General features: G+C 61.2%; 56 protein-coding genes and 1 pseudogene. 19 read left to right on the top strand and 38 right to left on the bottom strand.

The window, feature by feature from the left end; translation table 11 throughout:
* Positions 1–929, top strand: a 929-nt coding sequence (locus ACNPP0_RS01285) for a phospholipase D-like domain-containing protein (RefSeq protein WP_448704803.1), incomplete at its 5' end; no start/stop codon positions are given.
* A 9-nt stretch (positions 930–938) separates the two neighbouring features.
* Here the strand turns inward: ACNPP0_RS01285 and ACNPP0_RS01290 are convergent.
* From ACNPP0_RS01290 to pgi, 4 genes are all read right to left on the bottom strand, one after another.
* The gene (locus ACNPP0_RS01290) at positions 939–1808 is read right to left on the bottom strand and encodes a DMT family transporter (protein WP_332609514.1); all 870 of its coding nucleotides are present in this window, start codon (positions 1806–1808) and stop codon (positions 939–941) included.
* Positions 1809–1826: 18 nt separating this feature from the next.
* On the bottom strand, positions 1827–3245 hold the full coding sequence (locus ACNPP0_RS01295) for an MFS transporter (RefSeq protein WP_448704804.1): 1419 nt from the start codon (positions 3243–3245) through the stop codon (positions 1827–1829).
* Positions 3246–3278: 33 nt separating this feature from the next.
* Entirely contained in the window at positions 3279–3848 is a 570-nt protein-coding gene (locus tag ACNPP0_RS01300) for an SRPBCC family protein (protein ID WP_332609516.1), read from the bottom strand.
* Between the two features lie 94 nt (positions 3849–3942).
* Positions 3943–5514 carry a glucose-6-phosphate isomerase gene (gene pgi, locus ACNPP0_RS01305; RefSeq protein WP_448704805.1) on the bottom strand — a complete coding sequence of 524 codons (1572 nt, stop codon included), beginning with the start codon at positions 5512–5514 and terminating at the stop codon, positions 3943–3945.
* Positions 5515–5758: 244 nt separating this feature from the next.
* Between pgi and ACNPP0_RS01310 the strand changes: the two genes are divergently transcribed.
* The 3 genes from ACNPP0_RS01310 (at position 5759) to ACNPP0_RS01320 (ending at position 9418) form a co-directional block, all read left to right on the top strand.
* Positions 5759–6862 (top strand): glycosyltransferase family 4 protein, encoded by a 1104-nt coding sequence (locus tag ACNPP0_RS01310; RefSeq protein WP_448704806.1) that lies wholly within the window; start codon positions 5759–5761, stop codon positions 6860–6862.
* 158 nt (positions 6863–7020) lie between these two features.
* On the top strand, positions 7021–8058 hold the full coding sequence (gene waaC / locus ACNPP0_RS01315) for a lipopolysaccharide heptosyltransferase I (protein ID WP_332609520.1): 1038 nt from the start codon (positions 7021–7023) through the stop codon (positions 8056–8058).
* A gap of 1 nt (position 8059) precedes the next feature.
* Positions 8060–9418 (top strand): 3-deoxy-D-manno-octulosonic acid transferase, encoded by a 1359-nt coding sequence (locus ACNPP0_RS01320; protein ID WP_332609521.1) that lies wholly within the window; start codon positions 8060–8062, stop codon positions 9416–9418.
* 27 nt (positions 9419–9445) lie between these two features.
* Here ACNPP0_RS01320 and ACNPP0_RS01325 read toward each other — a convergent pair whose 3' ends face one another.
* From ACNPP0_RS01325 to ACNPP0_RS01355, 7 genes are all read right to left on the bottom strand, one after another.
* The gene (locus ACNPP0_RS01325) at positions 9446–10198 is read right to left on the bottom strand and encodes an acyltransferase (protein WP_104142531.1); all 753 of its coding nucleotides are present in this window, start codon (positions 10196–10198) and stop codon (positions 9446–9448) included.
* A gap of 56 nt (positions 10199–10254) precedes the next feature.
* Positions 10255–10623: a GtrA family protein gene (locus ACNPP0_RS01330; RefSeq protein WP_189371405.1), complete on the bottom strand. Its 369-nt coding sequence runs from the start codon at positions 10621–10623 to the stop codon at positions 10255–10257.
* A 25-nt stretch (positions 10624–10648) separates the two neighbouring features.
* On the bottom strand, positions 10649–11683 hold the full coding sequence (locus tag ACNPP0_RS01335) for a glycosyltransferase family 2 protein (RefSeq protein ID WP_448704807.1): 1035 nt from the start codon (positions 11681–11683) through the stop codon (positions 10649–10651).
* A 12-nt stretch (positions 11684–11695) separates the two neighbouring features.
* Positions 11696–13009 (bottom strand): hypothetical protein, encoded by a 1314-nt coding sequence (locus tag ACNPP0_RS01340; RefSeq protein WP_448704808.1) that lies wholly within the window; start codon positions 13007–13009, stop codon positions 11696–11698.
* A 156-nt stretch (positions 13010–13165) separates the two neighbouring features.
* Positions 13166–13330, bottom strand: coding sequence for a hypothetical protein (locus tag ACNPP0_RS01345; protein WP_332609525.1), 165 nt, complete (start codon positions 13328–13330; stop codon positions 13166–13168).
* Between the two features lie 12 nt (positions 13331–13342).
* On the bottom strand, positions 13343–14149 hold the full coding sequence (locus ACNPP0_RS01350) for a type III pantothenate kinase (protein WP_448704809.1): 807 nt from the start codon (positions 14147–14149) through the stop codon (positions 13343–13345).
* The gene (locus tag ACNPP0_RS01355) at positions 14146–14997 is read right to left on the bottom strand and encodes a biotin--[acetyl-CoA-carboxylase] ligase (RefSeq protein ID WP_332609527.1); all 852 of its coding nucleotides are present in this window, start codon (positions 14995–14997) and stop codon (positions 14146–14148) included. Before ACNPP0_RS01355 ends, ACNPP0_RS01350 begins: the two co-directional genes overlap by 4 nt.
* 96 nt (positions 14998–15093) lie before the next feature.
* Here ACNPP0_RS01355 and ACNPP0_RS01360 point away from each other — a divergent pair, with 96 nt between their 5' ends.
* The 10 genes and pseudogenes from ACNPP0_RS01360 to ACNPP0_RS01405 all read left to right on the top strand — a co-directional run bounded on the left by ACNPP0_RS01360 (position 15094) and on the right by ACNPP0_RS01405 (position 23638).
* A complete protein-coding gene (locus ACNPP0_RS01360; RefSeq protein WP_120157284.1) occupies positions 15094–16224 on the top strand; it encodes an MlaE family ABC transporter permease in 1131 nt (376 codons plus the stop codon).
* Positions 16224–17063 (top strand): ABC transporter ATP-binding protein, encoded by an 840-nt coding sequence (locus ACNPP0_RS01365; protein ID WP_448704810.1) that lies wholly within the window; start codon positions 16224–16226, stop codon positions 17061–17063. Before ACNPP0_RS01360 ends, ACNPP0_RS01365 begins: the two co-directional genes overlap by 1 nt.
* The gene (locus ACNPP0_RS01370) at positions 17050–18006 is read left to right on the top strand and encodes an MlaD family protein (protein ID WP_332609529.1); all 957 of its coding nucleotides are present in this window, start codon (positions 17050–17052) and stop codon (positions 18004–18006) included. The genes ACNPP0_RS01365 and ACNPP0_RS01370 overlap by 14 nt, the downstream gene beginning before the upstream one ends.
* Positions 18003–18602: pseudogene (locus ACNPP0_RS01375) on the top strand (ABC-type transport auxiliary lipoprotein family protein); the annotation flags it as partial. The gene ACNPP0_RS01370 and the pseudogene ACNPP0_RS01375, both read left to right, overlap by 4 nt.
* Positions 18603–18788: 186 nt before the next feature.
* Complete coding sequence (locus ACNPP0_RS01380) at positions 18789–19442, top strand: alpha/beta hydrolase (RefSeq protein WP_448704811.1); 654 nt, start codon at positions 18789–18791, stop codon at positions 19440–19442.
* A 151-nt stretch (positions 19443–19593) separates the two neighbouring features.
* On the top strand, positions 19594–20856 hold the full coding sequence (locus ACNPP0_RS01385) for a D-alanyl-D-alanine carboxypeptidase family protein (protein ID WP_332609533.1): 1263 nt from the start codon (positions 19594–19596) through the stop codon (positions 20854–20856).
* A 139-nt stretch (positions 20857–20995) separates the two neighbouring features.
* Positions 20996–21862 (top strand): D-amino acid aminotransferase, encoded by an 867-nt coding sequence (locus ACNPP0_RS01390; RefSeq protein WP_448704812.1) that lies wholly within the window; start codon positions 20996–20998, stop codon positions 21860–21862.
* Positions 21863–21979: 117 nt separating this feature from the next.
* Entirely contained in the window at positions 21980–22252 is a 273-nt protein-coding gene (locus ACNPP0_RS01395; protein ID WP_006216435.1) for a YbeD family protein, read from the top strand.
* A gap of 19 nt (positions 22253–22271) precedes the next feature.
* The gene (gene lipB / locus ACNPP0_RS01400) at positions 22272–22922 is read left to right on the top strand and encodes a lipoyl(octanoyl) transferase LipB (protein ID WP_448704813.1); all 651 of its coding nucleotides are present in this window, start codon (positions 22272–22274) and stop codon (positions 22920–22922) included.
* Positions 22919–23638, top strand: coding sequence for a tetratricopeptide repeat protein (locus tag ACNPP0_RS01405; RefSeq protein WP_448704814.1), 720 nt, complete (start codon positions 22919–22921; stop codon positions 23636–23638). The genes lipB and ACNPP0_RS01405 overlap by 4 nt, the downstream gene beginning before the upstream one ends.
* A gap of 118 nt (positions 23639–23756) precedes the next feature.
* Here the strand turns inward: ACNPP0_RS01405 and ACNPP0_RS01410 are convergent, their stop codons facing one another.
* Positions 23757–24569, bottom strand: a complete 813-nt coding sequence (locus ACNPP0_RS01410) for a LacI family DNA-binding transcriptional regulator (protein ID WP_448704815.1) — start codon at positions 24567–24569, stop codon at positions 23757–23759.
* A gap of 215 nt (positions 24570–24784) precedes the next feature.
* Between ACNPP0_RS01410 and lipA the strand changes: the two genes are divergently transcribed.
* From lipA to ACNPP0_RS01430, 4 genes are all read left to right on the top strand, one after another.
* The gene (lipA, locus tag ACNPP0_RS01415; RefSeq protein WP_046802961.1) at positions 24785–25795 is read left to right on the top strand and encodes a lipoyl synthase; all 1011 of its coding nucleotides are present in this window, start codon (positions 24785–24787) and stop codon (positions 25793–25795) included.
* Positions 25796–26038: 243 nt separating this feature from the next.
* Positions 26039–27037 carry a glycosyltransferase family 2 protein gene (locus ACNPP0_RS01420; protein ID WP_332609540.1) on the top strand — a complete coding sequence of 333 codons (999 nt, stop codon included), beginning with the start codon at positions 26039–26041 and terminating at the stop codon, positions 27035–27037.
* Complete coding sequence (locus ACNPP0_RS01425) at positions 27034–27372, top strand: EamA family transporter (RefSeq protein ID WP_332609541.1); 339 nt, start codon at positions 27034–27036, stop codon at positions 27370–27372. Before ACNPP0_RS01420 ends, ACNPP0_RS01425 begins: the two co-directional genes overlap by 4 nt.
* 25 nt (positions 27373–27397) lie before the next feature.
* Positions 27398–29194, top strand: coding sequence for a DUF2142 domain-containing protein (locus tag ACNPP0_RS01430; RefSeq protein WP_448704816.1), 1797 nt, complete (start codon positions 27398–27400; stop codon positions 29192–29194).
* A gap of 76 nt (positions 29195–29270) precedes the next feature.
* Here ACNPP0_RS01430 and ACNPP0_RS01435 read toward each other — a convergent pair whose 3' ends face one another.
* From ACNPP0_RS01435 to ACNPP0_RS01545, 23 genes are all read right to left on the bottom strand, one after another.
* Positions 29271–29990 (bottom strand): phosphocholine cytidylyltransferase family protein, encoded by a 720-nt coding sequence (locus tag ACNPP0_RS01435; RefSeq protein ID WP_332609543.1) that lies wholly within the window; start codon positions 29988–29990, stop codon positions 29271–29273.
* Positions 29987–30586 (bottom strand): gamma-glutamyl-gamma-aminobutyrate hydrolase family protein, encoded by a 600-nt coding sequence (locus tag ACNPP0_RS01440; RefSeq protein WP_104142551.1) that lies wholly within the window; start codon positions 30584–30586, stop codon positions 29987–29989. Before ACNPP0_RS01440 ends, ACNPP0_RS01435 begins: the two co-directional genes overlap by 4 nt.
* On the bottom strand, positions 30576–32990 hold the full coding sequence (locus ACNPP0_RS01445) for a PEP/pyruvate-binding domain-containing protein (protein WP_448704817.1): 2415 nt from the start codon (positions 32988–32990) through the stop codon (positions 30576–30578). The genes ACNPP0_RS01440 and ACNPP0_RS01445 overlap by 11 nt, the downstream gene beginning before the upstream one ends.
* Positions 32983–33714: a formyltransferase family protein gene (locus ACNPP0_RS01450; protein WP_448704818.1), complete on the bottom strand. Its 732-nt coding sequence runs from the start codon at positions 33712–33714 to the stop codon at positions 32983–32985. Before ACNPP0_RS01450 ends, ACNPP0_RS01445 begins: the two co-directional genes overlap by 8 nt.
* Positions 33711–34286 (bottom strand): hypothetical protein, encoded by a 576-nt coding sequence (locus ACNPP0_RS01455; protein ID WP_448704819.1) that lies wholly within the window; start codon positions 34284–34286, stop codon positions 33711–33713. The genes ACNPP0_RS01450 and ACNPP0_RS01455 overlap by 4 nt, the downstream gene beginning before the upstream one ends.
* The gene (locus ACNPP0_RS01460; RefSeq protein WP_332609547.1) at positions 34283–34801 is read right to left on the bottom strand and encodes an adenylyl-sulfate kinase; all 519 of its coding nucleotides are present in this window, start codon (positions 34799–34801) and stop codon (positions 34283–34285) included. Before ACNPP0_RS01460 ends, ACNPP0_RS01455 begins: the two co-directional genes overlap by 4 nt.
* Entirely contained in the window at positions 34795–36249 is a 1455-nt protein-coding gene (locus tag ACNPP0_RS01465) for a CDP-glycerol glycerophosphotransferase family protein (RefSeq protein ID WP_332609548.1), read from the bottom strand. The genes ACNPP0_RS01460 and ACNPP0_RS01465 overlap by 7 nt, the downstream gene beginning before the upstream one ends.
* A 267-nt stretch (positions 36250–36516) precedes the next feature.
* Positions 36517–37470, bottom strand: a complete 954-nt coding sequence (locus ACNPP0_RS01470) for a glycosyltransferase (protein ID WP_332609549.1) — start codon at positions 37468–37470, stop codon at positions 36517–36519.
* Positions 37471–37481: 11 nt separating this feature from the next.
* Positions 37482–38582, bottom strand: coding sequence for a DegT/DnrJ/EryC1/StrS family aminotransferase (locus ACNPP0_RS01475; protein ID WP_448704820.1), 1101 nt, complete (start codon positions 38580–38582; stop codon positions 37482–37484).
* A complete protein-coding gene (locus ACNPP0_RS01480; protein ID WP_104142560.1) occupies positions 38579–39019 on the bottom strand; it encodes a sugar 3,4-ketoisomerase in 441 nt (146 codons plus the stop codon). Before ACNPP0_RS01480 ends, ACNPP0_RS01475 begins: the two co-directional genes overlap by 4 nt.
* Before the next feature lie 50 nt (positions 39020–39069).
* Positions 39070–40902, bottom strand: coding sequence for a glycosyltransferase family 61 protein (locus ACNPP0_RS01485; RefSeq protein WP_448704821.1), 1833 nt, complete (start codon positions 40900–40902; stop codon positions 39070–39072).
* A gap of 47 nt (positions 40903–40949) precedes the next feature.
* Positions 40950–41693, bottom strand: a complete 744-nt coding sequence (locus tag ACNPP0_RS01490) for an ABC transporter ATP-binding protein (RefSeq protein WP_448704822.1) — start codon at positions 41691–41693, stop codon at positions 40950–40952.
* Positions 41694–41719: 26 nt separating this feature from the next.
* Entirely contained in the window at positions 41720–42511 is a 792-nt protein-coding gene (locus tag ACNPP0_RS01495) for an ABC transporter permease (protein ID WP_104142563.1), read from the bottom strand.
* 85 nt (positions 42512–42596) lie between these two features.
* Positions 42597–43667, bottom strand: a complete 1071-nt coding sequence (locus ACNPP0_RS01500; protein WP_189371414.1) for a rhamnan synthesis F family protein — start codon at positions 43665–43667, stop codon at positions 42597–42599.
* Between the two features lie 2 nt (positions 43668–43669).
* Positions 43670–44632 (bottom strand): NAD-dependent epimerase/dehydratase family protein, encoded by a 963-nt coding sequence (locus tag ACNPP0_RS01505; RefSeq protein WP_332609555.1) that lies wholly within the window; start codon positions 44630–44632, stop codon positions 43670–43672.
* The gene (locus ACNPP0_RS01510) at positions 44629–45873 is read right to left on the bottom strand and encodes a glycosyltransferase family 4 protein (protein ID WP_223264740.1); all 1245 of its coding nucleotides are present in this window, start codon (positions 45871–45873) and stop codon (positions 44629–44631) included. The genes ACNPP0_RS01505 and ACNPP0_RS01510 overlap by 4 nt, the downstream gene beginning before the upstream one ends.
* Positions 45870–46946: a glycosyltransferase family 2 protein gene (locus tag ACNPP0_RS01515; protein WP_223264741.1), complete on the bottom strand. Its 1077-nt coding sequence runs from the start codon at positions 46944–46946 to the stop codon at positions 45870–45872. The genes ACNPP0_RS01510 and ACNPP0_RS01515 overlap by 4 nt, the downstream gene beginning before the upstream one ends.
* Positions 46903–47448 carry a dTDP-4-dehydrorhamnose 3,5-epimerase gene (gene rfbC, locus ACNPP0_RS01520; protein WP_104142565.1) on the bottom strand — a complete coding sequence of 182 codons (546 nt, stop codon included), beginning with the start codon at positions 47446–47448 and terminating at the stop codon, positions 46903–46905. Before rfbC ends, ACNPP0_RS01515 begins: the two co-directional genes overlap by 44 nt.
* The gene (gene rfbA, locus ACNPP0_RS01525; protein WP_332609558.1) at positions 47448–48329 is read right to left on the bottom strand and encodes a glucose-1-phosphate thymidylyltransferase RfbA; all 882 of its coding nucleotides are present in this window, start codon (positions 48327–48329) and stop codon (positions 47448–47450) included. Before rfbA ends, rfbC begins: the two co-directional genes overlap by 1 nt.
* A complete protein-coding gene (gene rfbD / locus ACNPP0_RS01530; RefSeq protein WP_448704823.1) occupies positions 48326–49222 on the bottom strand; it encodes a dTDP-4-dehydrorhamnose reductase in 897 nt (298 codons plus the stop codon). The genes rfbA and rfbD overlap by 4 nt, the downstream gene beginning before the upstream one ends.
* A 6-nt stretch (positions 49223–49228) precedes the next feature.
* On the bottom strand, positions 49229–50152 hold the full coding sequence (locus ACNPP0_RS01535) for a glycosyltransferase family 2 protein (RefSeq protein ID WP_332609560.1): 924 nt from the start codon (positions 50150–50152) through the stop codon (positions 49229–49231).
* Between the two features lie 191 nt (positions 50153–50343).
* Entirely contained in the window at positions 50344–51405 is a 1062-nt protein-coding gene (gene rfbB / locus ACNPP0_RS01540) for a dTDP-glucose 4,6-dehydratase (RefSeq protein WP_332609562.1), read from the bottom strand.
* A gap of 178 nt (positions 51406–51583) precedes the next feature.
* Entirely contained in the window at positions 51584–52144 is a 561-nt protein-coding gene (locus ACNPP0_RS01545; protein ID WP_332609563.1) for a cob(I)yrinic acid a,c-diamide adenosyltransferase, read from the bottom strand.
* Positions 52145–52354: 210 nt separating this feature from the next.
* Here ACNPP0_RS01545 and ACNPP0_RS01550 point away from each other — a divergent pair, with 210 nt between their 5' ends.
* Positions 52355–52660 (top strand): copper-binding protein, encoded by a 306-nt coding sequence (locus tag ACNPP0_RS01550; RefSeq protein ID WP_006216414.1) that lies wholly within the window; start codon positions 52355–52357, stop codon positions 52658–52660.
* A 223-nt stretch (positions 52661–52883) separates the two neighbouring features.
* Here the strand turns inward: ACNPP0_RS01550 and hslU are convergent, their stop codons facing one another.
* The 3 genes from hslU to dksA all read right to left on the bottom strand — a co-directional run bounded on the left by hslU (position 52884) and on the right by dksA (position 55434).
* Positions 52884–54218 (bottom strand): ATP-dependent protease ATPase subunit HslU, encoded by a 1335-nt coding sequence (gene hslU / locus ACNPP0_RS01555; RefSeq protein WP_332609565.1) that lies wholly within the window; start codon positions 54216–54218, stop codon positions 52884–52886.
* A gap of 79 nt (positions 54219–54297) precedes the next feature.
* Positions 54298–54837 (bottom strand): ATP-dependent protease subunit HslV, encoded by a 540-nt coding sequence (gene hslV, locus ACNPP0_RS01560; protein ID WP_006216412.1) that lies wholly within the window; start codon positions 54835–54837, stop codon positions 54298–54300.
* Positions 54838–54969: 132 nt separating this feature from the next.
* The gene (gene dksA / locus ACNPP0_RS01565; protein ID WP_006216410.1) at positions 54970–55434 is read right to left on the bottom strand and encodes an RNA polymerase-binding protein DksA; all 465 of its coding nucleotides are present in this window, start codon (positions 55432–55434) and stop codon (positions 54970–54972) included.
* Positions 55435–55448 lie beyond the last annotated feature (14 nt).

Raw genomic sequence — 55448 nt, forward strand, 5'->3', positions numbered from 1 at the left:
CCCAATGCCGCATCTTCCGGCCCGAACCACGCTGGTTTGCGCGCTACATCCCATCACGCAGCCGGCTGCGTCGCCTGCACCGCAAGGTGACCGTGGTGGACGGCAGCATCGCATTCATCGGCGGCATCAATGTCGTGGACGATTACGACGACCTGGACCCCACCGACGGCATCCCCGGCCCGCGCTTTGACTTCGCGGTGCAAGTAGAAGGGCCGCTGGTCACCGAGGCGGCCTATGCGCAAGACCTGCTGTGGGTACGCCTGAACTGGGCGCGGCTACGCCGCCATCCGCGCGACTGGAACCGCATGCGGCTGACCAAGCCGCACCACGCGCACGTCAAGCCTTGCGGCACGCTGCGCGCCGCGCTGGTGCTGCGCGACAACCTGCGCTTTCGCCAGACGTTCGAACGCGCTTACCTGTATGGCATCACCCAGGCTCGGCGCGACATTCTCATCGCCAACGCGTATTTCTTTCCGGGGCGGCAGTTTCGCCGCGCCCTGGCCAAGGCCGCCGCGCGGGGCGTGCGCGTGCGCCTGCTGTTGCAAGGCAAGGTCGAATACCGCATGCAGTATCACGCCACGCGCTCGCTGTACGATCAGCTGCTGCGCGACGGCATTGAAATCTACGAGTACATGCCCAGCTACCTGCACGCCAAGGTTGCCGTGATCGACAACGTGGCGACGGTGGGCTCGTCGAACCTGGATCCCTTCAGCCTGCTGCTGGCGCGCGAGGCCAACGTCGTCGTCGACGATCAGCCCTTTGCCTGGGACCTGCAAGAGCGCCTGGAAACGGCCATCCGCGAAGGCGGCAATTTCATTCGACCGCTGGACTATCAGCGCCGGGGCTGGCTGCGACGCTGGGTGGATGCGGCGTCCTACACGCTGCTGCGCATCGGCGTGGCGCTGACGGGCTCGTCGGATAAATACTGACGCGGCGGATCACGCCCGCCGCTTGACGAGTCCCAGTGCCAATGCGGTGCCGACCAGGATGATTGCGGCGCCCACCACGATGGACGGCGTGATGCTCTCGTCCAGCAACCACGCGCCCCACACCACGCCGAAGATCGGCACCAGGAACGTGACGCTGACCGCGCCGGTCGGGCCCACGTTGGCGATCAGGCGGAAAAAGATGATGTAGGCCGCGCCGGTGCACACCACGGCAAGCAGCACCGTGGATATCCACGCCGTCATCGACGCGGGCGTCTCCGGCCAGGCGGACACGGCCAACGGCAGCAGCACCAGCGAGGCCGCGATCATGCTGCCCGTGGCGCTGGCCAGCGCGTCCACGCCCGTCAGGAAACGCTTCGTCCAGTTCGCGGCAAGGCCGTAGAAAACGGGTGCGGAAACGGCGGCAAGCACGGCGGGGCCGGTGCCCCCGGCCTGGAAGTTCAGCTTGTCCCACACCAGCACGATGATGCCCACGAAGCCGATCAGCAGCCCCAGCGACCGCATCCACGGCAGCCTGTCCTTGAGCCACAGCCATCCCACCACGGCGCCCCACACGGGCGTTACCGCGTTGGCCACGGACAAGAACCCGGCGCCCAATGATTGCGCCGCATAGGCATACAACAGGAACGGCACGGCGGCGTTCAGGGTGCCAACCACCAGCAGGGCCTTCCAGTGCCGCGCAATGATGGGCAGCTTGCCGCGCCACATCGCGGCGGGCAGCAGGAACAGCGCGGCCAGGCCGACGCGAAGTTCGATCAGGGCGACGGGCCCGAAATCGTTGACGGCAAGCCGCATGAACAGAAAGGAACCGCCCCAGACCCCTGCCAGCAGCAGCAGGTCCAGCAAATTGCGTTGACGCATGGTGTGTCTCGGTGAGCCTTATTTGCGGCTGGTGACCAGGTTCTTCATCTTGACCCGGTACGCCAGCAGCGCACAGGACAGGGACAGGACAATACACAACACCAGCCCGGCCCGCACTCCGTTTAGTATCGTGCCATGCGAAATCATGATCCCGACCAGCGCGGTGCCCAGCGCGCTGCCGATGGCCCGTGTGGTCTGCACCAGCGCGGAGGCCACGCCCACGTCCCGGCGTTCGCTCAGCATCTGCATGAAGAGCGTCAGGTTGGGCAGCAGAAAGCCCAGCGCGCATCCGTTGACGAAGAAGGCGGCCAGGATCCACCACGCCGACGTACCGGGTGAAATCAACAACACCATCAGCGTCCCGGCGGCCAGCAGCAGCCCGCCAAACACCATCAGGCGCTGCGGCTCTGTCTGCTTGGGGAACATGCGCCCGTTGATGATGCTGCCCACCGAGATCGCGGCAACCAGCGGCGTCAGCAGCAGGCCGGCTTCGCTGGGGGTGTAGCCCAGCACCTGCTGCAACAGCAGCGGGCTGTAGAAGATCAGCACGAACATCACCGCGCCCACCATCATCGCGGCCAGGTTCAGCAGTTTGGATTCTTGTCCGGCCAGCACGCGCAGCGGAAAGATGGGCGACTTCACGCGGCGCTCGGTAGGAATCAGGATGGCAATGGCCGCGATGCCCACCAGCGCCAGCATGCCGCCCAGCAGCGGGTGCGCATGTTCGCCGCGCGCAAACGCCAGTTCAAGCGCGGCCAGCGGCGCGCCCACGGCCAGAACCAGCAAAATGGCGCCCACCCAGTCGATCTTGCGGCTGCCGTCATGGATGGGGCGAATACGGGGAAAGTAGCGGGCCAACAGGAAAAACGCGCCTGCGGCCGCAACGGGAGATATGAAGAATGCCGCCCGCCAGCCCAACGCCTGGGTGGCCGCGCCGCCCAGTACCGGGCCGATACCGCTGGCCATGGCAAAGGCGGCGGACACCAGCGCCATCCATCGCACGCGCTGCTTGGCATCGGGAAACAGGTCGGCCGGCGCCGCGAAAGCGGTGGCAATCATCATGCCGCCGCCCACCCCTTGCAGGGTGCGGAATACGATCAATTGGGTCATGGACTGCGCCAGCCCGCACGCAATTGAGCCCAGCGCGATGATCAGCACGGAAACCAGCATCAGCGGCTTGCGGCCGAACATGTCGCCCAGCCGGCCAAAGATCAGGATGGACGCCGCGGTGGCCAGCAGGTAGCCGGTGCCGACCCAGGCATAGAGGGCCATGCCGTTCAGCGCCTCGGCCACGCGCGGCAGCGTGGTGCTGATGATGGTGGAATCCAGCGCGGCCAGCACCACGGTTGCGGAAACCCCCGCCATGGCCATCAGCAAATCCCTCTTGGAGCGGGCGGGATCGGCGGCGGGCTGGGTCGGTGTCGGCGGCGGAGTCATGCCGCCTAGGATATCACCGGCCCACTAGGGTTTTCACTTGTAAAACGAGTGGTAGCCCCAGAAAACCGCAATGATCACCACGACCAGCAGCCATGACCAGCGGGAATTGGACACGCCGCGAGGTTCAGGTTCGGGGGGAGGGGGCGGCGGCGCAATCCGCGGCTGGACGGCCATGTGGTCGATGAACGCGGCAAAGAACTTCTGGATGATCTTCTCGCCGGCTTTCAGCAGCAGCCCTTCGCCACATTCAGCCAACTTGCCGCCCGCCATGCCGGCCACGGTATAGGCCACGCGGGTGCCCTGGTCCTTGGTGCTGAGATTGACCTGGGCGGTGCCGATGGCCAGGCAGGCCGCACGGCCCTTGCCTTCAAACACCAGGGTGCAGCTGTCGGGGGCGTTGACGTCCGAGAGCAGGATCTCGCCCTCGTAGTCGGTGTCGATCCCCGCGATATTGGCACGCAGGGTGACGGCGTACTCGGTAGGGCTGCGCATCGCAACTTCCACGCAACCCGGTATGCACTTCTGCAAGACTCTCGGGTCCGTCAACGCATCCCATGTCTGGTGCTGCGTCGAAGGAATCCATTGGGCATCGGCAATGCGCATGGCAGTCTCCTTTTAGAAGCTTTATGTGCACATTCTGTTCCCAAACAGCAGGTTTGGCTACTTGGGGCCCTGCGCCGATGCCGGTACGGAGGTATTAGCGCCCCTGCGTCAGAACCGAAATCCAATGCTGGGTCGAAAGATCGTGATCGGCGTTTTGGCCTTGCCCATGCAATTCGCGCAGGATGCCGCTGGCCATTTTCTTGCCCGCCTCGACACCCCATTGATCGAAGGGGTTGATCCCCCAGATCAACGCTTGTACGAAGATCTTGTGCTCGTACAGTGCCAGCAACGCGCCCAGCGCGTACGGCGTCAGGCGCGGCAACACGATCAGCGTAGAAGGCCTGCCGCCTTCGTGTCGGCGATGGCGCGCGAGCCATTCGGCCTTGTCCGCGGGCATGCCCTGGGCCAGCATGGCGTCGCGATCCGCATCCAGCGACGTACCCCGCAGGAGCGTCTGGCGTTGGGCCAGGCAATTGGCCAGCAGCATCGCGTGTTCTTCGGTCCATTGGTGGGCGGCTTCGCGGCACATGATGAAATCCACCGCCGCGCCGTCCGTGCCTTGGTGCAGCCACTGGAAGAAGGTGTGCTGGCCGTCGGTGCCGGGCATGCCCCACACCGACGGGCCGGTGGGCACGCCCACGGGGTCGCCGGCCATATCCACGGATTTGCCCAGCGATTCCATGTCCAGCTGTTGTAGATAGGGCGCCAGGAATTGCAGGCGCGCGTCATACGCGGCGATGCTGAGTGACCCATATCCGAGCACGCTGCGGTTCGCGACGCCGGCCAGCGCAAGCTGCGCGGGCGCGTTTTCCGCAATGGGCGCCTGGGCGAAGTGCTCGTCCATGGTGGCGGCGCCGGCACGGATGCCTTCGATGACGTCAATCCCGACCGCCATGGCCACTGGCAAGCCCACGGCGGACCACAAGGAATATCGGCCGCCCACCCAATCCCAGAATTCGAAGACCTGCGAAGACGGAATTCCCAGCGCGCGGGCGGCGTCGGGGCGGGCGGTGATCGCCACAACCTGCTCATACGGCCGTTCCACGCCCGCCTGTGCCAGCCAGTCCACGGCGCGCCGCAGGTTGGCCAGCGTTTCTGCCGTCGTGAAGGATTTGGATGTGACGACCAAAAGAGTGTCTTGGGCATTCAGGCCCAGGATGGCGTCTTCAAGGGCATGCCCGTCAATATTGGCCACGAATTTCAGGGCTCGGCGAGCGCCGCTACCGCTGCACGCGTCCGTGGCCAAGCGCACGCCCCAGTCGCTGCCGCCGATACCAATATGGATCACCGCTTTCCATTTGCCCTGAGCGTCCGCCTGTTCCACGAATTCCCGAACACGTTGGTGTTCGCAGGCGACGGCTTCAATGGGTTCCGGCGCGCGCAGCATGGTGTGCCAGGCGGCGCGGTCTTCTGTCTTATTGACGTGGTCGCCGGCCAGCAGGGCCGCGCGTGCCTGGTCGAAACCACGGGCTTGGAGCAGGGCGGTGGCGGCAGCGCGGGCATCCGGCGACGAGACCTGCGCACTAAGGTCGATGGTTAGTCCGGCAGCGTGCAACAGGCGTAGTTCGTCAGTGCAGATCGAGCCGTGCTGGACGGCCTGACAGAACGCTTGCCATTCGGGAAGGCGCGGTAGCTTCGCAAGTTCAACGGGTTTTAAAGGCAGCATATTTTTTTGTAAATACGTCTTGATACTGATGTCCAAGTCCAGACGCGTCTCGTCAGTCGGAGGCGGGCGCGGTGCGCGCAATTCTGCAGATGCGCGAGTTTAGCCGGTTGATCAGGCGCTAAACAGGCCCTTTTTATTTTGCAAGCCGCGTTTCCATTCTTTTGCAAAGCTGTCCATATTGTTTTCATGCCTTGTCTGCGTCTGACGCTACAATTCCGCGATTCTCCCTCCGGCGCGGTTTTTTATGCTGTACGTTCTTGTAGCGTTTCTGGTTTCGTTGTTTTCGACCTTGCTGATCGTTCGCTACCGTTCCTGGCACGACGGCCTGACGGCTGACCACGATCTGGAGGGCGTGCAGAAGTACCATTCGAAGCCTGTGCCCCGCATCGGCGGACTGTCCTTGCTGATCGCCAGCGGCGTCACGTGCGCCTTGGTGGCAGTGCGCGAGCCGGACGTCCTTCCGAACATGGTGCTGCTGTTGGCGGCCTCGATGCCGGCATTTCTAGGGGGCTTCGCCGAGGATCTGACCAAACAAGTGCGGGTTTTGGTGCGGCTTGGACTTGCAATGTTGTCGGGCGGCATTGCGTATTATCTGCTTGGCGCGGCTGTGACGCGTGTCGACATTATCGGAATCGACTGGCTGTTGCAGTTCGGCCTTATTTCGTTGATTTTTACCTCCATTGCCATCGGGGGTGCCGCCAATGCCATAAACATTATCGACGGGTATAACGGTCTGGCGGCCGTGGTGTCCGCAATGATCTTGGCCGGGTTTGCCTACGTCTCGTTTTATCTCGGCGATCGGTTTTTGTTGATCGTGGCATTGAGCACGCTGGGCGGCATTATCGGATTCCTGGTTTGGAATTATCCGCACGGGCACATATTCCTTGGGGACGGCGGTGCTTACTTCCTGGGGTTCATGATCGGTGAGTTGTCAGTGCTGATGTTGGCGCGTCACCCGGAAGTGTCGGCATGGTTTCCGTTGCTGCTGTGTATTTATCCGGTATTCGAAACCCTGTTTTCCATCTATCGGAAAAAGTGGCTGCGGGGCCGCTCGCCCGGCGCTCCGGACGGGGTGCACCTGCATATGCTGATCTACAAGCGCCTTGTGCGCTGGGCCATCGGCTCGCGCGAAATGCGGCATCAAACGCAGCGCAATTCCATGACGTCGCCGTACCTGTGGTTGCTTTCGTCGTTGGCAGTGATTCCGGCCGTATTGTTCTGGCAGCAGCCCTATCTGTTAATGTTCTTCACGGCAGTTTTCTCCACCACCTATGTGGTGCTTTATCGCCGCCTGGTGCTGTTTCGCATGCCCAAGTGGATGATCGTAAAGAAGAAAAAGCGCCATTGACCGGCACCGGTTTCCTTAACCACCACTGCCCGGAATTTGGGGCAATGGGTTGGCTGGAGCGGGCGTCGCTGTAACCAGCAATGTTGTTGTACAGTGCGGGCTGCGTTGAACGGCGCCTGCCAACATCGGGTCGAGGGCGGCGCCAAGCTCGAATCATTATGCCCACACGAATCCTCATCGTTCGCACCTCCTCCTTGGGCGACCTCGTCCACATGCTTCCGGCAATCACCGATATTGCCCGGCATGTGCCTGACGCACAGATCGATTGGATCGTCGAGGAAGCGTTTGCCGAGATCCCGTCGTGGCATCCGGCCGTCAATGAAGTCATCAAGGTCGCCCATCGGCGCTGGCGCAAGTCTTGGTGGTCGTCGCAGGTGCGCTTCGAGCGCCGCGCGCTTAAAGAACGCCTGCGATCCACTCAATACGACATCGTGCTGGATATGCAGGCGCTGCTGAAATCTGCTTGGCTGGTGCGTCAGGCGCGCGGCGTGCGGCACGGGCTGGATTGGCGGTCGGCGCGTGAGCCTTTGGCGTCGCTGTTCTACAACGTGCGTCACCGCGTGGAATTCTGGCAGCCTGCCGTGATCCGACAGCGCAAGTTGGCGGCGCTGACCTTTGGCTACCAGCATGCCGGGCTGCCGGACTTTGGATTGCAGAATTTTGTGCGGCAGGCCAGTCAGCCCGTCGAACCCGTGGTTGAAGTCGGCAGCGACGGCTTGAATGCCGCCGAACTGCCGCGCCTGCATCATTTGGACAATGACCGGGGTTACGCGGTGATCATGCCGTCGGCCAGCCGCGACGACAAACTCTGGCCCGAAGAGGATTGGCGCGCGGTATTCCGCCGCCTGCGCGAAGCCGGCTGCACCCTGAAACTGCTGGCGGGCAATGACGCCGAGGCCGAGCGCGCAAGCCTGCTCGTGGCCGGCATGGAAGGCGCCGAAGTGATGCCGCGCATGGATCTGACCGACGTGGCGCGGCTGCTGGCCGGATCGCGCTTGATGGTCGGTCTGGACAGCGGCCTGACCCACCTGTCCGCCGCGCTGGGCCGGCCGACCATCGGCATCTACCGCGCCTCCACGCCGGTTCGCACCCCGCTGGTCGGGTCGAACTACACCGCCAGTCTGGGCGACCGGGGTGCTTCGCCATCGCGCGAAGCGGTGATGGCGTCGGTTGAACAGGCGCTGGCCGCGCAGTGACATGAACCGCTGCGTCTACACGCTGGCACTGCGGGCGTTGGCCCCGCTGCTCTGGTTATGGATGGCGCGTCGCGCCAAGCGTGCCGGCGGCGAGTGGGGCGTGTTCTCGCGTGAACGTTTCGGCCACGCGGTTGAATCACCACCTTCAGCTTCAGGTTTAGTTCCGGCGTCGGCTTCTGCTTCAACTTCGGTCGGTTTCGCGTCCGCTTCTGATCCCATTTCTGCCCGTTTCTCCTGGTCAACGCCCGTCTGGGTGCACGCCGTCAGCCTGGGCGAGACGCGTGCCGCACAGCCGCTGCTGCACGCCTTGCTTGACCGTGGTCTGCCCGTACTCTTGACCCATATGACCGCCACCGGCCGTGCTGAGGGGCAGCGTTTGTTCGCCGATGCCATCGCGCGGGGGCAGTTGCGTCAGGTTTGGCTGCCTTACGATTTTCCAGGCGCGACCCGCCGATTCATGCAGGGCTATCAGCCGCGCTGCGGCTTGCTCATCGAACGCGAGATATGGCCGAACCTGCTGGCCGCCGCACGACGTGCGCTGGTACCCATGGCGCTGGTCAGCGCCCGCTATTCCGCGTCGTCATTGCGGCAGGCTGGGCGCATGGGCAGCGTGATGCGCGAAGCGCTGGCCGGGCTGGATTTGGTGTTGGCGCAAACCGCCGAAGACGCGGGGCGTCTGAAGCACGCGGGCGCGCCCGAGCCGATCGTCACCGGAAACCTGAAATTCGACTTGGTGTTGCCCGCGGCACAGGTCCAGGCGGGTAAGGCATGGCGCACCCATCTGGGCCGCCAGGTGATCGCAATTGCCAGCACGCGCGAGGGCGAGGACGCGCTCTTCATCGAGGCCATTAAACGCCGTAGCGGCCAGCCGGGCGCGCCGCTGTTCGTCCTGATTCCGCGTCACCCGCAACGTTTTGACGAGGCGGCTCAACAGTTGAGCGACGCGCAATTGCCGTTCGTCCGGCGTAGCAGCGGCAGCGAACCCGAGGCGCAAACGTCTGTGCTGCTTGGCGACACGCTGGGGGAGATGGCCTTCTACTACGCGGCGTCAGACGTGGCCATCGTGGCAGGCAGCTTTGCGCCGCTGGGCGGCCAGAATCTGATCGAAGCGTGTGCGGCGGGAGTGCCGGTCATCGTAGGGCCGCACACGTTTAATTTCCTGCAAGCGGCCGAAGACGCGATTGCGGCGGGCGCCGCTCTGCGAACAGAGAACGCTTCAACTGCTGTCGATACGGCTTTGGCGCTGCTCGTCAATAGTGGGTCGCGTCAGGCAGCCGGCCAAGCAGCTCGACGGTGGTCTGCGCGGCATGCTGGAGCGACCGCCCGCACGATGCAGGCGCTCACTCCCTGGTTGTGCTGACCGTTACGCGCCTGGCGACGATGACGCTCAGCTCGCGTCGCGGGGAAACTCATTCAACCATGCGGCGACGACCGCCTCCGGGTAGCCGCGATGGAAGTGCCTGCGCCAAGGATAAGCACTGGCCTGCGAGCCATCCTTCAGCTTGATCTTGCTGGTCTCGCAGATCAGCTTGGCCGGGCTGCCAGCTACAACGGTATCCGGTTCCACATCCCGGTTGACCGAGCTATGGGCACCCACCAGCGCGCCTTGCTTGACGGTGACCCCGGGCAGAATGATCGACATGGTTGCGATGGCGACATAGTCTTCAAGCGTGGCACCTTGCATGATGTCGCTCGGGGGATGGGGGTCGTTGGTCAGCACGACGTACGGAAAGATCCATACGTAGTTACCGATCTTCGACTGCTGGCCGATGTGCACATTGCTATGGAAGCGGACGTAGTCACCGATCTGGCATGTGCCCTGGATATCGCTCAGGGTGCCAATCTGCAGGTTTTTGCCAGCCTGAGTGCCTTCACGCACCGTAACGCGATGGCCAGTAACCAGCTTTTCGCCGAAGGTAGATCCTTCGTAGAACACGCTATGCGAACGAATCAAGCTGTTCGCTCCGATCACTAGGGGTTGGCCCTTTGCAAGCGGTGTCGGGTGCCCGATCTCGCAATTCGAGCCGATGCTCGTGCCATCGCCCAGTTGGACGTTGTCGTGAATGATGGTGAAGGGGCCGATCGTGACATTGCTGCCGATCTTTGCCTTTGAGGACACAATGGCGGATGGGTGAATCATTATTATCTCCTGGGGAAATGCTACGTTGGCAATGCCAGAAAAGGTCAGCGGCCGGGCTAGATGTCGTCCTGTCGTTTCGGGCGGAATACCAGCCAGGCAGACAGCACATACATGAAGCCGCTGTACGTGCAAGCGGCGGCCAGCTGCGCCAGCAAAGGTCTAACGTCGTAAGCCAGCAAAATCTTCAGGACCGCCAGGTTCAACAAAAAGCAGATCACGAACATATAAAGATAGCGCAGCCCTTCGCTAGCCATCTTTCCATCACTTCGAAAAACGAACTTTTTGGAAAAGAAAAAGCTCTGAATGAAGCCTACTGTGTAGCCGATGATGTTGGCGAGCACAGCAGAGACGCCCAACCCCATCAATGCGAAGATGATGCCAAACCCGACCACTGTGTTTAGGCCACCGCTGATGGCGTAGCGCATCAATCGACCCACCTCGTTTTTCCATCTAGACATGATGATCGGTTTGAGCGGCAGGCAGGACGGCGGCCGGTGTGCTTTTCTTGAAGGTCGTGCGAGCCACTACGAACTGCGGCTTGCGGTTGATTTTCAGGTAGGCGCGGCCCAGATACTCACCGATCATGCCCAAGCACAACGTCTGGATGCCGCCAACTAGCAGGATGGTGGCGATCAGTGAGGTCCAGCCGCGGGGGTAATCCGGGTGCATGAACTTTTGCACGGTGATCACCAGGATCATGATTAAACTGAATGCGGACATGCAAAAACCGACGCAGGTGGCAAAGCGCAGAGGCAGAATCGAAAAGCTGGTTAGCATCTTCATCCACAGCGACAACGACCGTCGCAGGTTGTAGTTGCCTTCGCCTTCCAGCCGCGCCTGGTGCTCGATATCCACTGACGTGATGGAATTTGTGACGTCCAGGATCAGACCGTCTACGTACGCGTAGGGGCCGTCGTAGCGGACCACTTCCTGCACCACTTCCTGGCGCAGCGCCTTGAAGGACGACAGGTACAGGCCTTTGGGCTTGCGCAGTGCATAGGTGGCGACAAGATCATTGAACTTGCTGCCCACCTTTTTCCACAAGGCATGCTGCCGGCCGACATAGTTGGTGTAGCAGACGTCGTAGCCCGAACGCAGCGCGTCGAGCAGCTTGCCGATTGCGCTGGGCGGGTGTTGCAGGTCGTCGTCCATCAGGATTACGTATCGGCCGTTCGTGTGATGCAGGCCGGCCATAACCGCGTTGTGCTGGCCAAAATTTTTGCGTAGCGAAATACCCTTGATAAACGGATGTAGCGCTGCTTGCTCGGTAATGACCTTCCAGCTGTTGTCGGGGCTGCAGTCATTGACCAGTACAAGTTCGAACCGATCCGTCATCTGTAGCGCGCCCATTACCTCGGCCACTTTTGCGACCAGCTTGGGCAGGATTGATTCGCTGCGATAAACCGGGATGACGATGGAGACTTCCAGGCTGCCTCCGCCAGTTTCGGGCGGGTCTGCGGGGTGATGTCCAGTTGCGCTTGTCATGGCGATATCGGCTTAGTTGGTCTTGTGTTTTTGCTGCGTGAAAAGTAGGGTCAGCCCGATCAAAGCGATCAGCGTGGCGTACAGTTTGCCGAAGTAGAAGTAGCGGACCTCATACTGGTGCACCATAAAGATTAAATAGTACGCAGACACGATGGTGGCGTTGGCCCAATTGAGCACCGGGGCATACATCGACCGCCGGCGCGCCAGCGCCACGCCCGCCAGGAGTGCGACGATGATGGCGATCAGGAAGAAGATGTTCGTGACCGTGTCCCATCCCGTGGCTTGCGTTGTGGCCCGCCCCATGTCTTGCTGGCTGGCGTAGAAATAGTTGCCGATGATGCCGAATTTGATCGCATGCCATTCCAGCGGGTGGCTCAGCAAGGTGCGCACGAAAAGTTGGGGCGCTTCCTCTAGTCGCCCGCACGTCGTGGGGTCGATTCGGCAGGTCAGGCCGCCACCGCCCTCGATGATGAATTCGCCGCCCTGGCTGAGCAGGTGCTCGCGGCTCATGACCGACGTCGAAAACGACAGTGTTTCGGTGTAGACCCATTTGGGGCTGCCCATGGTGACTTGATGATAAATCCGCCAGGGCGCCATGACGACGTGGGCAGAAATGACCACCGTCAGGGCGATACCCATCCATCGGCTCTTCGCCGGTCGGTGCTTGGCGCGTACGAGGCTCCATAGCCATGCCACTAGCAGCCAAAAGGTCAGGCCGAGCACAAACAATTCGAATTGTGATCGGAAGTAAGCCGCCAGCCCGATACTAACGCCCGCAGCAATGGCGAGCTTGCGCGGTCGGGCCACGGCGCATGCCTGCAGTGCGCACAGCACGCCCAGGAAGAAAAATGCGATGGAAAACGTTTCGCCATATATGACACGGCCGGGCTCTAGCAGGAAGGACCGGGCAACGGACGGCGCGAAGAGCAGCAGCGGAAGCAGCCATGCGAGCGGTGCCCCGACGAACGTGCGCAGCACCTTGTTGAATTTGCCCAGCACCCCCGCCCATGCGGCGCACGCCAGCAATTGGATGGTGTACACGAAATAGGGGGTGTCCAGGCCAATCAGCTTGATCAGCCCCGCTTCAACCAGCAGGAAGCCGGGCGGCCAGAAACTGGTGATCCAGTTGTTCTCCGGCGAGATCCACCCCTTGTCGGCGATGTTCATTGCGCCGGTCATGAAACTGCCGGGGTCTGACGGGATGAACTTGAGCAGGTCCCGGGCCGTAGTGGCGAATGCGTCGACCTGTCCGGTAGGGTGACTCATATAGCTCACGTAGGCCGCGAGGATCAGGAAATAGCCCAGGAACACGACGATGAAGGGCATCGCGGGCTTCTGGCTAATCGGCACTGCAGATGTCATTTCATTCCTTCAAATCTGGTCGGCGATGCGGGCCGTCGATGGGAGGCCAGGTCGCGCAATAGGGCGTGCTGCCAGCGGGCTTGCCCGGGGCGGCGCAATTCTACGCGCCGACCTGCAATATTACGAATTCGCCCGCCCCACCAGCTTCACCGCATCCGCATTCAATTCCTGACCAAACCGCCTTGTATCGCGGCCTTCGTCTTCCGGCCGCACGCCGATCCAGCCTTGGCCCAGCGCCAGCACCCACAGGTTCGCCAAGAGGATCAGGATGAAGAGCACTCGCATGGCGGACCTCGCTCAGGCGTGGGTGTCCAGGGTGGCGCGGGCCACCGCGGCCAGGCCATCCAGGACGGGGTGGTCCAGGTACACCGGCACCGGCGCGGCGCCGAATGCGCCGCCGGCATCGGCCAGCAGGCGTTCTATTTCCTGATGCACTTCGGGCCAGCCGCCGCCCGCCGCGTAGATCTGCGGGGTCTGTCCATAGCGCTGGCGGCCCGCCAGCCATTGGCGCACCACCGCGCCCGCCTGGGCCGCGGCAATGCCCGAGGCAATGGCTTCGTGCGTATCGACGGGGTAGGCCACGACCTGGCCGTTGGCGATCGGCAGGTTGGCGGTGCCGTGGGCCAGCGCGTTGCGCATCATCGCGGGGCCCGGCAGGATCAGGCCGCCCGCGAACACGTTGTCGGGGCCGACGGTGTCGATGGTGGTCGCGGTGCCGAAACTGGCCAGCACGAAGGGGGGGTGCGCGCCGGGCAGGCGCGACAGCACGCCCAGCAGCGAGGCCCAGCGGTCGGCGCCCAATTGCGTCGGCACGCGGTAGCTGTTGACCAGCCCCAGCGTCGTCGCCTGCGAGGGCGACCACGTCACGGCGCAACCGTGTTTTTGCAGGATGGTGGCGATTGCCGTGCCGCGGGCTTCGCCGGCCACGTTTACGCCCAGCGCGCGCAGCGGACGGCGTGGCAGTGCGGCCAGCCAGCCATCCAGCGCATCCAGGTCCAGGCCGTCAAAGGCGACCGCCGCCGGCTCGCGCGGCATATCGCGGTTGCTGGCGTCCAGCCAACCCACCTTCAAACGGCTGTTGCCGGAATCAATAAGAATAATCATGCTTGGCGTCGAATCGAAATTTCACCGATCGAGATCGGTGTGGCGCCCTGGGGCGTTTGCACCAGCAGGCGGCCATGTGCGTCCACGCCACAGGCGGTGCCGCTAAGTAGGATATCGCCTTTTTCCAGCACGTTCACCGGCCGGCCCGCCAGCGCGTCGACCCGGTCAAAACGATGCTGAAACGCGGCAAAACCCTCGCGTTCCAAGGTTTGAACCGCGTCATGCCAGGCGGTGGCGCTGGCGCAGATCAGGTCCGCGGCGTCGGGCAGGCGGTCAGAATCGGCCTGCACCTGGGTCCAGTCGGCCACATCGCGATCCAGCGCGCGGGACAGCTCTGCCGCGTCGCGCAAATTGACACCCATGCCGATGACAACGGTGTAACCGGCCTCGCGGCCACCTGGATTGCGGGTCGTTTCCACCAGAACCCCGGCCAGCTTGGCGTCGTGCCACTGCACATCGTTCGGCCACTTCATGCACAGGCCGTTCGCACGCGGCCCGGCAACGGCGCGCAGCGCCTCGCAGGCGACGACGCCGGCCACGGGAGATAGCGCAGGCAATTGCGCGGCGGGCAAGTGCACGTCGTACGCGCACGAAAACATTAGCGTCGAACCCGCGCGGTTTTGCCAAGGGCGGCCGGCGCGGCCGCGGCCGGCATTTTGCAGATGGGTGCCCAACAGCCAGGGTTTGGCCGCGCCAAGCCCCGAGCGGGCTCGCGCCAGCAGATCGGCATTGGTCGACCCGGTGTTGCCGGTCCAGCTGATGTCTTGGAATACAGGCAGGCGCTGGCCTAGCTCGCGGGCCAGGGCTTCCGGCGCGGGCAGGTCGATAGGGCGGACGTGTTCGGACATGGCGGCGATTGTAGGGCACGCGGCCGGCACGCGCGGTCTTTCGGGGCGCAAGCGTTTATCATTGGCGATACATTTTGCATCCGGTGCCCCGCCTACATGCCGCATTCCGCTTCGTCCGCGTCCGCCGCCGCGCCTTTCCGTCTGGACGGAAAAGTCTGCCATGTGGCGGGCGACTGGAGCGTCCTGGCCCTGGCACAGGCCGGCGAAGTCGAACGCCGGCGCACCGCCATGGCCCGCGCGGCCCAGGAAGGCGTGCGCTGGGATCTGCACGGCATCAGCCGGCTGGACACCATCGGCGCCTTGCTGATCTGGCAGGCCTGGGGCGAAAAGCTGCCCGAACGGGTGCGCTGGTCGGCCGGCCAGCAGGATGTTTTCAACGCGCTGGCCATGAACAAGGGCGAGGCCCAGACGGCCCCGCCCAAGCCCGAAACCTTTGCCTGGATCCGCGGCCTGGGCGGCGCCATCTTGCAAGCCGCCGAAAACGGCCGGGCGCTGCTGATCATGCTGGGCCAATTGATGCTGGACCTGGGCGCCATGCTGCGCAGGCCACGCCTGGGGCCGTGGCGCGAGATTTCGGCGCAGGTGTATCGCACCGGCGCGCAGGCGCTGGGCATCACGGCGCTGGTGGGGTTTCTGATTGGCGTGGTCCTGTCGTATCTGTCAGCGCAGCAGCTACAGATGATCGGCGCCGACCGCTTCATCGTGCGGCTGCTGGGCGTGTCCATCGTGCGCGAGCTTGGACCGGTGCTGGCGGCCATTCTGGTGGCGGGCCGGTCCGGTTCTGCAATCACCGCGCAGATTGGCGTGATGCGCGTCACGCAGGAATTGGACGCCATGCGCGTCATGGGTATCTCGCACGGGCAGCGCCTGATCCTGCCGCGTGTGTTGGCGCTGGCGGTGACCATGCCGCTGCTGGTCTTGTGGACGGATGCCATGGCCTTGCTGGGCGGCATGTTGGCCGCGCAGATGCAGCTGGGTATCTCGCCGCAGTGGTTCCTGACGTCGCTGCCCGACGCCATCTCGCTGACCAATTACTGGATCGGCATCCTCAAGGGCGTGACCTTCGGCATCTTGATCGCGCTGATCGCGTGTCACTTTGGCTTGCGCATCCAGCCCAATACCGAAAGCCTGGGTCGGGGCACAACCACCTCCGTGGTGACATCAATTACCGGCGTGATCCTGCTGGACGCCTTCTACGCCATCATCTTCAGTTCGGTGGGCATCTGATGAACAGCGCCACGCAGAACCGCCTGTTCACCGACGACAGCGTCACCGTCGAGCCCGTTATCACGGTGCGCGGGCTGCGCACGGCATTTGGCGACCATGTGGTGCACGACAACCTGGACCTGACCGTCTTCCCCGGCGAAATCCTGGTGCTGGTGGGCGGATCGGGTACGGGCAAGACGGTGCTGCTGCGGCAAATCATCGGTCTGGATCAGCCTGCCGCCGGTTCCGTCAAAGTGCTGGGGCATTCGCTGTTCGACCTGTCGCCCGGCGAGCGCCGGCGCCTGTCTTACCGCTGGGGCATTTTGTTTCAGGCGGGGGCGTTGTTCTCGGCGCTGTCCGTGTTCGACAACGTGGCGCTGCCGCTGCGCGAGCTGCGAACGGTGCCCGAAGACCTGGTGTGCGATGTGGTCATGTGCCGGCTGGCCATGGTCGGCCTATCCGCCAAGGATGCCGACAAGCGGCCGTCGGACCTGTCCGGCGGCATGGTCAAGCGCGTGGCGCTGGCGCGCGCGTTGTCGCTGGACCCCGAATTGCTGTTCCTGGACGAACCTACCGCCGGGCTGGACCCGCTGCGTTCGGACGAATTCGTGGACCTGGTGCGCAGCCTGCACCGGCAGTTGGGTTTTACCGTCGTCATGGTGACGCACGATCTGGACACGCTGCTGGCGCTGGCCACGCGTGTCGCCGTGCTGGCCGACAAACGGGTGATTGTGTGCGACACGGTGCAGGAAGTCCTGAAGGTCGATCACCCGTTCATTCATACATTCTTTCTGGGCGAACGCGGCTTGCGCGCGCTTGGAGACCTGGCGCCGAAGGGGTTGCATCATGGAAAACCGTAGTCATGCGCTCATGGCCGGCATCTTCACGCTGGTCCTGTTGGCCGCCGCCGCGCTGATCGCCGTGTGGATCGGGCGGGACCGCACCAAGCTGCAAACGTACGAGATCGTGTCGGCCACCGCCGTCAGCGGCTTGAATCCGCAATCGGCGGTGCGTTATCAAGGCGTGCCCGTGGGCAAGGTGCAGTCCTTGGCGCTGAACCCGAACAAGCCGGGGCAGGTGCGCATCCGCATCGGCGTGGCGCCCAATACGCCCATCACCGAATCAACGTGGGCAGAGCTGGGCGTACAAGGCGTGACGGGGATGTCCAACGTGGAACTGCGCGACGACGGCTCGTCGCTGAAGCGCCTGGCCTCGTCCGCCGAGCATCCCGCCGCTATTCCGCTGCGCCCCGGTTTTCTTGACCGCATCGAGCAGCGGGGCGGCAAGCTGATATCAAACGTGGAAGAGGCCACCGAGCAGCTGCGCCGCGTGCTCAGCGAACAGAACGTGCAAGCGTTGACCGCCACCTTGCAGAACGCCACCGACATCACGCAGTCGCTGCGGCAAGCCAGCCGCGACCTCGCGCCCACCATGGCGAAGCTGGGACCGCTGATCGACTCGCTGGGCACGACGTCGCGCCAGGCGGACCGCGCCGCGCGCGAAATCGCCGACCTGGCGCAACAGGCGCGGCAGGCGCTGGCGCGCTTGAATGCGCCCGACGGCCCCTTGTCGGTCGCCACGCGCAGCCTTAACGACATTGCGCTGGCCGCCGCGCGCCTGGACGGCGAAACCCTGCCCGCCGTTACCAATATGGCCACCAACGTCAGCGCCGCCGCGCGTGGCGCGACCGTCACCCTGCGCCGTGTCGACAGCACGCCGCAATCGTTCTTGTTCGGCCCGGCGCCCGTTGCGCCCGGGCCCGGCGAAGCCGGCTTTGCCGGATTCGGGAGACAGCCCAAATGAAAATGCGCAGCGCCGTACTGTTATTGACCGTGACCCTGACTCTGACCTTGGCGGGCTGCGGCATCGGCCGCGTGCCGGCGCCGCCTTCGGTGTTTGATCTGGGGTTGGACGCCAAGCCCGTGCCGGCGCTACCGGCGCGTGGGCCGATCGCCATGAGCGTGCAAGCGCCGCCCGCCTTGTCGGACACCAGCATGATCTGGCGCGTGGGCGACAGCGCCGCGCCCCGGGCGTATGCCACGTTCCGCTGGGCCTCGTCGCCGTCCGAACTCGTGCGCCAGCGCATCACCGACCGCTTGTCTCGTCAGGGCGCCGTGCTGGCCGACCGCGTCAATCTTCAGATGCCGCAGCTGCAACTGACGCTGATGCAGTTCGAACAGGTGTATGCCGATGACGGGCAGTCCAGCGAAGGGCGCATCCTGTTGCAGGCAGTGCTGCTCAATGGCCGCAACGTCGTCGATCAAAAGCGCATCCAGGTGCGCGTGCCGACGCCGACGCAAGACGCCGCCGGCGGCGTCGCGGCGCTGCGGCAAGCCACGGACGAGGCCTCGGATCAGCTGGCGCAATGGTTGGCGGCGACGGTGCGAAGCGCCTCCGCCGCCACGTCCGAACCCGCCTCCGCGGTGGCATCCGGTGCTACGTCAGAAACCGCGCCCCGGCGCGGATTCGGCCCCCGGCCCGGACCGAACTTCGAGCCCGCATTCAATCCCTCTGCCGGGTCACGGCCCGGCAATTGAATCCAAGGCTTTACTCCCTCATTTTCTTTTTGCACGTTGAGTTGAACCATGTCCGCACGCACTGATACCCACGCCTTCACCGGCGCCGCCGGCCGCATTGATTGCGCCGTCGATTGGCCTGCCGGCACGCCGCGAGGCTGGGCCCTGGTCCTGCATCCGCATCCGCTGCAAGGCGGCGCGCGCGAAAACAAGGTGGTCACCACCGTGTCGCGCGCCTGCGTGCAGCATGGCCTGGTGGCGGTGCGCCCCAACTTTCGCGGCGTCGGGCAGTCCGAAGGCGTGTTCGACAAGTCGGTCGGCGAAACCCAGGACATGCTTGCCGTGGTGACGCAAATGCGCGAGCTGCATCCCGAACTGGCCGACGCACCCTGGGTACTGGCCGGCTTTTCGTTCGGCACCGCGGTTGCGGCGCAAACCTATGCCGCGCTGGCGGATGCGGGCGATGCCAAGCTGCCGTCCGCGCTGATGTTGATGGGGCCGGCGGTGAACCGGTTTCAGTCGCATGAAGTGCAGGTGCCCGCCGATACGCTGATGGTCCACGGCGAAGAAGACGAGGTGGTGCCACTGTCCGAAGCCATGGACTGGGCGCGTCCGCGTTCGATACCGGTGGTGGTGGTGCCGGGCGCATCGCATTTCTTTCACGGCAAGCTGCTGGTGCTGCGCCAGCTGATCCAGGCGCGGCTGAAGGTCGCGTTGGACTGAATCGGCCATACGAAGACGGCAGGTTGCATCAGGTTGCATGTTTTAAATGCACCGGGAACCCCGCGCGAACCGGCCGGGTCCAATCGCCTGCCTATAATTGTCAGCCATTAGCCCCGCGCCGGCGGGCGTCTTTCCTGGACCCACGTTGCCGATGAAGAATTTGCCTTACTCCGCTCAATCCCCCGCTGTCTTTACCCGCCGTCTGCTGACGGGCGCGGTATTGTCGGCGCTGCTTGCGGCCTCGATGCCGGCCTGGACGCAACAAGCGCCCGCCGCTGCCCCTGCCGCCGCGGGCACCACCGCGCCGGCGCCGTCAGCCTCGGGCGCGGTGCCGGTGGGTGACGTGTCGGCGGTGCCGGCACCCACCATCGCCGCCAAGGCATGGATCGTGATCGACGTGAACAGCGGCCAGACCTTGGCCGCTTCCAACCCCGACACGAAGGTCGAGCCGGCATCGCTGACCAAGATCATGACGGCCTACGTCGTGTTCAACGCGCTGGAAGAAAAGCGCCTGACGCTGGAACAGACCGTGCCGGTGTCCGAGCACGCCTGGCGCACGGGTGGTTCGCGCATGTTCATCGAACCGCGCAAGCCCGTCACGGTCGACGAACTGAACCAAGGCATGATCGTGCAGTCCGGCAACGACGCTTCGGTGGCGTTGGCCGAAGCCGTGGGCGGCAGCGAATCGGCGTTTGCCGCGCTGATGAATCAGGAAGCCGAACGCCTTGGCATGAAGAACACGCACTTCATGAACGCCACCGGCCTGCCCGACCCGCAGCACATGACGTCCACGCGCGACCTGGCCACGCTGTCCGCGCACCTGATCACCGATCACCCGGACTTCTTCCACTATTACAAGCAAAAGAGCTACACGTACAACAAGATCACGCAGCCCAACCGCAACCGCCTGCTGTGGGCCGACCCGTCGGTGGACGGCATGAAAACCGGCCATACCGATTCGGCCGGCTACTGCCTGGTGTCGACCGCCGTGCGCGGCGACCGCCGCATCCTGGTCGTGGTAGTGGGCACGGACAGCGAAGCCACGCGTGCCGAAGAAAGCCTGAAACTCTTGAACTGGAGCTTCCAGAACTTCGACACCGTCAAGCTGTTCGACAAGAGCCAGCCCGGCATCGATGCGCGCGTCTGGGAAGGCACGGCTGAAAACGTGAAGCTGGGTCCGCCCAAGCCCGTGTCGATTGCCGTGCCGCGCGGCAAGGCCGGCGACCTGAAGCCGGTTGCCCAGCGCACCGATCCGCTGATCGCGCCGCTGGCCAAGGGCCAACAGGTGGGCACGCTGCAATTCACGCTGGACGGCAAGGTGCTGCGCACCGAACCGCTGGTCGTGCAGGACGCGGTCGAACGCGCCGGCTTCTTTGGCCGCATGGTCGACACCGTCAAGCGCTGGTTCCAATAAGCGCACCGCACCGAGCCGTGCCACGCGCGCGGCCACGGGTGTAAGCTAGCAGCGGGCGTTTCGTGCGAAACGCCCGTTTTCCATTTTCAGGCAATCCCATCGGGCTTGTCCGCGACGTTTGATCCTTCAGGAGTACCCCATGATTCCGGGCGTGCCGGGCGAAAGCCAGGTGTATCTCAACGGCGAGTTCCTGCGTGTCGACGAGGCGAAAGTCTCTGTCCTGGACCGCGGTTTTATTTTTGGCGACGGCATCTACGAAGTCGTTCCCGTGTACCAGGGCAAGGCGTTCCGCATGGCGGAGCACCTGAATCGCCTGGACCGCAGCCTGGCCGCCTTGCGCATCACGCCGCCGATGGACCGCGCGGGCTGGGTCGATCTGGTCGAACAGTTGCTGGCGCGCACCAATCTGGACACCTGCATCGTGTACGTGCAGGTGACGCGCGGCGTTGCCAAGCGCGACCACCAGTTTCCCGCTACCGCCATCGCGCCGACCGTGTTTGGGATGATTTCGGCGTGGTCCCCGCCGCCCGCCGCGCAGCGCGCGCAAGGCCTGACCGCCATCAGCATTCCCGACGAACGCTGGCTGCACTGCGAGATCAAGTCGGTGTCGCTGCTGGGCAATGTGCTGGCCAAGCAGCAGGCGGTGGATGCGAACGCCGACGAAGTCGTGCAGTTTCGCGATGGCTACCTGACCGAGGGGTCGTCCACCAACATCTGGGTGGTGTCGGGTGGCAAGCTGCTGGCGCCGCCCAAGAACAACCTGATCCTGGAAGGCATTCGCTATGGCCTGATGGGCGAGCTGGCCGAAGCGGCGGGCATCCCGTTCGAGTCGCGCCGCATCACCCAGCAAGAGGTGGAATCGGCCGACGAACTGATGCTGTCTTCCGCCACCAAGGAAGTGCTGGCCATCGTTTCGCTGGACGGCAAGCCGGTGGGTTCGGGCAAGCCCGGCCCTGTTTTTGAGCAGTTGCGAGCGGGTTATGATGCCCGCATCGCCGCGCTGTAAACCGTTGTCCCGGGCGGCTGCCGCAGCCGCCCGTCGCTCTTTCGGCCGGCCTTGCCTGTGCGCAGCTTGCCCCCATATAAGAACATTCAGGGGCAACCACCTCTCTAGGTAACTCTCATGCATATTCCGCCCGAAGAATCGCTTATCGAATATCCCAGCGACTTTCCCATCAAGGTCATGGGCAAGCAGCATCCCGAATTTGCCCAGACGCTGACTGACGTCGTGCTGCAATTCGACCCCGGCTTTGACGCCGCCACGGTCGAAATGCGTCCCAGCAAGGGCGGCAACTACATGGGCCTGACGTTCATCGTGCGCGCCACCTCGCGCGAGCAGTTGGACAACCTGTACAAGGCCTTGCACGGCCATCCGATGGTGTCCATCGTTCTGTAATCGTGCAATCGGAATCGCCGTGATCAAGTGGCTCGCGCGGCCGGCGGACTACCTGCCGGTCTGGCAGGACATGCAGGCGTACACCGCGCTGCGCGGCGCCGATACGCCTGACGAGATCTGGCTTTGCGAGCACGCGCCGGTCTATACGCTGGGCCAGGCCGGCCTGCCGCAACATGTGCTGAACCCCGGCAACATCCCCATCGTGCATTGCGATCGTGGCGGCCAGGTGACTTATCACGGGCCGGGGCAGGTCATGGCGTACGCGCTGTTCGATCTGCGTCGCGTGGATATGTACGTGAAGGAATACGTCACCCTGCTTGAGAGCGCGGTGATCGACACGCTTGCCCAGCATGGCGTGAATGGCGCCTGTCGCAAACCCGGCGCGCCGGGTGTGTATGTGCCCGATCCTGACCTGGGCCCCGACAGTGGCGAGCTTGCCAAGATTGCCGCGCTGGGCATCAAGATCCGCAACGGCCGCGCCTACCATGGTGTGTCGCTGAACGTGGACATGGATCTGGCGCCTTTCCTGGGCATCAACCCCTGCGGCTACGAAGGCCTGCGTACTGTCGACATGGCGACCTGTGGCGCGCATCGCTCGCCTACCGACGTGGGCAACGCGCTGGCGCAAAATCTGGCGGACGCCTGGCGCCGTAGAAGGAGCACGATTTGAAGACCTACACCGCCGCCGATGTCGCCGCCACCACGCCGGAACAACTGGCCCAGCTGCGCGAAGGGCCGCCGGAATCCTATGCCGCATGGATCGGCGCCGCGGCTGACATGGGGATGGTCGAAGCCCAGACCATCTACGGCCAGATGCTGCTGGACGGCGTGGGCGTGGCGCGCCAGCCCGCCGCCGCGCTGGCCTGGTTCAAGCGCGCCGCCAATGCCGACCATCCGATGGCCATCAATATGGTGGGCCGCTGCTATGAAAACGGCTGGGGCGTGCCGGCCGACGACACCGTCGCGGCGTACTGGTTCCGGCTGGCCGCCGACCGTGGCCTGGACTGGGGCATGTATAACTACGCGCACATGCTGCGCGCCGGCCGGGGCGGCGTCACGCAAAACAAGGCGGCGGCACTGGCCTTGTACCAACAAGCCGCGCAAGGCGGCCATGTGAAATCGATTGGCGTGGTGGGTCGGTTCTATGAAGCGGGCGAAGTGGTCGAGCAAAACATCGACCGCGCATTCGATTGCTATCAGCGCTGCGCCGGGGGCGGTGATTTCCGGGGCATGTTCCATCTGGGGCGCTTGCTGCTGCTGCGCGGCAAGAAGCAGGAAGCCGTTCAATGGCTGGTCCGCGTGCCTGAAACCGCCACGCCGGGGTTCTTGAAGGAAGCCAACGCCATGCTGGAAGACGCGGGCTTTCCGGCGTTGTACGAGGTCTGAAGGGTCTGGGGTTTCTGCTGGCGTGAAGGTGTTGACAGACTATCGGCTTGCCGCGTTGTTTGCAGGCCGAAAAGGTAGGGCGGTATCGCAGCGGTATAGCGCCCGGCGCCCCGCTTTTCTACGTGCTTAGCCGAGCTTCGAACGTCACTTCCAAGGTCTGATGCTGGCCGGCAGCCAGTTCGCCCTGTAGCCGGTCGAGCAACACCTGCGCTGCCCGGCGGCCCAGGTCCGCCGCGTTTACGCCCAGCGTCGTCAGGCCTTGCGCCCATTGCGCCGCACTGCCGTCATCCGTGAAACCCAGCACCGCCACATCCTGCGGCACGTGCAGGTCGCGGTTGTGCGCCTCGGACACTGCGGCCGCCGCCAGCAGATCCGACGTGCAGAACACCGCGTCAAAGATCGTGTTGGTGGCCAGCAGTCGCAAAAACGCCATCCGCCCGTCGTTCATTTGCAGCACTTCGGGCTGCACGATGTCCGCAACCCGATCCAGCCCCAGCGCCGCCGCCGCGCTGATAAACCCCTGGCGTCGCGCGCGTTCCCAAGGGTTGTCCGCGCTGATGCAGGCGACCAACGCATGCCGCTTTTCCGCCAGATGGCGCGCGGCCATGCGGCCGGCCTCTTCGTTGTCGATCACAACAGCGGTATCCAGCGGGTGCACCGAGGCGCTCCACGTTTCCACCACCGGAATTTCCATAGCGGCCAGGCCGGCGCGAAGAATGGGCTCGTCCAGCGGGCCCATGACCAGCGCCGCGGCCGGCTGCAAGGCCGCCAACTGCGGCAACGTGGCGGCGTCGTGCCACGGCCCCGCCGCCAGAAAATAGCCTTCGCCCGCCAGCCGCTCCGCACAAGCTTGAACGGCACGAGCGACAGGGCCGGTATCCAGGCGGGGGGCGATCAGCGCAACAAGGCGGGGCGGGGAAATAAGGGACATGGAGAAGGGCTTAGGGGAAATTCAGCGAAATTGCCAGGCAAGACGATAACTCAGCCTGCGACGCGCGACGCGGACAAGCAGCCGGCCGGTCCGGGGCAAAGCGGCGGTCGGGTTGGTGCGGCAGGCGGCGCTTGAGGCGTGAGGCGGCGGCGGGGGTAAAATGCCATTTTTGTCTTAAACCGGGCCGTCCTGCGCGCCGGTTGCGAAGGTGCCCAATGTCTACGCTTGCCGAGTCCGCTGTTCCCCCGAACGAATCCGCCGCCGCTCCCGCCACCACGGAAGCCGTCTACGATCCGACGCAAAAGCAGAAGTCGCAAGCCAAGACGGCGCGCATCCCCATCAAGATCGTGCCGGCCGAGCGCCTGAAAAAGCCCGAGTGGATCCGCGTGAAAGCCGCCGCGCCAGGCTCGCGCTTCTACGACATCAAGCGCATCCTGCGCGAGCACAACCTGCACACGGTCTGCGAAGAAGCGTCTTGCCCGAACATCGGCGAATGCTTCGGCAAGGGCACCGCCACGTTCATGATCATGGGCGACAAGTGCACCCGCCGCTGCCCGTTCTGTGATGTGGGCCATGGCCGCCCCGACCCGCTGGACACCAAAGAACCCGAAAACCTGGCGCGCACCATCGCCGCGTTGAAGCTGTCGTACGTCGTCATCACCTCGGTGGACCGCGACGACCTGCGCGACGGTGGCGCCGGCCACTTCGTGGACTGCATCACCCACATCCGCGAACTGTCGCCCACCACCCGCATCGAAGTGCTGGTCCCCGACTTCCGCGGCCGCCTGGACCGCGCGTTGACCATCCTGAATGCCGGCCCCCCGGATGTGATGAACCACAACCTGGAAACCGTGCCGCGTTTGTACAAGCAGGCGCGTCCGGGTTCGGACTACATGCACTCGTTGAAGCTGCTGGCCGAATTCAAGAAGTTGCATCCGGAAGTGCCCACCAAGTCAGGACTGATGCTGGGATTGGGCGAGACGGATGAAGAGATCTTGCAGGTGATGCGCGATATGCGTGAGCACAACGTGGATATGCTGACGATCGGGCAGTATCTGCAGCCGTCGGAGCATCATCTGCCGGTGCTGCGGTACGTGCACCCGGATACGTTCAAGATGTTTGAACGTGAAGCGTACGCGATGGGGTTTTCCCATGCGGCGGTGGGGGCGATGGTGCGGTCTTCGTATCATGCGGATGAACAGGCGCATGCGGCTGGGGTGAATTGATCCGTTATAAATTCAGGGTCTAAACAAGGGCGGGACGCGCTGTGTCTTGCCCTTGTTTCATTTCAGCACTTCATAAAATCATTATGAACGGCCTTGATGTGCGCAATTCGGGTGGCCTGCTACGTTAGAATCCGCACTGCCTTTTCCAGAACCGAGCCAGATAAGAGCGACTGCTAGCTTTTTGTGTCGCCATCGGTTTTGCAAACATTGAGAATTTTCCGCCGGGGACTACTAAGCGTGGATATGCAGATTTCGGTTCCTCAGATCGCCGTTGTCATTCCTAGCTATAAGGTGTGCGCGCATATTTTGGGAGTTATTGGCGGAATCGGCCCCGAGGTGGGGCGTATCTATGTCGTAGACGACTGCTGTCCTGACGCGTCAGGTACTTTTGTTGAAAAGCACTGTGAAGATCCGCGGGTGCGTGTGCTTCGTAACCCCGTGAATCGTGGGGTGGGGGGCGCCGTCTTGACGGGTTACCAAGCTGCTTTGGATGAAGGCGTGGAGATCATTGTCAAAATCGACGGTGACGGCCAGATGGATCCGGCGTTGATACCAGACTTTATTGGCCCCATTCAAGCGGGTGAGGCGGATTATGCCAAAGGCAATCGCTTCTTCGACTTGGAGAAAATTCGCGAAATGCCGAAAATTCGCTCATTTGGCAACGCCATGCTGTCGTTCATGACCAAGCTGTCATCAGGTTACTGGGATTTGTTTGATCCGACTAACGGATATACGGCGATACATAGAGATGTCGTCAAGCACCTGCCGTTCGAAAAGATCAGTAATCGGTATTTTTTCGAAACTGACATGTTGTTCCGCCTAAATACGTTGCGTGCCGTGGTTGTGGATATTCCCATGGATGCAAAGTATGGTGACGAGGTCAGCAATCTGAAAATTTCCAAAATCATTGGTGAATTCGCGCTCAAGCACTTCCGAAATTTTTGGAAGCGGGTTTTTTATAACTATTACCTACGTGATATGTCTTTGGCCTCTTTTGAGCTACCCCTGGGGTTGGTTATGCTGGTTTGGGGGTTGGGATACGGCGTGCTGAATTGGAACGCACACGCAGGCGTGTCAGCTCCCGCCGGAACGGTCATGTTGGCGGCATTGCCGGTGATTCTGGGCGTCCAATTTATTTTGGCATTCATCGGGTACGACATAGCATCCGTTCCCAAGCGGCCATTTCATCGGCGCAATAAGGCTATCGCGAGGAAAGCCAATTCAAAATTGGAGTCAGAATGACTATCCTGGTAGCCATCATCTGTGTCATTGGCATCGCGGTCGGCCAAATTCTTTTCAAACTCAGTGCCCAGTCACTGCATAAGACGGGCAGCTTCTTTGATATTGGAACACTCACCCTGCTATGTTCGGCATTTGCGCTGTATGGGCTGACGACTATTGCGTGGGTTTGGGTGCTGCAAAAGGCAGAGCTTGGGCGTGTTTATCCCTTGATGGCTATGGCATTCGTCTTGGTGCCGATTGGCAGTTATTTATTTCTGGGGGAAAGGTTCAACCCCCAGTATTTTGTTGGCGTCGCGTTGATAGCTGCCGGCATTGTTATTGCAGTGAGGTCCTGATATGCCGCTGGGAGGCAGTGCAGTAATGCTGGAATCTGAAGCCAGTCAAAACGCAAGGACCACCCAGCGTTGGCTTGTGGCCCTATTCGTGCTGATATGCATTGTGTTCGCCAAAGTCATACCCCCGATGCAGTCGCCCGATGAGTTTGACCATGTCAAGCGCGCCTATCTGCTAAGCAAGGGTGTGCTTGTGCTTGAGCCATCGGCCGGCCATGGTTCCGGCGGCCACGTCGACACGGGGCTTCTGTCGTATTTCCGCGCCTATGGCATGTTGCCGTACCAGCCCGCGCGCAAGCTCTCGCAAGAAGAGACGTATACCGCCGATGGCGTCAAATGGAGCGGAAAAACCGAATTCAGTGCTGCACCAGGGACAGGCTATTATTTGCCGCTTATTTATGTGCCCCAGGCAATCGGTTTAAGTATTGGCGAGATGGCTAATCTGACCGTTGCTGACTCGTACGACCTTGCACGCATCCTGAATATTGTGTGCAGCGCGTTGTTGCTCCTTGCGGCATTCCGGCTTTATCCCACCAATCCTTGGGTGCTGGCACTGCTCGTGCTACCGATGAGCCTGTTCCAGTTCGCTTCCGCCACAATTGATGGGCTTTCGCTGAGCCTGACGATTTTTGCGGTTTCGGCATTTTTACGGATCGCTCGGGAGCGTACGCAGACGCCCGCATGGTTGTTGTACGCATTAGCCTTGTCACTGGTCGCGCTGATTTCAAGCCGGGTTCACATGCTGCCGATGGTGGCCTTGTTGCTTGCAGCTGGTTTCTATTCCAGACGGCGGGTGGCATTCATCCTTTTCGCATTATCTCTGGCGGTTATCGGTGCGTGGCTCTACGTGGCGATGAGCACGACGCTCGACAAGCGTGTGGCTGTCGGCGCGGGTGCCGGGGAGGTCATCCGCTTTTATCTGCAACACCCGATTCAGTTTCTCAGGGTTTTGCACGCCACACTGGTCGACCGCGATTTAATAAGATTCTATTGGCATTCGTTCGTGGGTGTCTTGGGGTGGCTCGACACCTCATTTACCATTGAGGCCTATGGACTGTACGGCGTATTAATTATCGGCATCGGCGTGCTTTCCATTTCCGGGAAGAACCTGTGTACCGAGTGGCTAGCCCGGGCGTTGTTGCTAGCATGCGCAGCCAGCGCCGTGCTTTTGACATTCATCGCGCTGTTGGTGACGTGGAACAAGCATCCGGCCCATCAGATCTTGGGTGTACAGGGCCGCTATTTTGCATTGCCGATGGTGCTGATCGCCTATGCTCTGGCTGCGGGGATGGGCACATTTCAAGGTTACGCTCGGAAAGTTGCCACTGCTGGCCTGCTGCTGCTTGCCTATGTTTCCATTACATCAACATTGTCTTTGCTGCTAAATCGCTACTATCAGACGTTTAATCCGATCGAGCCCGTTACTGCGGCGGTCCGAGCAACGCCTCCGCTTGGTCCGGAGAGTCCAATCGCAATAGAGATGAGTCAGCGCCACCTCAGTGACCCACGCGAGCTGGTCGGTTTGGGAATTAATTTTGGGACCTATGCGCGATCGAACCAGGGCACTGGTGAATTGCAATTGCAGTCAGTGACCGGTCAAGTGATACGGCAATCCTTTGACCTCGGTACGTTGCAAGACAATCAATATGCCGAGATCTACTTTCAGCCAGGGCTTTACACCAAGGGGACGGTTATTTCGTTGGCAGGTGGCGGCGTCAGCGTCTGGGAGGCACAAATGTCCAACGGATATTTGAATAGCTGCCTGGTGTATATCTATGCTGACGGGAAAAAGAAACTCACGGAAGGCTGCCCGATTCCTGACTAGGGTTTTATATTGGTGCTGGAAATGCGTGACCGTTAAGCGTGCCCCGCCCGTAGGGCGGGCGGGGTTACTGCAGCAGTCAGGCGGACTCGTAAACGGACAAATCTTCCTGCGAGTCCACTTCGCCCCACGTGCCGGTGTATGGCACGGCGTGAATCGTTATACCGCCCATTTGAATCAAACGCTGCAATGCACCGGTCATGTGCATCCGATTGCGCGCGTCAGCTGGCAGCGCGCCACGCATTGCGTCCAAGGCGCTCCAGCTGTCGGGCGTAAAGCGCAATAACCCCATGTACTGCCCCTGTACCTCTTCCGTCGTACGGGGCTTTTCGCCGATCTCCAGCAGTGTGCCATCCGGAGCCAGCCGGAAGGTCTCCGCGTCGGATAGCGGGTCACTGAAGCGGGCGCCCCACAGAGAGAGCCAATTGGGATCGTAGGTGAGCGCCAACGCGCTGCCGTTATTGATCAGCGATCGGACCGCCTGGGCGTCGTAGAAAATATCTGAATAGCTAACAATGCACGGGCCGTCCAGCAACCACGGCTGGGCGCAGGCCAGGGACGAAACCATGTTCGTGTGGCTCCAATCGGGGTTGTAGAATTCGTGCAAACCGCGATCGGTCAAGGCCTCCCGTCGGTATCCGGTCACAATACCTATTTCATCTACGCCCCCCTCTCGCAATGCAGCCAGCTGTCGGTCCAGCAACGCGATGCCCTTCAGTTTGGTCAGGCATTTTGGCTGGTCCGCCGTCATGTCGCCCATGCGGCTGCCGCGTCCCGCCGCCAGGATGATGGCTCTCATTCAAATATCCTTTGCAGACGTTGTACGTCCAGCTCGTCTATCGAAGGCTCGCGTTCGGGGTGCCACATCCAGCCTTCCCAACGCATGGTGTCATGTGCAACGGCCTCCAGCACGCCATCGGGGGTATGTGCCAGGGGGCGGAAGCCTGGGGGGCAACGGTCTGGCGCCCACGCATGAAAGCTGTTCACTTCACCGCTGCGTTCCCCTGACACGACGTGCCGCGTGCACACATGGCCTTGCACTGGAACCAGCTCGGCACCCGCTTGTAGGCACATCAGTTGCATGCCTCGGCAGATACCCAGCACGGGTGCATGCTGCCGTTCAGCCCAGTCCAACAGTGCAAGCTCAGTATCGTCACGCACTGGCGAGTGTCCGATGTCGTCCCCACCGCTCAGGATCAGGCCATTCAATTCCCATTGCGTGCAGAACGTGGTCACGGCTTGAGCACCGAGATTCGGAATGGGTAGCCAGCGCGCGTCTGGAAGCGCTTGTGCCATGAAGCCGGCCCACTGCTGGGACAAGGCGTCTCGCGGCTCGATATAGCCTGCGGCTTGCACAATTCGCATGGAGATGCCGATTCTTCGGTCATTTTTCATGAAGCGCTCGCAGTATTTTCTCGGCACAGTTGAGTTCTGCCGTGCCTGCGGCGACCAAGCGCGAGTAGAGCTGATCCCCACAGCCGATAGCTGCAGGCAAGCCGAACTCCGCGCAACGGATCGCCATGTGTGAGTTGGCGCCGCCAAAACGTGTGATCAATGCGGCGGGGCGCTGCGTGAAAATCCAGTCAAAACCGGGGTCGGCATTTTCGATACAGATTATTCTTCCATCGATATCGGCATGTGCCGACATCTTGGCCGTCACCTCGACAATAGTGCCTGACGCGGCACCGGTTCCGACGAAGTTGGGAACGCTACGGTTCAGCGTGGCCACATAGATATCCTGCACGCCAGAGATAATGTGGGCTAGTTTGAACGCGTGTGACGATTCCGCGTGAAGGCGGGCATTCGCAGCCAAAAGCTGATAGTGCCGATCAAGGTAGTCCATAGGCGGCTGCGTGAGGCAGTCCTGGATGGCGTTCCAGTCCAGGTAGGCGAGGTCATCGCGCGACAGACCGACTTGCTCACCCCACGAGATCAGGAGTGATAGCGCGTCGGAAAGTACCTTCGTGAACGTGAATTTGACCGATTCACGAGCAGCGATTGCAGTGCGCGCATAATCCAACAACTGATCTGCATTCAACACATCCAATCCACTTTCCTGCAACAGCGCATTCAGGGCTTCGCGCTCTTGCTCGTCAAGGTGGAATTCGCGCACGCACACTTCTGGCAGCGTAGGGGTTTCGTTCTGGAACAAGTCGTCGCGCTCGTCATAGCGTAGCGATGTGATCTCGTAAGTGCCTGGCCGCAAGTGACCAAATCGGCTCAGGAAGTCGGCGCGCGACAATTCGCCGAGGCAGACTTGGGCGTACTCGCCAACGATATTGGCGGTGACTGTGTGGATGCTGCGTTTGAACGCTTCAAGGCGTGTGGCCGTCAACGCACCGCGCCGGACGGCCGAACGCATCAGGCTTTCAGCGATGAACGCGTGGCGTGCTGCAATGGCGAACGGCAACACACCCTGCTGACGGCATGTATTCAACAGCCGGCCAGCACTTGCGAGCGCGGTGCGTGCGGATGCCCCGCGCAGCGCCGGTGCTTCGCTCCGCGCGAGACCCCTCGCGGTTTCCAGCGCCTGGATTAACGTGGACGCAGGCCCCGGAACAATGGCCTGCCGTGTAAGAGCCTGCAAGGCCGTGCGAAACTGCTGCAGCTCAATTGCGTCCAGCACCGACGGGTAGCGGTCGGTGAAATCCTGATCGAAACAAAAGTCCAGACAGGTCGGCACGACATCAAACTCGACCTTGTCATGAAACTCCGGATTGTTCTTCAAACGGGTTAACCAAGCGTTCACCAACTTGATGCCGATGTCATCGCTGACAGCGGCAGGCAGAAATGAGTTGAAGCTCAGTCGCACGTCGATATACGGATGGCCATTGATCTGCACCATCAATTCCGCGTCATGCAGTTGGCGGTAGCCCATCGCTGCGCGCGCCTTATGCCAGGTCGAACGCGTAATCATCTCGCGGTACAGCGACGCAGATAACGGCTTGGGCGTTGTGCCGATAAGCTCGGCGGGGTTCCAGTCCGGCATTATCGCAAGCACGGTCGTATCACCTACGATGCCCGCCCGGGGCAACGAGCAATCGCGGACGAATTCCTCAACGAAAGCCAACTGCCGCTCCACGCGGCGCTCAGTCACCGGGTGCCATTGGCCGGCCATTGACATGCGTCTGACCTGGAATAGATAAAGCTGTCCGTCGCGGCTCAATCCAAACTCAATATCCAGCGCGGCGTATTGGCAGAGAGTTTCCAGCTCGCGCGCTAGTTCAAGAAAGCGTGAGACGCGGGATGAGCGCAGATACTCTGGCGCGGTATGGCGGTAGACGAAAAGCCCCTTGTTGATGGCGCTACCGCCAGTAACCGTATCCGTGCGACCGCTTTCATCATCGAAATCGATGCAGTAGTAGGGGGTGCCGTGGACCATGTCGTAGGTCATGATGACGCCGTTGACCGCGACATCACCGATCATCGGCTGCACCAGGACCTGATCGCGCGAATCGCCCGTCATGGATTGCGCTACCCGGTCAATAGCGTCTGCCACCGCATCCGGCGACGAGCCGTCCACGTCTAGCAAGCTCAGGAACGCTCCTGCCATCGAATGACGAGCGCCATCTTCGATCAATGCGCTGCTGCGCACGGCCAACGGGACGCCATCGAATTTTGATAGCACGCGCGCGACGACGGCATCCCGCTTGGTGTGCCATTCTTTCAACGAAAAGAACAGAAAGTCAGGAACGCGAGCATGCTGCAGCATTGCTTGCAGCCGCTGTAGCGTTTCCGCTTTCGTGCCGAACGCGAACAGGGTGGGCGGACTGGCGTGGGACGTTGGGCGTTCAACCATCGTTGGAGTGCTGCGAAGCGAGGGAGAGTAGGGCCAGGTGCTTAAGCACAGGATGAATGACGTAGTAGGGGCTTGTGTCGGGCGTTGCTTGCTGGCGTTCGCCAGAAAGCTCACCCGATGTGGCGTAATCGTTAAGCACCCGCGCAAGCAGGTCCGCGCGTATCGCGGCGTCGTAGACGCTGTCGACGTCAATGTTCGCAGGGGGCTTGGGGTACTCCCGACGAGCCACTACGGGCCCAGTGTCGATATGCTTGTCTAAGAGCAGGGCGGAAACGGCCGGGGGGTCGCCATTGAGCAGTGCGTAATACAACGTGGTGCTGCCCCGATAAGCAGGTAGCCACCCTGAGTGCATATGCAGGAATACTGGTCCCAACGCCAACACATGATCCGCGACAATCTGTCCGCCGTAGCCGGAGTAGATGACGACGTCCGCCTGTGCGGCGGAGGTCGCTTCCGCGACCTCCATGCTATTGATGTCGCGCGTGCCGATTTCCACGGTGGGGATGCTGGCGCGTGCGCAAGTGGCGATGATGGACTCATCCAGATTCGGCAACATCAAGCCGGGCACGTCTGGTTGGGGCTTGGCTTGTTTGGGTGACGTATTCTCCGGAGGCGCCAGCAGGATCACCTTGGCAGGCAGCAGATCCTGGGCCACCAAGGTCTGGATATAGGCCTGGGATCTGGCAGTGTGCGCGGCCAGCATTACGACCTTGTGGAGAATCATGCTGCCCTCCCGTCTAGTCGAAGGCGCAGTGTCTCCACGTGCGCCCGCTCTGCACGCACTAGCGCTTGCAGGTTCCCTATCTGCTTGCTATTCAGCGCAGGCAGGTAGGCGGTCAGCGTATCCAGGCACTTCAACAATCCGTTCAGATACTGCAGCCCACGGGTCAGGGCGTAGGCCTGATCGAGGGCTTGCGCAAAAAGCAGGTACAGGTCCAGATCGTGGTAATCCTGCGGGTTCACTGGCCGCCAATTTGCGTTGTACTCACTGTGGATGCGCTTGGTGACTTCGAATCGTTGCAAAACATGGTTCAACGTCGCAAGCGCTTGACCGCGAGCCTCCCCGTCGGTGAGCCGGGTTTGCACATTCCGCAACAGCAGTGCCGTCGCACCGTGTGGTTGTGGCTTGCAGTTGGGGGCCGTAGCATCCGAGGATGATCGCAGGGAGATGTCGCGATGTTGACGCCAGGCCACCAGGAAATCGGTGCCGTGATAAGCCGTGTACGAGTACGTATTGCGCGAGTCCAGCAGCTCGCCGGTAGCGTATTCGTAGCGCAGGGCGTTTGGAGATGTCATAGTGCGCCTGCCTGTTCCAAGGTACGGCGCGCCAGCTCGACGATGTTTGGACAATCGCCCGATGAGCAGATGGTCAGATCGGCGGTGGCAGGGCGAGGAAAGGGAATGTCGACACCAACAACGTTGCGCTGTGTCCCAACGTTTGCTGCGCGGTACAGCCCCTTGGTGTCGCGTAACGTCAACGCCTCTATGTCGGCGTCCATGAATATTTCGAAGTACCGACTGAAACGGTGGCGATTGGCCGCGCGCATGTCGGGGAACAGGGACAGGATGCAGCACACGACGTTGATGCCTTGCCGGTCCAGCATCTCGCATAGCGCGGCTATACGTTCGGCGTTGATTCGCCGGCCGGCTACGGTGTAGGCGTCATCATTGCGGTCATGGGCGAAGACTTCGCGTACTTCATCGCCGTCGAGCAGCACCGTGTTTGCCTTGGCGGCTCTCCATTGCCGCGCCATTTCGCGGCCCAGCGTCGTCTTTCCCGACCCAGATAACCCCACTAGCCAAATCACCATGTCAGATACCTGTTCGGCAGGAGCTTGTCCAAATTGAGAAGCGTCTGCGCCGCGACATGCGACGAAAAACCGTAGTGAGGCGCAAAGTACAAGCTGCGTAGCGTGCGCCGAGCATGCTGTTGCGTGCTCCAGACGCTATCGTCTGCCAGTAGCGTGGCCAGGCTGTTATCTTCCGCGTTGACGTTGATCAGTTGCTTGCGGATCGTGACGTCCGGGGAGTCATCTCCTGTCAGAGCGTCGTCGGCGGCGTCCGGCACGTTCAGCAGCACCATGCGTTTGTCGGCATAAATGCCCGCCATCGGCGGGCCGCCGTAGTCGAACAACATATAGTCCGCCAGTTGGTACAGCGGCAGATTATCTTCAGAGTCGGAGATGATCCGGGTAAAGCTCAGCTGGTTCAGCGCGGCAATTCGTTCGGGCTCTGCGATAGGAGTCAGCGGATGCACCTTCACGATGACGTTATAGCGATTCGTGAGCGCGCTGATCTCGGCATCGAAGTGCCCCAGAGACGTGAGAGCGCCTTGCGTGGGCAGCCAGACGACAGTCTGTTTGGCGGGGTCGCAGCCCTGCGACCGGGCTAAAGCCTCATGGTCGACATTGTCATTGAAATAACGGTCGAATCGCGGATAACCCATCTGCACGATGGCTGCGTTGCTCGCATGCGAAAAGTTGATCGCGTGGTAGGGGCCAAAACACAAAATGACTTCGTACAGCTGATTCCAGCTAGATAGATTCCACCGGGATTTTCCGGCAGCGTACATAAAGCGGATGTTGTTTTCGGCAAGGCGTTTGATCAACGGTTCGCCGTCATCCGACACAGGATGGTTGGAGACCAGATAGCGGTAGGCCTTGCCCTCATCAAGCAAGACCTGCGTGGTCTTGACGCCGCAATTCCAACGCGCCAGATCGGCGTCGTCTGGCAGGCCCTCATTGCCATGCAGTAGCACATCGAAGCTGCCTTCGGGCATCAGGTCCCAGATGCAGGCATAGTGATTGAGCAGCTCTTTCGAATGCACCAGGAAGGCAACGCGTTCAATAATGTTGGCGTCGGTGTGACGCGCTTCGGGCGCCCGGGGAGGCCGAGCGTGAAACAGGTTTGCATGCCGCCCGAATAACGCGCCAGTGGCTGTACCAATGCGATTGGCAAGCACGTCCAGCGCGGTGTCTTGTTGCTGGGGCAATCGTGAGACGTCTGCTTGCACCGCCGCGATCTGATCTTGGGCTAGCGCTGCGCGTTCATCAACCGCACGCAGCTGGTCCGCTAACGAGTTCAGTCGATCCGCCATGGAGCTTAGCTGATCCGGGACTTGGTTGAGCCGAGCGGCGACCGTGTTCAATTGGTCCGTGAGCTGGTTCACTTGCGCATCCAGCCGATCCAGTTTGTTCGTCGTTTGTCCGAGACCCAGGAGTTTGTCTCGAAGCATGCGTAGGGATTGCAATGCATTCATAAGGCGTCGGCGGTAAAGGATGCTTCGGCTGCGGCTGCAGCCCGCGCCGGTGCGGAAATGCACGCCAGCACTTGTCATGCCAGTCTATTTTTTGCGGAGTATAGCGTGGCCACCCGCGAAGATGCCAGCGGATAGCGTCACGAAACGTGTCGTTGACGGGCGTTTTCATAGTGGTGTAAGAAATCGCCGTGAACAGCGTGAGCACGCTGCAGAAAGGTGAAGCGAGGGCCAAGCTAGGATTGGATGGGGTGCGACGACCCAGACGCGTCAATGCTGTTCTTGTCCGGCTGTATAGATAAAGCGGAATAGGTCGACGCCGCCGTGCAGGGATGGGGTTTCAGTGGGATCGTCCAACAAGGAAATTGCGCGATCTATACCTGCCAGGCGGACTTCTTCACGCGGATGGGCCAGCAGTAGCGTGCTTTGCTCGAAGGGCGACAGCGGCTGCTTGGGGTTCACGACGGGCAGCAGCAGGCCGGGAAACTGCGGACGGATGACCTCGGGCTGCGCAAGGCGCAACGCGCGTTTAAGGACGACCGGAATTTCAGCGCGACTGGCGAAATCACGTTGGTTCGTTGAGAGATTGCCGACGTGCCGACGGTACTTCACGACCCGATGGTCGAACAAGCCAATGCGGTAGCCCAGGCCGCTTGCGCGCAGCCAGTAATCATAGTCTTGCAGCTGAATCAGCCCTTCATGGAACGGACCCACTGCCTCTGCGACAGCGCGGTGCATGGTAGCCGATGGGGCGCAGAAATAGTTGTCGTCGAAATACAGGCTAACGAAGACAGGCTTATGCCGGCGTGGCTGGAAAAACACCGGATATCCCGCGTCATCAAGGGTCTTGCCTTCCTGGTCTATCAGCGTCGGTTGGGAAAAAACGATATCCCATTCACCCGACGTAAGTATTTCAACCTGGTGCGCCAGGCGGTCGGGGGTGGAAATATCGTCTCCGCCCATCAGAGCGATGAACTCTCCCTTTGCGACAGCGAGCGCGGCGTTCGACGCTGCGCTGGGCCCTTTGTTGGCCTGACGGATCAGCGTGATGCGGTCGCCGAACTGACCTGCTATCAGATCGGCGGTGCCGTCCGTCGAGCCATCGTCCACGACGATGGTCTGGATGTGCGGATAGCGCTGCGACAACACGCTATCAATGGCCTGCACCGCCAGCTCTCCCTGATTGAACACAGGGATGATCACCGAGACGAGAGGGGCGTTCATGGAATACCCGTTCAGCCCATGAATTTCTTGATGTACTCGATGACTTCATCCACAGCGGCGAAGGGCATTTGCGGCCAGATCGGCAGCGACAGCGTCTGGGCAGCCGCTTGATTGGCCAATGGCAAGCTGTCGGCCGGAATCTTCAAGTCGGCGTAAGCCCCCTGCCGGTGCGGAGCGATTGGGTAGTGGATAAGGCAGGTGACGCCTTGCTGATTCAGATAGGCCGCCAACTCGTCGCGCTTGCTGGTGCGGACTACATACAGGTGATAGACCGAGGTTGCGCCGTCGACCGATTTGGGCGTGTGCAGATCGGCAATCCCTTGCAGGCCGGCGGTGTAGCGGTCTGCAATGGCGCGGCGACGTTCGTTGCCGTGATCCAGCACGGGCAGTTTCAAGCGCAGGATTGCCGCTTGCAATTCATCCAGGCGGGAATTCACGCCTGCGACTTCGTGCACGTACTTCTTCGTCGAGCCGTAATTGCGCAAGCGACGCATCTCGTCTGCCAGCGTATCGTCATTGGTGACAATCGCACCGCCGTCGCCCAACGCGCCGAGGTTCTTGCTGGGGTAGAAACTGAAACCTGCTGCATGCCCGAGTGCGCCCGCGCGGTTGCCCTTGTAATAGGCGCCATGCGCTTGTGCTGCATCTTCCAGGACGAAGAGGTCGAACTCTTTGGCCACGGCATTGATGCCATCCATGTCGGCAGGAGATCCATACAAGTGCACCGGCATGATAGCTTTGGTACGAGGCGTCACGTGGCGGCGCAGCAGCGAGGCATCGATGCCGTACGTGTTGATGTCGATCTCAACCGGCACCGGCGTGGCACCCGTCATGGACACGGCGAGCCAGCTGGCGATGAACGTCTGCGACGGCACCAGCACTTCGTCGCCAGCGCCGATACCGCGCGCGCGCAGCGCCAGCGCCAGTGCATCCAGCCCGTTGCCGACGCCGATGCAGTGCTTCACGCCGCAATAGGCGGCGAACTCGTCTTCGAAGGCCTTGAGTTCGGCGCCCATGATGATGCTGCCGCTTTCCAGCACGCGCTTGAAGGCGTCATGCAGGCCATTGCCCAGCTCTGCGTGGCCGGCATTGATATCGAAAAAAGAGATCATGATGGGTTTTTCTCAGCGACAACTTTCAGGAAGTCCGCATAGTTGCGGATGTAGTCGGATTCTTCGTAATGCATCGAGGCCAGCACCAGGCACACCGCGCCCGAAGAAAAGTTATTCAATTCGCGCCAGACCAGCGATTTCATCAGTACGCCCTGGAAAGGGCGATTGCACGTAATGGTGCGTTTCTCGTAGCCGTTATCCAGCAGCAGGTCGAAACTGCCCGAGATGCCGATGATCAGCTGCTGCAGATTGTAGTGCGCGTGCCCGGCTCGCATTTCGCCGCTTGGCACGTCGTACAGATAATAGACGCGCTGAATATCGAACGGAACGTGTTTGTTCGCCTCGACGAACGTGAGGTTGCCCCGAGGATCCGAAATTTTCGTAAGATCGATGAGCTGGATTGCATCATCAAGCGACTGCGAGGGTTTAGAAATCATATCGTGTCTCTTGTGTCTATAGCATCAGTTTTGTATTGCTACGATTAGGCCTAGATCAGATCGAGAACGTTCTGAACGTTAATCGAATAATCGTCATGCACGCTGTACTTGTCGTTGCGGACAAAAGCACGGGGGCCGACAACGCATGTCACATGGGCTTGTGAAACCCTGCCCAGCAGCTCCCATAAATAGAGCTGGTGACTGGGGTGGTCAGACGCCAGCACAATGACCTGAGTGCCGGGTTCGGCCCATACTACGTTGGTCAATTGTGCGCCTGTCGGGGCGATGATGACTTCGGCGTCACGGAAAATCGTAATCTGCGTCTTGATGTCCAGGCCGTCGGTGCGAATGATCTCGAACCCGCGCGCTGCAAGGGCCCCTTCCAATTCCTGCTGATTCGTCAATTGGCGCAGACCACCACTACGTCCCGCATAGATCTTGCGCTTCCGCGCCGCGCCGCGCGACGGGACGGCCGCTTTGCAACGTGCGACGGCGGTGCGGATTCGGGGCACATCCAGGCACGACAAGCGGCCAGCATCGCCCGCCTCGTAAGAGTCCACGACGGATGTCACATCCGACGGAATATATAACGCCCCAACACGATACATGGTGTCGGATTCGACGGGAAGAATTGGCCGGGCAGACGGGTTGGCCATGGCAAGCAGCATCGACATATTGTCGTGCAGGTCGCGTTCCACAATATAAGGCACATCCGCGGGCAGCCCTGCTTCTTCCGCCAGAATCATTCTGGGCAGTGTCTCGGCCACAAAGTGAAAATAATTGTTGGAGTACTCGTGCATGAGGTCGATTCCGGCGTCCACCCAATTGGCGGGCTTCAGCTGAAAATTCAACATCAGATTACCGGTAGACGTCACGTTGGCGCGGTGATACTTGATTGCCGCGTCCTTTACATTGCGGAACGCCGCGGTCTCATCGTGGCGGATTTTCTCTCCTGCCACAATGTATCGGGTGCCGCCCAGAGCCAGGGCGTCATGCAGCAATGCGACATAGGGCAGTCCGGGGTAAGACCCGAGCGTGTCAGAGAGGCCTTCGGCACTGCGTGCAGTAGCCAGATAGATTAGTTTGGCGCCGTCAGGTTTGCCGATCAGGTCCTGGACGCTGCCGACAGGCAGTTCCAACGTGGCGCGAATGCTCTCCGCCGACACGATGGGTGCAGCCAACTGCCTGGCGAGCGCCGCGCCCGTTTGAAAGTCAAAGGCGCCACGTACTGCCGCGCGATTCTCGCGCGCGCCTGTCATCAAGTAGTGCGTGAAGGGTGTCCCCGACCATTGCGCCACGTCCGGGTTGCGCATGACGTACCACCGGGGGTCGAACGACGGCCCCGGCTGATAGCCTGCGCGTTCGCCCACCAAGACGAAATGGCTCAATGCATCTCGGGCAAAGCTCTCAACTTCGGGATACCTGGCCTGATACCACGTCGTATCAAAGTAAGGGTTCGGATTGCAGCCTGTGCGGGCGCCAGAGTGCAGGAAGTGCGCGAGCGCACCGCCCTTTGTCAAGCTCGCAAACGGGTACTTGCGTGCATACCACGGCGCATCGAAATACGCGCTGGGGCTGCGGCCTTCTTTTGCACCCGAATCGATATAGTGCAAAAGCGGGTTGAGCCCGGCGCTTGCAACATCGGGGTACTGCCGCAGATACCAACCGGTGTCAAAGAGCGGGTGGGGATTCAGATTCAGTTCTACGCCCTTGGCCAAATAATGCGCGAGCGGATCCTTTACCGAATCAAGACCGGGTGCCTGAGTGCGGTACCAATCGGCATCGAAAAAGTCGGCAATGGCTGGGCCCTTAGCCTTCGCCGTCAGCTTGTTCACAAAGCCGCGGGCAATGCTCTTGAGTTTTCGCGTTAATGGCATGATCATCTAGACGATGCGTGAGCGCCGAGGCGCGTAGGTCCTTGTTGAACGGATCAATAGCCGAAGTAGGCCTGGGTGACTTCCTGCGGCGCTCCGTCCATCTTGATCCGGCCATGCTCAAGCCATAGAACACGATTACAAGTGTGGCAAATCAGGTCCTTGGAATGGCTGGCGATGACCAGGATGCTGGTAGAGGCAACCAGTTCATTCAGGCGTTGCTCGGCCCGGGCCTTGAACCCTTCGTCACCAACAGACAGCCATTCATCCATCAACAGGATTTCCGGGCGGATGACGGTCGATACCGAAAATGCCAGGCGCAAGTGCATGCCGGCGGAATAGGTGCGGATGGGCATGTCGATGAAGTCGCCGAGTTCCGAGAACTCGACGATTTCTTCTACCTTGTCCTTGATGGATGCGCGATCGAGCCCAAGCAACGCGCCACGCAAGAAAATGTTCTCGCGGCCGGTGGATTCAGCATCGATACCGAAACCGATGTCAATCAGCGAACCGATTTCCCCGTCGATCTTCGCCGTACCACTGGACGGCGCATACACGCCGCTTAGCACGCGCAGCAACGTGCTCTTGCCCGCGCCGTTGTGGCCTAACAGGCCGACGCGATCACCGTGGTTCAGATTGAAACTCAGGTTTTCCAACGCCCTGATGACCACGCGACCCGATTGGTCTGCACTGATCTGGCCTCCGGTCGCGACCTGGAAGAGGCGCTTCTTCAGTGATCGCGCGCTGGCGTTGTAGATAGGAAAGTCGACACATACCTGGTCGAAATGGATAGTTGCCATGGTAGCCAGAATCTGTAAAAAAGAGCTTAAAGCCAGTAGGCGATGCGGCGGCGATAACGGCCATAGAGCATTAGCGTGACCAGCCAGCCGACCACCGCCAGGACCAGGGACGCCAGCCAGTTTTGAGCATCAGGTGCGTGACCCAGCAGAGGATCTCGCACGATTTCCAGCAGGTGATAGAACGGATTCATTGTCAGCATGTAGGTGCCAGCGCGTTGGGGCAGCAGGCTGGGCAGCCACATGATGGGTGTCAGGTAGAAAATCACCTGCATCAGGCTGGAGATAATCTGCGGAATATCACGATAGCGGGCGCAGAGCACACCCAGCAGCAGGGATATCCACGTCAGATTCAAAAGCAACAACAGAAATCCCGGAATGGCGAGGAAGGCGTCCCATGTCAGGGGCTTTCCGACCGCAATCAACACCAGCGGGAATATCACGATGTTGTGTGCCAGGATGATCATGTTGCGCCACAACTGACGAAACACGTGCACGGTGAGGGGGATGGGCAACTGCTTGATCACCGCGTCAGCAGCGATGAAGCTCGTGCAACCCTCAGTGATGACCGTTGAGATGAATCCCCACAAGATAAGGCCGATGGCCAGGAAGGGCAGGAACTCGTCGGTGGGTGACTTGAAGATCTGACCGAAGACGATGCCGATGGTGCCGATCATGACCCCCATGCTGATTGTCAGCCAGAAGGGGCCAAGCGATGAACGCCGATAGCGTTGGCGTACATCCTGCCAACCTAGCGTGCCGACAAGCGAGTAACGCTTCAGTGCCGTGGCGATGTCTGCGAGGGCGTTGACTATAAACATTTTGGGGTTAAAGACTTAGTAGGCGCGTTAGCGGGTCAATAGGGGAACAGCGTGAGCAACGAGTGCGGGCAGCGCGGCAGGATCGTCATGGGCGTTCAGACAGCAAGGGCCGATGCACCCGTTTCAGGCCCGGTGACAGGTCCGCAGGTGTGTTCACGGGAATTAATGTGTCGGGCAATGGATACTGTTCCCGCAGTGCGACCTTCGCCCATTGGTAGCCACTGGCTTCCACGGCGTACAGGAAGGCTCGCTCAACGGCATGAGCCAGGGTGCCATCGATTTGTCCAGCTTCGCCATCGAAGTCCTCGAAGCGGAGGTTCAGATTGCGAAGGGACCGCAGCGCATCGGTCCGGCACCAAAACATCGAACCCGTCGGAAACTCCAGGTAGATTCCCTCGTGGATCTCTACCCCCATCTTGCGCAGCAGAGCACGGCAGGACGCGAAGTTTGCGCCCCAGCCGAGGATCGGGCGTAGATAGAACAGATGCTGCGGGAAGACCATGCCGACACGGTCGTGCTTGAGCAGTTCAAAGATGGATGCCACGATTTGCGGCGAACCTAGCAAGTGCTCGTACAGATAGTGCCGCCAGTCGGCTAACGGCGTGCCGCCGTGCGGGGACTTCTTGGTGTGCAGGCTGAGGGCCAGATCGTAACGATCGTAGACGTCAGCAAACCCGTACAGTTTTGGCGCGATATCGCGGCCGCGATTTTCAAAAACCCGGACCTCGACTGAACCCTTGCAGTAGCCGGCAAAAGCCGCCGTGATTTCCTGGCGCTTTTGTTCTGAGGTGGTTGAAATGTATAGATCCAACTGGCCGGGAACATTCGCCAGGTAGCCGCGCATTTCGCTGCATAGTTCGGGGTAGAACGCGTGGATGATGGCGCAGGCGCGGCGCTCATCGCGCTCAATTGGCTGCGCAAACGGGATTTCGAATGCAAAGTCGTCGTTGTCGTCAGGGCGGTTGCCACGACTCGCTGCCGCCGCTGCCGCTGCGATTGCCGCAGCATCAGGCGCCGACAAGGCTTGCTTGATTCCCCGCAGGCCGCCGCTTTTGAACAGGCGTATCGCTCTGGCTGCGGCCGGCAGGACGCCGCCTTCGGAAGCGGCAAGGCGGCGGGCGCGTTGCAACGCGGATAGGTACTTGCTGAACGCCATGGTCAGTTGGGGGTTCCGTCTTGATATTGGGCGATTGCCCATGCCCAGGTCCGTTGCATGCCTTCGTCAAACGTCGTCTGTGGCGTCCAGCCCAGTTCTTGGCTGGCAAGACTGATGTCCAGGATACTGCGCGGAATATCGACCGAGCGGCTGGGCGAGAATTGGATTTCTGGCGTGGTGCCGGAGACGCGCTTGATGACATCAAGGATGTCGAGCAGGCTGCGGCCCTGTCCGCCGCCGATATTGAACACGCGCGAGGGCCCCTGGTGTTGCGCGGCCGCCAGCATGGCGTCAACGACGTCAGTGACATAGACGTAGTCGCGCACCGAGCTGCCGTCGCCCCAGATATGAATGGGTTCGCGAGATGCGCATTGGTGCATGAAGGCGGCGATGACGCCTTGGCTCTTCAGCGCAGTCTGGTAGGGGCCGAACGGATTGGCGACGCGCAACACGCGATACTGCAGTCCGTGCAGGTATTCGTACAGGCCCAGGTACTTTTCGATCGCCAGCTTGGAAATGCCATAGGCGGTGATCGGGTCGGTCGGCGCCGATTCGGGCGTTGGGACCTGCTTCGGCAAACCGTAAATTGTGCCGCCAGACGAGATGAAGATAACCCGTTTCACGCCAGCTTCACGGCAGGCCTCCAAGAGGCGCAGCGTGGGCGCGACGTTGGATTGCAGATCCGCAAGCTTGTCGATGTTGGCGCTGGCCGGCGTTGTTGCGTTGACCAAGTGAAAGACCGTATCGCATCCTGAAATTGCCGTGGCAACGCTGGTGGGCTCCGTAAAGTCTCCGGGAATCCACTCGACACCGATCAAGGCGGAGGGAAACGATTGCCGCCGGCCAAAGGCGCGTACCGATGCCACCTGAGGTTGCAGCTCCCGGCACAGATTTGTGCCCAGGAATCCGCCCGCACCCAGTACGGCGCAGCGCATCTGCGAGAGTTGTGGCAACGGTTCGGTCAACTGTCGATCCTTGTTGAGGGCTGGGCGGGAGCGGTGCCGGCCAAACCGGACAGAATAGCACCGAGCCGGCGACCCTCTTCAGCCCAGTCGGTCGCGGCACTGGTCTTGAAGCCCCCGGCGCGCTGGCGTTCGGCCAGTTCGGGATTCTGGAGTAGGTCGCAGATCGCGCCGGAAAGCGCGGGTACGGTGGGGCGCTCAAGCCGTGAGTTGTCGTCAGTAAGCAGCCATTCGGTATACGGCGCGCGATTACTGACCACAGGAACGCCGCAGGCCATCAGTTCCAGCGGAAGCAATGATAGATTCGAGAACGACAACACCAGCGCGACATCGCATTGGCAATAGAGCTCGGGCAGGTCAGCGATATCAACGATGCCCGGGTTTTCATAGGCGAACGGAATTTTGAATTCACTGAGGTCGGCGCCTGCCAACACGACGTGCGTGCTGGGAAGTTGCCGTACAACCTCGGCCAACACCAGGATCCCCAGCTCAAACGACCGACGAGGCGTGTTGGGCCGTGCATAAAAAAACACGCGCTTCTGCTCGGGGGCGCTTCGCGGGAGTGGCTTGTACAGCTCGCGGTCGTACGAAAATCCGATTGCGTGCGTGGGCATGCCGTAATCGCGATGCAGAACATCGGCCAGCCACGAGCCGGCGGTGATGCCGGTAAAGCCGAATCGATAGGTTTCCTCGGCGAAGGTGCTGGCGGAGCCCGACGGGAAGAACCAGGGCTCGAAGTCCTGAACGAAGTAGCACTTGTGCCGCGTGGACTGGAAGTTCCTGACGTCGTAGGCGGTGTGCCATGCGGTCGCCAGCGTGATATGCGCAGGGGGAGCCTGATCCGTACCTATGTAGACGCGCGCCGCCAGCGGAAAGAACCAGGACGCGATCTCTCGCTTGACCACGGTGGGATCCTGCCCGGGCGCATCCGTAATAATGATCCGGCATTCAAAGCCGAGCTGTTCCAGGTAGCGCACGAAGCGGAAAATGTTCAGATGGCCGCCTGAGCCCCGACCCACGGCCGGTATGAACCAGTTGACGGTGTTTGGCGCGGCATCCCCGGCCACAAATGGCTTGCCGACGGGCATTTCCAGCACAAACGAAAATTGGCGGACGATGTCCGATGGCCCCAGTGCTTGGCGGCGCATCGCCTTGACGGCGTGGCGGCACATCGGGATCAGGCCATGTTGCGTGCGATAACGGTTGGCGGCCTTCAGCAACCGGGGAATTCTTGCAAGGTTCACGACGGCTTTCCCCCCGAATTGGACATGGGAAGCCCAAGCAGCAGGCGACGGTCGCGAGATAGCCAATGCCGCAACTTCTGAGGCAGCTTGTCTGCGCGAGATCCCAGGTAATGGCCGAGTGCGCGCGCAAGATTATCCAGCGGCGTTTTCAGGACCAGCGACAGATGGGTGCGATGCATGCCGATGCGTCGCGCGTAGCGCAGGTCGTTCATGGTGTGTGCCATCCAGCTCTTGAGCATATGTGTGATGCTCCGCGATAGCACATAGCCGAACAGGCGATACAGCGCATAGGATTCATCAAAACTGCGTTGCAGCTTTTCAATCAGCGCATAGTCGTGAGAATGATAGACAGCACCGTCGGCGCAATAGGCCTTTTTCCACCCGGCTTCGACGATGTGCTTGGCCCAGATCTGGTCTTCGGCGAAGTCGACGTCGGGGTAAGGATGAACTTGCCAGACGGAACGGCGCAGCAGAGCGTTGTTGTCGGAAAAGAAATGCAGCCGTTGCCGATACGATTCATCCTGGTCGTAGCGGGCACGGTCGGTCAGTTCCACCACCGGTTCCGGGGCGAAGTTTGCGAAGTGCGCTTCCAGGTCCCGCTTGGTATAGGGGCTGGCGCTGGGATAGGCAATGTGGCGCCCAAAAACGCCGGCGATCCGGGGATCGGCCTCCGCCGTCTGCACCATCGCCTGGAGCCAGTACTCGTCCACGGGAAGGGCGTCGTGCGTGATGACGACGGCGTACTCGCCCGTGGTGTTCGCCACCGCCAGGTTGCGCGTTTTGCCATGGCCGAATTCGGCGGGCTTGATCTGAATCAGCCGGACGCGCGGGTCCCCGAACGTCTGCACGAATTCAACGCTGCCATCGGTGGAGCCGGAATCCACAACTAGCACGTCGTACGCAAACGACGTGTGCTGCCGGCATACCGCCGCGAGTACCTCACGGAAAACTGGGCCGGGATTCTTCATTGGAATCACGATTGACGCCTTGAGGGCGTCTGCCGTCGCGTTCGCACGAGGTGTGGTCGATTCAGGGATAAACATGCGCGTCGGCAAGGGATTGTCCTTGCCCATCTTTCACCGAAAGCGTGGGCTCGACACCCATCGGCCAGTCAATGTTGAGGTCTGGGTCGTTCCAGGCGATGCAGCGCTCGTGTTCGGGCGCGTAGTAGTCCGTGGTCTTGTAGAGGAACTCGGCGGTGTCGCTCAGCACTAGGAAGCCATGGGCGAAACCCGCAGGCACCCAGAGTTGGTGCTTGTTTTCTTCCGTCAGCATGGCGCCGACCCATTGCCCGAACGTCGGCGAGGACCTGCGAATGTCCACGGCCACGTCAAATACGCTGCCCTGGACCACGCGCACCAGCTTGCCCTGGGCCTGTTGGATTTGATAATGCAGGCCGCGCAGAACGCCTTTCACCGATCGGGAATGGTTGTCCTGTACAAAGTCGACCGCCATTCCGACGGCGGCTTCGAAGGCCTTTTGGTTATAGCTTTCGTAGAAGAAACCGCGCGCGTCACCAAAGACCTTGGGTTCGATCAACAGCACATCAGGAATGGCAAGAGGAGTCGCTTTCATCAATAAACCTTCTCGACCAGAAGGCGCTGCAAATACTTGCCATACCCGTTCTTGGCCAGCGGCGCGGCCAGTGCTTCCAGCTGTTGCGCCGAGATCCACTTGCGGCGATATGCAATCTCTTCCGGACAAGCGACCTTCAAGCCCTGGCGGTTTTCAAGCGTGGCGATGAATTGGCTGGCTTCCAGCAGCGATTCGTGCGTGCCGGTATCGAGCCAGGCGTAGCCGCGGCCCATGATTTCTACCGACAGTTTGCCCTGCTCGAGATAAGCGCGGTTCACGTCCGTGATTTCGAGCTCGCCCCGCGGCGACGGCTCGATGCTCTTCGCAATCTCGACGACTTGGCGGTCATAAAAATACAGCCCGGTAACGGCGTAGTTGGACTTCGGCGCTTTGGGCTTTTCTTCCAGAGACAGTACTTTGCCGTCTTCGTCGAATTCCGCGACGCCATAGCGTTCCGGATCGTGCACGTGGTAGGCGAACACGCTGGCGCCATCGGCGCGGGCATTGGCGTTATCCAGCAACTGGTGGAAATCGTGGCCGTAATAGATGTTGTCGCCCAATACCAGAGCCGACACGTCATTGCCGATGAATTTTTCGCCAATGATGAACGCCTGCGCCAGGCCGTCGGGCGAGGGCTGGACCGCGTATTGCAGGTTCAGGCCCCATTGCGCCCCGTCGCCCAGCAACTGCTGAAAGCGCGGCGTGTCTTGCGGCGTCGAAATAATCAGGATGTCCTGGATGCCGGCCAACATGAGCGTCGTCAGCGGGTAATAGATCATCGGCTTGTCGAAAACCGGCAGCAATTGCTTGCTGATCGCGAGCGTCGCGGGGTGAAGGCGTGTGCCGGAGCCGCCTGCCAGAATGATGCCTTTGCGTTTCATGTGGGAGTTTCCAGTTTCGTCAGTTGATCGATGGCGCGGTTCGCGTGCGAGGTCCAATCAGGCAGTTCCACGCCAAGCGCGTGCTTTAGCGCAGCGGTGCTCAATGTGGAGTTCTTCGGACGCTGCGCGGCGGTGGGGTACTCAGCAGTACTGATCGCGCGGATGTTGTCGGGAGTCAATTTCAGCGCGGCGCCGTTCGCACGCGCGCGGCCGATGATGTGCTTGGCAAAGCCATGCCAGGACGTCGATCCTGCAGCGGTCATATGGTAAACGCCATTGTTGAGCCGTCCTTGTCGTTGGGCAGCGATGGCCAGCAGCGTGACATCGGCGATGAGTTCAGCGCTGGTTGGCGTGCCATGCTGGTCAGCCACAACATTCAAGGTCTCGCGATCGCGCGCCAGACGCAGCATCGTCTTCAGGAAATTGCCGCCGTGGTTGGAAAAAACCCAGCTGGTGCGAAAAATCAGTGCATCGCAGCCGGAAGCGATTATCGCGACCTCACCAGCCAGTTTGGTGGCGCCATAAACATTCTGGGGATGAGGGATATCGCTTTCGGTATACGGGCCGTGTTTTTGGCCATCGAATACATAATCGGTTGAATAATGCACCAATAATGCGCCGGTTTCTCGTGCAAATTCAGCGATTTCGGCTACGGCGTCGGTATTGATGCGGCGGGCGGTATCTTGCTCACTTTCCGCTTTATCCACCGCGGTATAAGCGGCGGCATTGACGATTACTTGAGGGTTGACGCGGCGCAGCGTCGACGCCAGCAACGCCGGATCCCCCAAGTCGCATTCCTCGCGCCCAAACGCGCACACGGGACCCAGCGGCAGCAACGCGCGTTGCAACTCGTGACCCACTTGCCCATTCTTGCCTAGTAGAACAATCCGCATAGTGGCTTAGATCTTATTGAAGGCGGCCGCTACCAGCAGGCCAAAGTTGCCCAGCGCGGTCTGACGATATACGCCAGATTTCACCACGCCGATGACCCGACCGACCGGGCCTTTTTTTCTTGCCGCTACAAACCGATTGAACGTCTCGCGGTTCTGCTCTGTCAACTGCGCCTGAAGGGGGGTCAGCATCCGGATGTTACGGTCGTTCCAGTCCCGCAAGTGACCGGCAATCAGCATGCGGATCCGTTCTATCCGGGCAGCAAAACTTGCGTTGGCTCCTATCAGGTTGCCGCCATGCTGGCGATACAGCAGTGAGGGGCGGGGATCATAATGCACCCTTCCTCCACAGGCACTGATTAGCAGGTACACCCACCAGTCATGCGCCACCGCTTCAGGCTGTGGGCCAGCGACCAACAACAATTGGCGGGCCGCGTCGTTGAATACCATGGTGTTGCCGCCACCCACGTTCTGTGTCAGGGCGTTGGCGAACGACGGAGGCCGCGTGAAAAGCGGTGACTTGCCGATCGGCGCGCCGGATCCGTCGATGAGCGCGGTGCGAGTACAGTACAGCGCCGGCACGCCCGCAGGGATCGAGGCGTGCCAATGCGCCGCCCGTTCCAGCTTTTCCGCATGCCATACGTCATCCTGATCGGAATAGGCATAGAGATCGGCGTGGACTGCCGGATTGCATGTCAGCGATAGAAAGTTGGCGACAAAGCCCTTGCGAGGCCCGCTGAATACTTGCAACTGGTCCGGCTGCCATTGGCTTTGATAGCGGGCCAGAATGGCGTGCGTGTCATCTTTAGAACCATCGTCCGATGCGCAAACGATCCAATCGGTGTGAGTTTGCGCTTCGAAAGATTCCAACTGCTCAGGCAAATATTGCTGGCCGTCGTAAGTGCACAAGAGAATGGCGACTTTTTGGCTCACTGGGCCACCTGTACTGATACGGATCTATTGGCAAGCCTGGTAAAGGCAAGGGAGGCGTGATGGTTTCGGAGCCCATTCCTATTGGAGTGTTAGACGTTCCGAATGTCCTCCGAAAATGGAGAACGGGTTGCAGCTGATTAATTAGCGGATAAACCGCATTGTTGTTATCGGCAGCAACCGGTTCAATCTCATCACGACGAATATTGAGTGCTGACCCAATTACGGTACGCGCCGCTGGTCACGTTGGCGACCCAGTCAGCATTGTCCAAATACCACTGAACTGTTTTACGAATACCCGTTTCGAACGTTTCGGCAGGGCGCCATCCCAATTCACGTTCCAGCTTTCCGGCGTCGATGGCGTAGCGGCGGTCGTGGCCAGGACGGTCTTTCACGAACGTCACCTGGTCTTTATATGACTTGCCGTCGGCGCGTGGGCTGAGCTCGTCGAGCAGTGTGCACAGTGTGCCCACGACGTCCAGGTTAGCTTTTTCGTTCCAACCGCCCACGTTGTAGGTCTCGCCTACGACGCCGGCCTCCAATACGCGCCGAATGGCGCTGCAGTGGTCCTTCACGTAGAGCCAGTCACGAATCTGTTGGCCATCGCCGTAAATTGGCAACGGCTTGCCGGCCAGCGCATTGTGGATAACTAGCGGAATCAGTTTCTCTGGGAAATGATAGGGGCCGTAATTGTTCGAACAGTTGGTGGTTAGTACTGGAATTCCGTACGTGTGATGGTAGGCGCGGACCAAGTGATCGCTGGCGGCCTTGCTGGCGGAATACGGGCTGTTGGGCTCGTATTGGTTGGTCTCGCGAAACGCGGGGTCCTCTTTTTCAAGGGAACCGTAGACTTCGTCGGTCGAGACGTGCAAGAAGCGGAAGTCACGCTTTTCCTGCTCGGGCAGCTCCGACCAGTATGCGCGCACCGCTTCCAGCAAATGAAAGGTGCCAACAATATTGGTTTGAATGAATTCACCTGGGCCATGAATCGACCGGTCGACATGGGACTCTGCGGCGAAATTCAGGATGGCGCGAGGTTTGTGCTTGGCAAGCAAGCTGGCCACCAATGCGGCATCGCCGATATCCCCGTGCACCAATTGATGGTGCGGGTTGCCGGCGAGCGACGCCAGATTTTCGGGGTTGCCCGCATAGGTCAGCTTGTCGAGCGTGATGATCGGTTCGTTGCTGGAATCGAACCAGTCCAGGACAAAATTCGAACCGATGAAGCCGGCTCCGCCAGTGACAATAATACTCATTCTTTATTGGATCCTTGAGCTTTGAGGACGGTGCACAAACCCGCTCGATAACCTGCCATTATGCCGCAACTCTTTATACCCAACCTAGAAGATGCAACAAATTGTGGTATGAAATAGTCGAGTTACAACAGCGTTAAGCGACAGTGATCGTGGTACCCCTTGCAATTCATCTCACGAGTTACGTGGCCTTACGCGCGTTCGGGCTAGCCCAGAACACATCGCCGGTGCCCGCCGCACTATTTATACATCTCGCCAACACAAACATCAGATCCGACAGCCGGTTCAAATATTGCCGCACCGGCGGGTTCACCGTTTCAACTCCCGCTAACGCCACCACGGCCCGTTCGGCTCTTCGGCAAACCGTCCGCGCAACATGCGCCTGCGCTGCGGCCCGGGTCCCACCGGGCAGGATGAACTCACGCAAGGGCGTCAGCGACCCGTTGTAATGCGCCAGGCGCGCGTCCAGGCGGGCGACCTGTTCGTCGCTGACAGCCGTGTGCCCCGGGATGCAGAGTTCCGCGCCCATGTCGAACAGGTCGTGCTGGATCGCCATCAGATCAATCGAGATCTCGGGCGGCAGCGGTTCCGCCAGCAGCACGCCGATGACGCTGTTCAGCTCATCCACATCACCCAACGCGGCGATGCGCGGCGCGTCCTTGGGAGTGCGTGATCCGTCCCCCAGCCCGGTGGTGCCGTCGTCTCCCGTGCGGGTGGCAATGACAGATAAGCGGTTGGCCATGGGAAACGTCCTGAATTGGATAAATGTGGAGGGTTGCGTCCAGCGGTAAGCGGGCGCCCAGGAGAGAGGGGGCCGGTTCGCAATCAACCGTCAGGATTGTTGCGTTCTGCCGCAGGAACTGTTTCTTAACGGCGGTATCCTAGCACTGTGGAAAGTTGGTCGGGCGCTGTGCCGCCGGAGCAGCTTTCGCTGTCAATGGAGGATGCCTGTATGGCTTTTGACCGCAAATATGCAATGCCCATGGCCGTCGCGACCGCGATGGCCGTTGTATCGCTGGCGACGCCGCTGGCGTTCGCTCAGCAGGCCGACGCCAGCGGCGAAGTGCGGCGGGTGGACCCGGCCGCGGGCAAGGTGACGATCAAGCACGACGAAATCAAGGCGTTGGACTTGCCGGCAATGACGCTGGTGTATGACGCCGACCCGGCGCTGCTGGCCAAGATCAAGGCGGGCGACAAGGTGCGCTTCACGGCGACCCGCAAGGATGGCAAATACGTCGTGACGGCGATCACGAACTGAAGTTTGGCTGCTGGGCCCTGAGCCAGCTCGGGTATCGACGATCTCGGTTCGAAGCTCAAGCCCGGACCCCGAACTCAGGCCGCCCAACTCCGGACCTCGCGGCCCGCAACTCGCAATCCACAGAGCCCAAAGAAAAAGCCGCTTCCGCGATCAGGCGGCAAGCGGCTTTTTTGCCGGCAAGGTTAGGGGCGCGAACGTGTCGCCAGTCCCCAAGCCCCCCGATTTACAGCACGTAGCGAGCCAGATCCTGGCTGCTGGCGGCTTCGGCCAGTTGCGAGTTGACGTAGGCGGCGTCGATCTTCACGTGCTTGTCCTGGCTGGACGTCGCGTCGAACGACAACTCGTCCAGCAGCTTCTCCATGACCGTGTACAGACGGCGGGCGCCGATGTTCTCGGTGGTTTCGTTGACGTCGAAAGCCAACTCAGCCAAGCGGCGTACGCCTTCATCCGTGAATTCCAGCTGCACGTCTTCCGTCGCCATCAAGGCGGTGTACTGCTTGGTCAGCGACGCGTCCGTGTCGGACAGGATGCGCACGAAGTCTTCGGCGGTCAGCGATTCCAGTTCCACGCGGATCGGGAAACGGCCTTGCAGCTCGGGGATCAGATCCGACGGGCGTGCCAGGTGGAATGCGCCGGACGCGATGAACAGGATGTGGTCAGTGCGGACCATGCCGTAGCGCGTGTTGACGGTGGTGCCTTCAACCAGCGGCAGCAGGTCGCGCTGCACGCCTTGGCGCGACACGTCGGCGCCGCCGGATTCCTGGCGCGCGGCGATCTTGTCGATTTCGTCCAGGAAGACGATGCCGTTCTGCTCGACGTTATTGATGGCCACGGTGCGCAGGTCTTCTTCGTTGACGCGCTTGGCGGCTTCTTCGTCGATGATCAGCTTGAAGGCTTCGCGCACCTTCATTTTCTTGGGCTTCTTTTTGTCGCGAGCCATGCCGGCGAACATGCCGCGCAGTTGCTCGGCCATTTCTTCCATGCCGGGGGGCGTCATGACGTCCATCTGCGGCGCGGCCTGGGACACCTCGATCTCGATTTCCAGGTCGTCGATCTTGCCTTCGCGCAGGCGCTTTCTGAAGGTTTGGCGGGCGCTGTTGTCTTCACCGCGTTCCGGCTCGCCGGAGGCGCCGCGGGCCGGGGGCACCAGGGCGTCCAGGATGCGGTCTTCGGCGGCGTCTTCGGCCTGGGTGCGCACGCGGCGCATTTCGAGTTCGCGCGTTTGCTTGATCGAGTATTCGGTCAGGTCGCGGATGATGGTGTCGACGTCGCGGCCGACATAGCCCACTTCCGTGAATTTGGTGGCTTCGATCTTGATGAAGGGCGCGTTGGCCAGCTTGGCCAGACGGCGCGCGATTTCGGTCTTGCCCACGCCGGTGGGGCCGATCATCAGGATGTTCTTGGGGTGAATTTCGTGGCGCAGGGGTTCAGCCACCTGCTGGCGGCGCCAGCGGTTGCGCAGGGCGACGGCCACCGCGCGCTTGGCGCGGTTCTGGCCGACGATGTATTTGTCGAGTTCGGAGACGATCTCTCCGGGCGTCATGTTGGATGCGGACATGAGGGCGAATCCTTGAAGCTTGAGGCGGGCTGGGGAAGCGGCGGCGGCGCGGGGGAGCCCCATGCGCCACGTGGCGGCGTCAGTCGCCCAGCGTTTCGATGACGTGGTTCTGGTTGGTGTAGATGCAGAGGTCGCCGGCGATTTCCAGCGATTGCTTGACGACGGCCTCGGGCGACAGCTCGGTGTTGCGCAGCAGGGCTAACGCGGCCGATTGCGCGTAGGCGCCGCCGGATCCGATGGCGGCCAGGCCATGTTCGGGTTCAAGCACGTCGCCGTTACCGGTCAGCACCAGCGTGTGCTCGGTGTCGGCCACGATCAGCATGGCTTCAAGACGGCGCAGGACGCGGTCCGTGCGCCAGTCGCGGGTCAGCTCGACGGCGGCGCGCATCAGGTTGCCCTGGTGCTTTTCCAGCTTGGCCTCGAAGCGTTCCTGAAGCGTGAACGCGTCGGCGGTAGCGCCGGCAAAGCCAGCGAGGATTTTGTCGTGATACAGGCGGCGGATCTTGCGGGCCGTGCCCTTGACGACGATGTTGCCCAGGGTGACCTGGCCATCGCCGCCCAGTGCGACGCGGTTGCCGCGGCGCACGCACACGATGGTGGTGGCGTGAAATTGTTCCATGCGTTCCTTCCTTTGAAAGGACTAGCTGGGGGCGGTTCCAAGGAAATCAAGCGGGGGGCGCGACGGCCAATAAAAAAGGCCATGCTGGAAACCAGCATAGCCTTTCAGGGCATGGCGTGAAAACGGGACGGATCAGTCGCCGTACAGCTTTTGGCGCATCTCGCGGCGTTCCTGGGCTTCCAGCGACAGGGTGGCCGTGGGGCGGGCCAACAGGCGGGGTACGCCGATCGGTTCGCCGGTTTCTTCACACCAGCCGTATTCGCCGCTGTCGATGCGGGCGATGGACTGTTGCACCTTTTTCAGCAGCTTGCGCTCGCGATCGCGGGTGCGCAGCTCAAGTGCGTGTTCTTCCTCGATGGTGGCGCGGTCGGCGGGGTCGGGCACGAACTGCGTTTCGCGCAGGTGCTCAGTGGTCTCGCCGGCGTTGGCCAGGATGTCCTGTTCGAGTTGTTTGAGCCGTTCCTTGAAGAAAGCCAGCTGGCGTTCGTTCATATAGTCGGACTCGGGCATGGCCAGCAATTCCTTCTCGCTGGGCAGATCAATCGCCGTATCGCTCGTCGACTTGCTTGATTTTTTAGTTGCTGCCTTGGTAGCCATGAAAACACTCCACT

This window comes from Achromobacter semiaridum (assembly GCF_053543755.1).

What these genes read in the sequence shown, in the direction of transcription:
- ACNPP0_RS01325 (WP_104142531.1), bottom strand. Translation starts at nt 10,198, where the DNA reads ATGATTCACCCATCCGCCATTGTGTCCTCAAAGGCAAAGATCGGCAGC.
- ACNPP0_RS01425 (WP_332609541.1), top strand. Translation starts at nt 27,034, where the DNA reads ATGACTATCCTGGTAGCCATCATCTGTGTCATTGGCATCGCGGTCGGC.
- ACNPP0_RS01330 (WP_189371405.1), bottom strand. Translation starts at nt 10,623, where the DNA reads ATGCGCTACGCCATCAGCGGTGGCCTAAACACAGTGGTCGGGTTTGGC.
- ACNPP0_RS01465 (WP_332609548.1), bottom strand. Translation starts at nt 36,249, where the DNA reads ATGAATGCATTGCAATCCCTACGCATGCTTCGAGACAAACTCCTGGGT.
- ACNPP0_RS01385 (WP_332609533.1), top strand. Translation starts at nt 19,594, where the DNA reads ATGAAGAATTTGCCTTACTCCGCTCAATCCCCCGCTGTCTTTACCCGC.
- rfbA (WP_332609558.1), bottom strand. Translation starts at nt 48,329, where the DNA reads ATGAAACGCAAAGGCATCATTCTGGCAGGCGGCTCCGGCACACGCCTT.
- ACNPP0_RS01455 (WP_448704819.1), bottom strand. Translation starts at nt 34,286, where the DNA reads ATGACATCTCCAAACGCCCTGCGCTACGAATACGCTACCGGCGAGCTG.
- ACNPP0_RS01420 (WP_332609540.1), top strand. Translation starts at nt 26,039, where the DNA reads ATGCAGATTTCGGTTCCTCAGATCGCCGTTGTCATTCCTAGCTATAAG.
- ACNPP0_RS01480 (WP_104142560.1), bottom strand. Translation starts at nt 39,019, where the DNA reads ATGATTTCTAAACCCTCGCAGTCGCTTGATGATGCAATCCAGCTCATC.
- ACNPP0_RS01410 (WP_448704815.1), bottom strand. Translation starts at nt 24,569, where the DNA reads ATGTCCCTTATTTCCCCGCCCCGCCTTGTTGCGCTGATCGCCCCCCGC.
- ACNPP0_RS01290 (WP_332609514.1), bottom strand. Translation starts at nt 1,808, where the DNA reads ATGCGTCAACGCAATTTGCTGGACCTGCTGCTGCTGGCAGGGGTCTGG.
- pgi (WP_448704805.1), bottom strand. Translation starts at nt 5,514, where the DNA reads ATGCTGCCTTTAAAACCCGTTGAACTTGCGAAGCTACCGCGCCTTCCC.
- rfbC (WP_104142565.1), bottom strand. Translation starts at nt 47,448, where the DNA reads ATGAAAGCGACTCCTCTTGCCATTCCTGATGTGCTGTTGATCGAACCC.
- ACNPP0_RS01370 (WP_332609529.1), top strand. Translation starts at nt 17,050, where the DNA reads ATGGAAAACCGTAGTCATGCGCTCATGGCCGGCATCTTCACGCTGGTC.
- waaC (WP_332609520.1), top strand. Translation starts at nt 7,021, where the DNA reads ATGCCCACACGAATCCTCATCGTTCGCACCTCCTCCTTGGGCGACCTC.
- ACNPP0_RS01335 (WP_448704807.1), bottom strand. Translation starts at nt 11,683, where the DNA reads ATGACAAGCGCAACTGGACATCACCCCGCAGACCCGCCCGAAACTGGC.
- ACNPP0_RS01295 (WP_448704804.1), bottom strand. Translation starts at nt 3,245, where the DNA reads ATGACTCCGCCGCCGACACCGACCCAGCCCGCCGCCGATCCCGCCCGC.
- ACNPP0_RS01490 (WP_448704822.1), bottom strand. Translation starts at nt 41,693, where the DNA reads ATGGCAACTATCCATTTCGACCAGGTATGTGTCGACTTTCCTATCTAC.
- hslU (WP_332609565.1), bottom strand. Translation starts at nt 54,218, where the DNA reads ATGTCCGCATCCAACATGACGCCCGGAGAGATCGTCTCCGAACTCGAC.
- ACNPP0_RS01485 (WP_448704821.1), bottom strand. Translation starts at nt 40,902, where the DNA reads ATGATCATGCCATTAACGCGAAAACTCAAGAGCATTGCCCGCGGCTTT.
- ACNPP0_RS01365 (WP_448704810.1), top strand. Translation starts at nt 16,224, where the DNA reads ATGAACAGCGCCACGCAGAACCGCCTGTTCACCGACGACAGCGTCACC.
- ACNPP0_RS01300 (WP_332609516.1), bottom strand. Translation starts at nt 3,848, where the DNA reads ATGCGCATTGCCGATGCCCAATGGATTCCTTCGACGCAGCACCAGACA.
- ACNPP0_RS01355 (WP_332609527.1), bottom strand. Translation starts at nt 14,997, where the DNA reads ATGTCCGAACACGTCCGCCCTATCGACCTGCCCGCGCCGGAAGCCCTG.
- ACNPP0_RS01495 (WP_104142563.1), bottom strand. Translation starts at nt 42,511, where the DNA reads ATGTTTATAGTCAACGCCCTCGCAGACATCGCCACGGCACTGAAGCGT.
- ACNPP0_RS01340 (WP_448704808.1), bottom strand. Translation starts at nt 13,009, where the DNA reads ATGCCCTTCATCGTCGTGTTCCTGGGCTATTTCCTGATCCTCGCGGCC.
- ACNPP0_RS01550 (WP_006216414.1), top strand. Translation starts at nt 52,355, where the DNA reads ATGGCTTTTGACCGCAAATATGCAATGCCCATGGCCGTCGCGACCGCG.
- hslV (WP_006216412.1), bottom strand. Translation starts at nt 54,837, where the DNA reads ATGGAACAATTTCACGCCACCACCATCGTGTGCGTGCGCCGCGGCAAC.
- dksA (WP_006216410.1), bottom strand. Translation starts at nt 55,434, where the DNA reads ATGGCTACCAAGGCAGCAACTAAAAAATCAAGCAAGTCGACGAGCGAT.
- ACNPP0_RS01445 (WP_448704817.1), bottom strand. Translation starts at nt 32,990, where the DNA reads ATGGTTGAACGCCCAACGTCCCACGCCAGTCCGCCCACCCTGTTCGCG.
- ACNPP0_RS01395 (WP_006216435.1), top strand. Translation starts at nt 21,980, where the DNA reads ATGCATATTCCGCCCGAAGAATCGCTTATCGAATATCCCAGCGACTTT.
- ACNPP0_RS01470 (WP_332609549.1), bottom strand. Translation starts at nt 37,470, where the DNA reads ATGAACGCCCCTCTCGTCTCGGTGATCATCCCTGTGTTCAATCAGGGA.
- ACNPP0_RS01360 (WP_120157284.1), top strand. Translation starts at nt 15,094, where the DNA reads ATGCCGCATTCCGCTTCGTCCGCGTCCGCCGCCGCGCCTTTCCGTCTG.
- ACNPP0_RS01320 (WP_332609521.1), top strand. Translation starts at nt 8,060, where the DNA reads ATGAACCGCTGCGTCTACACGCTGGCACTGCGGGCGTTGGCCCCGCTG.
- ACNPP0_RS01435 (WP_332609543.1), bottom strand. Translation starts at nt 29,990, where the DNA reads ATGAGAGCCATCATCCTGGCGGCGGGACGCGGCAGCCGCATGGGCGAC.
- ACNPP0_RS01345 (WP_332609525.1), bottom strand. Translation starts at nt 13,330, where the DNA reads ATGCGAGTGCTCTTCATCCTGATCCTCTTGGCGAACCTGTGGGTGCTG.
- ACNPP0_RS01515 (WP_223264741.1), bottom strand. Translation starts at nt 46,946, where the DNA reads ATGGGCAAGGACAATCCCTTGCCGACGCGCATGTTTATCCCTGAATCG.
- ACNPP0_RS01430 (WP_448704816.1), top strand. Translation starts at nt 27,398, where the DNA reads ATGCTGGAATCTGAAGCCAGTCAAAACGCAAGGACCACCCAGCGTTGG.
- ACNPP0_RS01440 (WP_104142551.1), bottom strand. Translation starts at nt 30,586, where the DNA reads ATGAAAAATGACCGAAGAATCGGCATCTCCATGCGAATTGTGCAAGCC.
- ACNPP0_RS01450 (WP_448704818.1), bottom strand. Translation starts at nt 33,714, where the DNA reads ATGATTCTCCACAAGGTCGTAATGCTGGCCGCGCACACTGCCAGATCC.
- ACNPP0_RS01475 (WP_448704820.1), bottom strand. Translation starts at nt 38,582, where the DNA reads ATGATCTCTTTTTTCGATATCAATGCCGGCCACGCAGAGCTGGGCAAT.
- ACNPP0_RS01390 (WP_448704812.1), top strand. Translation starts at nt 20,996, where the DNA reads ATGATTCCGGGCGTGCCGGGCGAAAGCCAGGTGTATCTCAACGGCGAG.
- ACNPP0_RS01310 (WP_448704806.1), top strand. Translation starts at nt 5,759, where the DNA reads ATGCTGTACGTTCTTGTAGCGTTTCTGGTTTCGTTGTTTTCGACCTTG.
- lipA (WP_046802961.1), top strand. Translation starts at nt 24,785, where the DNA reads ATGTCTACGCTTGCCGAGTCCGCTGTTCCCCCGAACGAATCCGCCGCC.
- ACNPP0_RS01545 (WP_332609563.1), bottom strand. Translation starts at nt 52,144, where the DNA reads ATGGCCAACCGCTTATCTGTCATTGCCACCCGCACGGGAGACGACGGC.
- ACNPP0_RS01500 (WP_189371414.1), bottom strand. Translation starts at nt 43,667, where the DNA reads ATGGCGTTCAGCAAGTACCTATCCGCGTTGCAACGCGCCCGCCGCCTT.
- rfbB (WP_332609562.1), bottom strand. Translation starts at nt 51,405, where the DNA reads ATGAGTATTATTGTCACTGGCGGAGCCGGCTTCATCGGTTCGAATTTT.
- ACNPP0_RS01380 (WP_448704811.1), top strand. Translation starts at nt 18,789, where the DNA reads ATGTCCGCACGCACTGATACCCACGCCTTCACCGGCGCCGCCGGCCGC.
- ACNPP0_RS01460 (WP_332609547.1), bottom strand. Translation starts at nt 34,801, where the DNA reads ATGGTGATTTGGCTAGTGGGGTTATCTGGGTCGGGAAAGACGACGCTG.
- ACNPP0_RS01350 (WP_448704809.1), bottom strand. Translation starts at nt 14,149, where the DNA reads ATGATTATTCTTATTGATTCCGGCAACAGCCGTTTGAAGGTGGGTTGG.
- rfbD (WP_448704823.1), bottom strand. Translation starts at nt 49,222, where the DNA reads ATGCGGATTGTTCTACTAGGCAAGAATGGGCAAGTGGGTCACGAGTTG.